This window comes from Leclercia sp. LSNIH1 (assembly GCF_002902985.1).
In the GTDB taxonomy this organism is placed as follows: Bacteria; Pseudomonadota; Gammaproteobacteria; order Enterobacterales; family Enterobacteriaceae; genus Enterobacter.
Window position 1 is genome coordinate 2398280 of the sequence record NZ_CP026167.1, and the last position, 57671, is coordinate 2455950.

The following is a 57671-nucleotide window of genomic DNA, read 5'->3' on the forward strand; positions in this document are numbered from 1 at the left end:
CGCACGGCAATCACGCCGAGCGCAAAGATAAACAGGGCGACAATATAGCTGTACCACGGGAAGATGGTGAGGATCTCCGTCGACTCTTCCATGTTGGTGGAGTGCATCGCCAGCAGGGTATTAAAGTTTGGCGCGCCGTAGGCCTGACCAAACGGGAAATACATGGCCGCCACCAGCGAGCAGATCCCAACCACCCCTTTCTGCAGTCGCGGCGCGCCGAGCCATAACAGATGCAGGATACAGGTGAAGGCAACGGCATACAGCAGGCTGAATTCGTAGCCCAGGGCAAAGTTAATCAGCAGCGACTGTAAAAAATAGAATCCCGTCCACGGGCTTAAGGCCCGGCTGCGGGTAATGAGCGTCTCTTTCAGGGTTAAATTCATAGGTCACTATCGCGAAAACGCCATGTGCTCACCCTGGCGCCAAGGGTCAAAACCTGCCTGAGAATGCGTAGAAGGGGGATTGAGGTCCGCATCTGCGAGCCGCAAAAAGTGCAGGGCTGCAAGAAGATAGAGCCAGTAAGGTATAACGTCAACAGATATAAAAGGGGTGTTTTGCGAAGAGGGCTGCATTTCCGTAAAAAAGATCGGGGAATAGCCGTCCGCGAGGGAGTATAGCGATGATAAATGACAAAAAAATGAAGCGGCGTACCGCGACGCCGCTTAGTGGGAAGGTTTGTTCTGCTCTGGCTTGCCGTTGATGATGTCGCAAATCATATTCAGCAGCATTAAGCGTACCTTAAAGGGAGAGTGGCTAAACACGCGCATACACCTCTTGAATTCGTTCATGTGACCTCCTGCGGGTTGATCCCTTCGATCCCTGAAGGGTGACTGCATTACATACAGATATAGCACAGGCTATGTTGTATAGCTATGGCTATTACGTTAATTTTTTGTGCTTGTGTAGCGATGGTTTACAATGGCCGCTTATGCATTGATACGCTTGATGTGTCACCGGATTGAGGAAGCACAATGAATCGCCGTGCAGGTAAACCAACAACAAAAAAAATGACGCAACTGGTCAATGTCGAAGAGCATGTCGAAGGCTTTCGCCAGGTTCGCGAAGCGCATCGCCGCGAACTGATTGATGACTATGTCGAGCTGATCTCGGATCTGATCCGCGAAGTAGGGGAGGCCCGTCAGGTGGATATGGCGGCGCGTCTCGGCGTCTCGCAGCCGACGGTGGCAAAAATGCTCAAGCGTCTGGCCACGGTGGGCCTGATCGAAATGATCCCCTGGCGCGGCGTCTTTCTCACTCCGGAAGGGGAAAAGCTGGCGCAGGCGAGCCGCGAGCGCCATCAGATTGTCGAAAACTTCCTGTTGGTGCTGGGCGTAAGCCCTGAGATTGCCCGCCGGGATGCCGAGGGGATGGAACACCACGTTAGCGAAGAGACGTTGCAGCAGTTCCTGGCCTTTACGCTGAAACACGGATCCGCCGCAGAATGACCTTTCCAGGCCTGCGGGCGCTGGCCCGCGATCGCTTCTTTCATCTGTTGCTGGTGGTCGGGATTGGACTCAGTTTTCTGGTGCCCTTCGCACCTGAGCGCTGGCCTGCCGCCATCGACTGGCACACCATTATTACCCTCGCCGGACTGATGATGCTCACCAAAGGGGTCGAGCAGAGCGGCTTTTTTGACGTACTCGGGCGCAAGATGGTGCGCCGTTTCGCTACCGAGCGGCGCCTGGCGCTGTTTATGGTCTTCTCTGCCGCGCTGCTCTCCACCTTCCTGACCAATGATGTGGCGCTGTTTATCGTGGTGCCGCTGACGCTCACGCTGCGCAAGCTGTGCGAAATCCCGGTCAACCGGATGATCATCTTCGAGGCGCTGGCGGTTAACGCCGGGTCGCTGTTGACCCCGATTGGTAATCCGCAAAACATCCTGCTATGGGGGCGCTCCGGGCTGTCGTTCGCCGCCTTTACCTGGCAGATGGCGCCGCTGGCGCTGGTGATGATGCTCACCCTGGCGCTGCTGTGCTGGTTTGCTTTCCCGGCAACGCCGCTGCGCTACCACAGCGGCAGCGCCGTCGCCCAGGCGAAACCGCGGCTGGCGTGGAGTTGTCTGGCGCTCTATCTGGTCTTTCTGGTGGCCCTCGATCTGAAGCAGGAGCCATGGGGAGTGCTGCTGGTAGCGGGGGGCTTCCTGCTGCTGGCGCGTCGGGTGCTGATAAGCGTCGACTGGACGCTACTGCTGGTGTTTATGGCGATGTTTATCGATGTGCACCTGCTAATTCAGGTCCCGGCGTTGCAGGGCGTACTGCAAAATGTCACCCATCTGTCGCAGCCGGGACTGTGGTTGACCGCCATCGGGCTGTCGCAGTTTATCAGCAACGTGCCCTCTACCATTCTGCTGCTGAACTATGTGCCGCCGACGGCGTTGCTGGCCTGGGCGGTAAACGTTGGGGGCTTTGGTCTGCTGCCGGGATCCCTCGCTAACCTCATCGCCCTGCGGATGGCAAACGATCGTCGTATCTGGTGGCGCTTCCATCTCTGGTCGCTGCCGATGCTGGCCTGGGCCGGGTTCGTCGGTTTCGGATTATTCCTTCTCATATAGTGCCCTCTTTGTCAGTTTTTCCTGGCAAATGTATAGCAACGTCCTAACTTTAGTGAGCGGTATAAATGGTGATACCGCTCACTAACAGGATGGATGCTGTTCTATGGCCGAAGAAAACCACACCTCTGACGACGCAGATAATAAAGACAGTAAAGAGACTGAACGTAAACGCCCCGGCAAAAAACCGCTGATTATTCTGGGTATTGTGGTGATCGTGATGGTCATCGTGGCCCTGGTCTGGTGGTTGATGACCCGCAACCAGGAGACCACCGACGATGCCTTCACCGAAGGCGACGCCGTCACCATCGCCCCGAAAACCGCAGGCTACGTCACCGAACTGCGGGTGCGGGATAACCAGCGGGTGAAAAAAGGCGATCTGCTGGTGACCATCGATCCCCGGGATACGCTCGCCCAGCGCGATCAGGCTAAAGCCCAGTTGGGTCTGGCCGAGGCCCAATTGCATCAGGCCCAGGCGCAGCTTGCCCTCTCGAAAGTGCAATATCCCGCCCAGCGCGACGAAGCGAATGCCCAGGTGATTAAAGCCCAGGCCGATCTCGCCAATGCCCAGGCGGAGTATCGCCGTCAGCGCGGCGTCGATCCCCGCGCCACTACCCAACAGAGCATCGACGCGGCCAATGCCCAGCTGCGCAGCGCCCAGGCCCAGCTAGCCAGCGCCAAAGCGCAGCTTGAGGTGGCCTCCCAGGTGCAACTGCAAATTCGCCAGCAGGAGACCAACGTCGAAGCCCGGGAACGTCAGGTGGAGCAGGCGCGCGCCCAGCTGGAGACCGCCGAGCTGAACCTTTCTTACACCCAGGTGCGTGCTCCCTTTGATGGCTACATCACGAAGCGCAACGTCCAGACCGGCACCCTGGTGCAGGCGGGCACCGCGCTCTTTTCTCTGGTTTCGAGCGATATCTGGGTGGTGGCCAACTTCAAAGAGTCCCAGCTGGAGCGGATGCGCCCCGGGAATAAGGTTACGCTGAGCGTGGACGCCTGGCCGGATATGGAGCTGGAAGGGCATGTCGACTCTATCCAGCAGGGGAGCGGCTCGCGCTTTGCCGCCTTCCCGTCGGAGAACGCCACCGGTAACTTCGTGAAGATCGTCCAGCGCGTGCCGGTGAAAATTGTTATTGATAAAGGGCTGGACCCTAATAAGCCGCTGCCGCTGGGCCTGTCGGTTGAGCCGAAGGTAACCGTGGAATGACCGACCACAGCCATGAAAACTGGCGGCCCGCCAGCAACCCGTGGGCGGTGGCGATCGTCGTCACCCTCGCGGTGTTTATGGAGATCCTCGACACCACCATCGTGAACGTGGCGCTGCCCCACGTGGCGGGCTCGCTCTCCGCCAGCTATGACGAATCCACCTGGGTGCTCACCAGCTATCTGGTGGCGAACGGCATCGTGCTCCCCATCTCGGCGTTTCTGAGCCGGCTTTTTGGCCGCAAGCAGTTCTTCCTGATCTGCATTGTGATGTTCACCATCTGCTCCTTCCTGTGCGGGATCGCCACCGAGCTTTGGCAGATCATCCTGTTCCGTATTCTGCAGGGCTTCTTTGGTGGCGGGCTGCAGCCGACCCAGCAGTCGGTGCTGCTCGACTACTTTAAGCCGGAAGATCGCGGTAAGGCTTTTGGCCTGTCGTCCATCGCCATTATTGTCGCCCCGGTGCTGGGGCCGACGCTTGGCGGCTGGATCACCGATAACTACTCCTGGCGCTGGGTGTTCTTTATTAACATTCCGGTGGGGATAGTGACCGTTCTGGCGATCTATCAGCTGCTGGAAGATCCGCCCTGGGAGAGTAAATCGAAGGAGAAACTCTCCGTCGACTGGACCGGCATCGGGCTTATCGCCCTTGGCCTCGGCTGCCTGCAGGTGATGCTCGACCGCGGGGAAGACGAAGACTGGTTTAACTCGAACTTTACGCGCACCTTCGCCGTCCTGACGTTGATCGGCATTATCGGCGCCATCTACTGGCTGCTGTATGCCAAAAAGCCGGTGGTGGATCTGCACTGCATGAAGGATAAAAACTTCGCGGTCTCCAGCCTGCTGATGGCCGGTATGGCGATGATCCTCTACGGCAGTTCGGTGGTGATCCCGCAGCTGGCGCAGCAGGACCTGGGCTATACCGCCACCTGGTCAGGGCTGGTGCTCTCGCCCGGCGCGATCCTCATTGTGCTGACCATCCCGCTGGTGCTGAAGCTGATGCCGATTGTGCAGACGCGCTGGATCATCGCCTTCGGCTTTGCCTGCCTGGCGACGGCCTTCTTCTGGTCGCGGACGCTGACGCCGGATATCGACTTCGAGACCCTGGTGCTGTTCCGCAGCGCCCAATCGATTGGGCTGGGGTTCCTGTTTGTGCCCCTGACCACCATCGCCTTTATCTCGATCCCCCGGCGGCTGAACGCCGACGCTGCGGCGCTCTTTACCATGTTCCGCAACGTGGCGGGGTCGGTGGGCATTTCGCTCTCGACGGCAGCCATCACCGAGCGCTCCCAGGCCCACAGCGCGCATCTCGCCACGCATACCTCGGCGTTTGATGAGCCGTTCCAGCAGACGATCCGCGAGATGGCCCAGGCGATCCAGAACTTTACCACCCAGGTGGGCGACCCCACCGGCATCGCCACCGGGCGCATGTACCAGGCGATGATTGAGCAGTCGCGTTTCCTGGCCTACGTGGACGTCTTCACCATTCTGAGCGCGGTGGCCCTCTTACTGATTCCGTTTTGTTTGTTGCTCTCGCCGGTTAAGAGCGAGGGGAGTGCAGGAGCACACTGATGATTCGACGTTTAAGCCCCCTGATGTTAATGCTGCTGCTGGCAGGCTGTGCCGTAGGGCCTGATTACCAGCAGCCCGCGCCGCAAACCCCGAGCCAGTGGAACGATCCGGGAGATGGCGGCGTGAAATCACAAACCGCGTCGAGCGCCATCAATCCTCGCTGGTGGAAAACCTTCGGCGATCCTCAGCTGGATAGCCTGATTGAGCGCGCCATCGCCGGCAACCTGTCGCTACAGCAAACCGTGCTGCGCATCGCCGGGGCGCGGGAACAGATCAACCAGGCGGGCGGCGCCTTCTTCCCGGCGGTGAACGGCAACCTGCAGGCTACCCGGCAGCAGCTGGGGCTGGAGGGGGAGCTGAAATCCCACGGCGTGTACGACCAGCTTGATGATGTCGACCCTGAATTGCGCGGGGCGCTGGGGCCGCTGACCCAGCCGATTAACCTCTATCAGGGCAGCTTTGACGCCCAGTGGGAGCTGGATCTGTGGGGCAAGGTGCGCCGCCAGGTTGAAGCCGCCAACGCTCAGCAGCAGGCGGCTATCGAGCAGCGCAACGATGCGCTGGTGTCGCTGGAGGCGGAAGTCGCCCGCGCCTGGCTCCAGCTGCGCGGTGCCCAGAGCAGCATCGCGACGCTCAACACCCAGATCGAGAGCGCGCAGCAGACTCTGGATCTGACCAGCAGCCGCCAGCGCGGCGGCCTGTCGCCGCAGATGGACGTGGAGAACGCCCGCGCCCAGCTTGGCAATCTGGAGGCGCAGCTTCCGCAGTATGAAGCCCAGGCGCGGCAGGCGATGAACGGCCTGGCGATCCTGCTGGGCAAACCGCCGGGGGCGCTGGACGGCGAATTGCAGGCCAGCAAACCGCTGTCCGAGTTGCCGGAAATTGTCCCCACCGGGATCCCGTCCACGCTGGCGCGGCGACGTCCGGACGTGCGTGAGGCCGAGGCGAATCTGCATGCGGCCACCGCGCAGATCGGCGTGTCGGTGGCGCAGCTCTTCCCCAGCGTCTCCCTCAGCGGCCAGTTTGGGCTGCGTAACAGCGAGGCCAGCTGGCTCACCGACTGGAGCAGCCACTTCTACAGCGTCGGGCCGCAGGTCTCTATTCCCATCTTCCAGGGCGGACGGCTGGTCTCCAGCGTGAAGGTCGCCCGTGCCCAGCAGGGTGCCGCCGTGCTGGACTATCGTCAGACGGTGCTTACCGCGCTGGGGGATGTGGAAAATGCGCTGGTCAGCTACCGCACCGACCAGAAGCGGGAGGCGGGATTAAGCAAAACCATCGATGCGCTGCAAAACGCTTTCGATCTGGCGAGCAGCAGCTATCGTCAGGGGATCGCCACCTTTATCGACGTGCTTGATGCCCAGCGCCAGCTGGCCCAGGCGCAGCAGCAGCGGGATCAGGCCCGGGTGCAGAGTGCGCTGGATCTGGTGGCGCTCTATAAAGCGCTTGGCGGGGGATGGGAGCCGTATCAGGAGGTGCAGCTGCCGGATTATGCTGTGTTTGGGGATGCGCCGAGGGGATGATTTAGCGCTTTGGAAAGAAATTGCATATTCGTCTTTCAGAGGCAAGTTCCGTTCACTTTATGACGGATAGAATATGACGTTCCATCACACGTGAACGGGAAAAGGGGGCCACCGCGGCCCCCTTTTCAATCCCCGCGGCCCCGCAAGAAATCGGTGCTTCGCACTGCGCTCACCTCCCGACCTGCTGCCTGCGGTCGGCTCAACTCGACAGCCTGTCTCGATTCGCCTCTGGCCGCCATCCCTGGCGTCCAGCCCTTGTCATCCGGTCTCCGGCTCGCCGATTTCAGCGGGAACTCAACCCCCGTGCCACATGCAAGACTTATAAAAAATCTTTTTAAATCTTCTTTCAAACAGCTGGAATGGTGGAGGGGGCGGGAGTCCGGCTGAAAATCGCCGAAGCGTTTCCTGTAGGCCGGGGCGAGGCGCAGGGATGCGCCGAGAGGGCGTGACCTACATGGATGTAGGATCACGCCCGACCCGAAAGCCGGAAGGAATAAGCTGAAGACAAAATTGCCGGGAGCAATTTTGGACAGCGCTTGCGCTGGCCCCGAAGGGGTGAGCCCCAGGGATGGGGCGAACAATCCGCGAAGCGGCGATTTTCTTTGCCGGGAGCCGGGATTGTTAAGGGGGCGGCGATAGCCCCCTTAACACGTTCACCGCAGCGGGGTGAACATAATGCAGAAATGCTTTAGTGAACGGAACAATTCCACCGTTACGACAGAATTGTTCCTTTAACAAACGGTCGATTAGTTCAGACGAACCGGCATCCCCGAACGATTCTGAATCGCCTGATCCACAATCGTCGCATCCACATCCTGCTGGCCGGTCACCGCCTGCACATTGCTGGTCAGGGTAATTGGCACAGTCACGTTATTGTCGATCTGCTCTTCGCTGGTAGAGAGCGGGTTATGCACTTCGAGGTAACGGCTGCCATCTGGCTCGGTGGTCGCTTTTACCGGCTCGTTGATGAACTGTACGCGAGTACCCACCGGTACGTTTTCGAACAGGAATTTGATGTCGTCGTTACGCAGACGTACACAACCGTGGCTCACGCGCAGGCCGATACCGAAGTTGGCATTGGTGCCGTGAATCGCATACAGACGGCCAATATAGAGCGCGTACAGACCCATTGGGTTATCCGGGCCCGCAGGCACAACGGCTGGCAGCGGCTCGCCCGCGGCAATGTATTCCGCGTGCATTTTCGCGGTTGGGGTCCAGGTTGGGCCCGCTTTCTTACGCTCAACTTTGGTGGTCCAGTTCATCGGGGTATCTTTACCCAGCTGGCCGATACCGATTGGCAGCACGATTACGGTGTTGGTGCCTTTCGGGTAGTAGTACAGACGCATTTCGGCGCTGTTGATGATGATACCTTCATGCACGGTATCCGGCAGGATCAGCTGCTGAGGAATGTTCAGCACGGTGCCGCCTTTCGGCAGGTACGGATCGACGCCCGGGTTAGCTTCCATCATGTTGGAGAGGCCAAGTTGATATTCTGCTGCGAAATATTCCAGCGGCTGGCTGTTGCCTTCTTCAATGGTCACAACCTGGTTCTGACCGACCAGACGGCTACCGTCGGTTGGCAGTGGATAGGTGACAGCAGAAGCGGTCTTGCAAAACCCTACTACGGCAAACGCCGCCGCAAAAAGCGAAGTTAATTTCATATTCATGTTGTGCGAGGTATCTGTGCCACGTTGGCAGGTTGTTTAAAAGTCAGAACGGTTTAGGGAGCGCATTATATGTGCATTCCCACCCGCATGGAATTCGGATGTGTACTAAATCACACTTTTTTCAATTCTGTTAAGTGTAGCGCTACGTTGTTAAGCGGGATCTCATTTCGGAATTGTGGCATAATGCCGGGTTTATCACACTTCTCGCAGGAATCTCCCGTGTTAGTTACCAGCAACGTCACTATGCAGTTTGGCAGTAAGCCGCTGTTCGAAAACATTTCCGTCAAGTTTGGCGGCGGCAACCGTTACGGCCTGATTGGTGCCAACGGTAGCGGAAAATCCACCTTCATGAAGATCCTCGGCGGCGATTTAGAGCCGACCCTGGGCAACGTTTCTCTCGATCCGAACGAGCGCATCGGTAAGCTGCGTCAGGATCAGTTCGCCTTTGAAGCGTTTACCGTGCTTGATACGGTGATCATGGGGCACGTTGAGCTGTGGGAAGTGAAGCAGGAGCGCGATCGCATCTACGGCCTTGCCGAAATGAGCGAAGAAGATGGCTATAAAGTGGCCGATCTCGAAACCCAGTACGGCGAAATGGACGGCTACTCCGCCGAAGCCCGCGCCGGTGAGCTGCTGCTCGGCGTCGGTATTCCGGTTGAACAGCATTACGGCCCGATGAGCGAAGTCGCGCCAGGCTGGAAGCTGCGTGTTCTGCTGGCGCAGGCGCTCTTCTCCAACCCGGATATCCTGCTGCTCGACGAACCGACGAACAACCTGGACATCGATACCATTCGCTGGCTGGAGCAGACGCTGAACGAGCGTAACAGCACCATGATCATCATCTCGCACGACCGTCACTTCCTGAACATGGTCTGCACCCACATGGCCGATCTCGACTACGGCGAGCTGCGCGTTTATCCGGGCAACTACGACGAGTACATGACCGCCGCGACCCAGGCGCGTGAGCGTCTGCTGGCCGACAACGCCAAGAAAAAGGCGCAGATTGCCGACCTGCAATCCTTCGTCAGCCGCTTTAGCGCCAACGCCTCTAAATCCCGTCAGGCCACCTCCCGCGCCCGTCAGATTGACAAAATCAAGCTGGAAGAAGTTAAAGCCTCCAGCCGTCAGAACCCGTTCATCCGCTTCGAGCAGGATAAGAAACTGTTCCGTAACGCGCTGGAAGTGGAAGCCCTCACCAAGGGCTTTGAAGAGGGGCCGCTGTTTAAAAACTTCAACCTGCTGCTGGAAGTGGGTGAGAAGATCGCGATTATCGGCGCCAACGGCGTGGGTAAATCCACCATGCTGAAGACCCTGGTGGGCGAACTCCAGCCGGACAGCGGCACCGTGAAGTGGTCCGAAAACGCCTCTATCGGCTATTACGCGCAGGATCACGAGTATGAGTTTGAAAACGACCTGACCGTATTCGAATGGATGAGCCAGTGGAAATCAGAAGGCGACGACGAGCAGGTGGTGCGCAGCTTCCTGGGCCGTCTGCTCTTCAGCCAGGACGATATCAAAAAACCGGCGAAGGTCCTCTCCGGGGGTGAGAAGGGCCGTATGCTGTTCGGCAAGCTGATGATGCAGAAACCGAACATTCTGGTGATGGACGAACCGACCAACCACCTGGATATGGAATCGATCGAATCGCTGAACATGGCGCTGGAGATTTATCAGGGCACCCTGATCTTCGTCTCCCACGACCGTGAGTTCGTCAGCTCGCTGGCGACCCGCGTAATTGAAATTACGCCGGAGCGCGTGGTGGACTTCAGCGGTAACTACGAAGACTACCTGCGCAGCAAAGGTATCGACGGCTAATCACCCGTTTCTGACCCTTCCCGTCCGGGGAGGGTCTGCTTTCCCCCTGTCTACACGCTTTCCCCCGCATTTTTCATAACTTATTGTTTATAAACACAATATCAATGCGTTTATATAATTGGTATACCAATTATGGCACCATTTCACCTGTCATATAACTATCGGAAAATTGGTATAAAAACTTAAAAGAAAGGAGAACCGGCGGCGAGCGGAAATCAGGCAGTTTCGTGCAAAAAGCGGGATAAAAGCGGCACACACTTTGTAACCGTTATGCGGTGAGACATCATGACCTGTTGTTTGCGTTAAGAAAAATGATTTTTAACGTAACCGGAGCGCGGTCACAAAATTACCGGGGGGAGATTAAGCGGGGCGGCGACGCCCATACTGGACGCGCCGCCATAAAGGGGTCAGGCCATGCCGAGTGCGCGCTTGCCGTGAATGTTCAGATCATCAACGGTGAAACGTGACTGCCACGTCGCTTCATAATCTTCACGCGGGAAATCGCCTGGCGAGGCGCCGGTTTCCAGCGCCGCTTTTACCTTCTTCGCATAGGCGAGGTTTTTCTCACACATCGGCGCCGCCGGAATGTACATCACGTTGCCCCAGCCCTGCTGGTTCTCGACCGGGGCCACCGAGTGGATCACATCGCAGTGCCACCACACGGAGTCACCTGCTTCCAGAGCCGGAATGCTGGTCAACGCTTCCATTAACAGCGGATGCCACTTCTCGGAGATCGGCAGCACGCGTCCTGGCGCCACGCCGCAGAGTTCATCTTCCGGCACATCATCCAGCAGCGGACGCAGCAGAATGTACGCCATCGCTTCCGGGATTGGCACCACGTGCAGCAGCCCCTGATCCGGGATCATATCTGAGAGCGCCGTCCAGCCCTGGAAGGTGCGGAACACCGAGCATTTGGTGGTGTTGTCCACGGTGTACTCTTCCACTTCGGTGCGGTGGGCGGCATCCCACGGATCGTACTGCTCGATATTGCCATCAAAGACCCGGGCGAAGACCTGCTGATAGGCCGGAAGCAACCAGCGCTCCAGCGCGCCGGAGTCAGTGTGCGCCCCCAGACCCTTCGAGGTGGTTCCCGGCGGACGGCGACGAATGCGGTCCGGGTAGATCACGCTGACGTCCGGGTTGAACCACTGCTTGCCGTTGCTCTCAAAAGTCCATAAACGGTTCAGGAATGACTGCACCTGGGCCATCTCTTCGCTCTGACGGGCTTCCATCTGGGCGTGCGACCAGTAGATCGGGTAGATCTCCGGGCGGGAGGCGGTGAGGGTGCCAAAGAAGTTATCCCCCGGACCTTTATAGACATCATCAAAACGGTTGAGATCCAGATAGTCGAGCATCGCGTTATCCCACGCCAGCGCCTGCTCACGCGGGAAATGACCTTTGATTACCGCACAGCCCCGGCGTTTCACCGCCTCGCGCTGCGCCGGGCTGATGTTACCGCTCTGCACGTCGGCAAAGGGGATCACCGGCCAGACAGGATCGCCTTTGCTTTTCAGGGCATTAATTTCTGCCACGCGGCTGGCAATTTTATCGCTCAGGCGATCAAACACGCCCTGCACGTCGCCAATCTGCGCCCGCAGGTCACGTTTCATCTGGCGGATGGCCGCTTTGTGATCAGCGGGCAAAGTTTCACTGGTAAACGTTAAGGTCATAACAGCCTCGCTATCTTTCATTCGAAAGTAAAAGTAATTACAAGTGATACTTTAGGTTAAAAAAAAGTTAATGCAAGTTAAATAACTTGATGAAGTGCACAACCCGGAGAAAAAGAGGGAGGTTCGCCGGAGGAGGCTCCGGCGGGAAAATCAGTTGCTGAAAGGCGGGGTGTTATCGAGGACGGCCTGAATCACGTTCAGCGCGCCCTGGTGGTTGTTGTCGTCGGTCTGATAGCGGGTGATGGCTTTGATATTTTCGCCCGCGTTACCCATGGCGAAGGAGTAGTGGGCAAATTTCAGCATTTCGGCGTCATTACCGCTGTCGCCAATGGCGACGCACGCCTGCGGGGAGATGTGCCAGCGTTTCAGCAGGCGGCTGATGCCGTTGGCTTTATGCAGGCCGGGAATGATCAGATCGACAAAGCCAAACCCGCTGGTCACCGGCTTCATGATGCCGTCGAGGGAGACATGCAGGGCGTCAATCAGGTTCGGGATATCGCTGTCCGGCAGGTTCAACGAGAACTTGAACAGTACGTCGTCGATGTCGCGATAGTCGCTGATGCGCTGTAAGCGGTGATAGTGTTTTGACATCAGGTCGACGAAGGCATCGGGTGCCTTGTCGCTGACGTAAGCACTCTCCAGACCGCAGGCGACAAAATTCAGGGCGCTATCTTTCAGCAGTTCGCCAATGACAATCTGCGACTCATGTTTGGTCAGTTCGCCGTGGAAGATCTGCTCGCCGTGATCGAACACCAGCGCGCCGTTCTCCGCCACGAAGGAGATCTGCGATTTCAGCTCCGGGAAGAAGGAGATGAGCTGGTAATACTGGTTGCCGCTGGCGACAACGAACTCGATATTGCGGGCCTGAAGTTGCTGGAACTGCGCCTGAAAGCGGTCACGATCGTACTGCTTGGCGTCATCAAGAAAAGTTCCGTCCATATCGGTGACGATAACTTTAACGGTCATACATTGCGCTCCTGGATATAACTGCGACCAGCAACATTCTAATAACAATGTGACCAAAACCACAAATTTAATTTCGAATGAAAGTGAAAAGCCGGGTGGCGCTGACGCTTACCCGGCCTACGGGGGGAATTGTAGGCCCGGTAAGCGTAGCGCCACCGGGCAATGGGGTTACAGCGTATGCTCAGTACGCGCAATAATATCGTCCTGCGCATCCGGTGACAGGGCGGTGAAGAATGCCGAGTAACCCGCCACGCGCACCACCAGATCACGATACTGATCCGGGTGTTTCTTCGCTTCCAGCAGCGTTTCGCGCGACACGATGTTGTACTGGATATGCCAGCCTTTATGCACCTCGAAGAAGGTGCGCAGCAGCACCATCAGCTTCTGGCGGTCGCTGTCGTTATCCAGCGTCGCCGGGTTGAGCTTCTGGTTCAGCAGCACGCCACCCAGAATCGCCTCGGTCGGCAGTTTGCCCACGGAGCCGATAACCGCGGTTGGGCCCAGGTGGTCCGTACCGGAGGCCGGGCTGGCCCCTTCCGCCAGCGGAGTATGCGCTTTACGCCCGTCCGGGGTCGCCATGGTTGCCGCGCCAAACGGCACGTTGGCGGAGATGGACGAGGTGCCGGCATAGTAGTTGCCGCCAATTGGACCGCGACCGTAGCGCGGGTTATGGTACTGCTTCAGCTCTTCGATGTAGGTCTGGTAGGCACGGGTCAGCAGCAGATCCACGCTGTCGTCGTCGTTGCCGTACTTCGGCGCGCCGTTGATCAGACGCTGGCGCAGCTGCTCGTGGGTCAGCCCCTCGTAATCATCCGCAAGGGCCGCCGCCAGCTGCTGCTGACCAATCGCCCCCTCTTCAAAGACCAGCTTCTTCACCGCCGCCAGGCTGTTGCCAAGGTTGGCGATGCCCACCTGCAGGCCGGATACCCAGTCGTACTTCGCGCCGCCCTGCTTTATGCTCTTCGCGCGCTCAATGCAATCATCCACCAGCGCCGAGCAGAGAATGTCGTGGACGTTCTCTTCCAGCATGGTGTCCACCACATATTCGATTTCGATGGACTTGCGGGTGTAATAGCGGATCTGGCTATCCCAGGCGGCCATCACTTCGTCAAAGTTGTTGAAGTTGCCCGCCGAGAGCGCTTTTTCCTGCGGCAGGAATACTTTACCGCTGGTGGCGTCGCGGCCACCCTCCATCGCCGCCAGCATCACGCGGGCGAAGTTAATGAAGCTCATGCCGGTGCAGCGATAGCCCCACTTGCCGCCCACGGCGGTTTCGATACAGCCGATGGCCGCATAGTCGTAGGCGTCCTCTTTCTCTACCCCGAGCTTGATAAATTCCGGGATCACAATCTCATCGTTGTTGAAGGCTGGCATCCCGAAGCCACAGCGGATCACCTGCACGCAGGCGTCGAGGAAGTCGTTGCTCATGCCTGCATGGTAGCGCACGCTCAGGTTCGGCTGGGTGGAGCGCAGACGACCGCAGGATTCCAGAATCGCGTAAGAGAGCGGGTTCACCGCATCCATCGCCATACCGTTCACCAGTTTCTGTCCGCCGATGGTAACGTTCTGATACAGCGGGCTACCGGCAGAGGCTTTGGAGTGGGAGCCGGAGCGGATCTTGTTCACCTCCAGCAGCTTCAGCCAGCAGCTGTGCAGCAGCTCAATGGCGTGCTCACGATCCAGAGACTGGTTCAGCTCCACGTCGCGGCGGTAGTACGGGTAGAGATACTGGTCCATCCGGGCAAAGGAGACCGAATGGCCGTTGGACTCAATCTGCAGGATCAGCTGGATGAAGTAGCACAGCTGCAACGCCTGCCAGAAGGTTTTTGGCGGTTCGTGGGCGATCACATCGCAGTTTTCCGCCATGGCCAGCAGTTCGTCGCGGCGGCGTTCGCGGGTTTCGCTGGCGGCCATCTCACGCGCCAGGTCGGCAAAGCGTTCGATATGCATACTTACCGCTTCCAGCACGATATCGATCGCTTTCAGGAACTGTTCACCGTGCAGATCATCCAGTACCGTCAGGTTGATGCGGGAGCGGCGCTCGGCCACCTTGTGGCGCAGGCCGTCGAGCCCCTTTTCCAGCAGCAGTGGGAAGTTCACCGCCAGGTGGGCGTCGCCGGAGGTCATGTTGCCTTCGGCTTTAATAATCCCGGTTTCCAGCAGGCCTTTTTGCTCATCGGTGAACATACCGTAGCAGCGATCCTGCACCGTCTGGCCACGCCACCACGGGCAGAGTTCATGCAGAACGCGTTTGTTCTCTTCGCTTACCGCAAAGCCCGCGCCCGGACGGTCGGCGAGATCGTCGATCTCTTTTTCAATCCACGAGACGGTGTATTCCGGGAAGATCGGCGCAGCGCGCACTTCGCTTGCCTGGTTACCCATAATCAGTTCGTCATGTTTGATCCAGATGGTGCGCTGCGCCAGGTGATGCGCCAGGGCCAGCGCGCGGCGGACCGGGATCGGCTTATCCATATGCTGCTGGTACATCTCGGTATAGTGCTGCGCACGTTCGGTACAGACCGGCGGCTTTACAATATGGACCAGGGCAGTTTTATGCGCCTTAATGCGATCGCTCAGGGTAGTAAGATTCAGCTGTGTCATAACATTATCCTCGTAAGGTCGCGGTTAACCCTTTCTGGGCGGCGTACTGCCGGGCAAAGTCCAGTAATGCAGGATTATCGAGTGGTTTATTAGGGGCAGAGTAGGGTTGGCCGAGCAGGGTGTATTTGTTCATGCCCAGCGTGTGATACGGTAAAAAATGGATGTCACGGACGTTCAGTTCATCCGCGGCAAAATTGGTAATCGCGGTAATCGACGCTTCATCGGCGTTAAAGCCCTGGATCAGCGGCACGCGAATGGTGAGCGTTTTCCCGGCGGCGGCGAGGCGCCTGAGGTTATCCAGCACCCGTTTCGCCGAGCCGTCGGTCCACTGCTTAAAGACCGCGCCGTCGACATGTTTCAGGTCGGCGAGAAACAGATCGATGTACGGTAACGACGGTTCGATATAGTGCCACGGCACGTGCAGACAGGTTTCCACGGCGGTATGAATGCCCGCGTCGTGGCTGGCCTGGAAGAGGGCGCGGGCCAGCGTCGGGTTCATAAAAGGTTCGCCCCCGGAGAGGGTGACGCCGCCGCCGCTGCGATCGTAAAACGGCTTATCCCGCAGGACGGTGCTCATGATCTCTTCCACCTGCTTCTCTTCACCGCAGACGGTCAGGGCCTGAGTCGGGCAGCAGTGGGTGAGGGCATCCAGATGGGTATCGTCGAGTTTTTCGCGGTGGATCACCAGGCCATTCAGCGTGCGGTGGATGACCGCGGGCGCCGCCTGCTGGCAGAGGTTACACCCCTCCAGGCACAGGCGAGCGTCGAACAGCAGATCCCGCGAGCGTTCGCGGCTTTCAGGGTTCTGACACCAGCGGCAGCACAGGGAGCAGCCTTTCATAAAGACCACGGTACGAATCCCCGGGCCGTCGTGTGTCGAATAACGCTGAATGTTGAAGATCATAATGTCGCCTCTTGTTGCGTATGAATATTAAATTACTTTCGAATGAAAGTTATCTTGACGCAAATCAACTCTGAGGCAGGTTTTGCCGTGATAGGGTTACGGCATAGTCATTTTTGAGGACCCCATCATGGAACTGTATCTCGACACATCCGACGTCATTACTGTTAAAAAACTGGCCCGCATCTTTCCGCTGGCAGGCGTCACCACCAACCCAAGCATTGTTGCCGCGGGCAAAACGCCGCTGGAAGTCCTGCTGCCGCAGCTGCAGGAGGCGATGGGCGGCCAGGGCCGTCTGTTTGCCCAGGTGATGGCGACCAGCGCGGAAGGGATGGTGGAAGATGCGCTGAAGCTGCGCGGTATCGTCGCGGATCTGGTGGTCAAAGTGCCGGTCACGGCGGAAGGGCTGGCGGCCATTAAGATGCTGAAAGCGCAGGGTGTGCCGACGCTCGGTACGGCGGTCTACAGCGCGGCGCAGGGGCTGATGGCGGCGCTGGCGGGGGCGGAGTATGTCGCGCCCTATGTCAACCGCGTGGATGCGCAGGGCGGGGATGGCATTCAGACGGTGGCGGAGCTGCAACAGCTGCTGACGCTCCACGCGCCGCACGCCAAAGTGCTGGCCGCGAGCTTCAAAACCCCGCGTCAGGCGCTGGATTGCCTGCTGGCGGGCTGTGAATCCATCACCCTGCCGCTGGATGTGGCCCAGCAACTGATTACCTCTCCGGCGGTGGACGCGGCGATTGCAAAATTTGAGCAGGACTGGCAGAACGCCTTTGGACGGACATCGATCTGACCTTATTGCCGGGCGGCGCTAACGCTTGCCCGGCCTACGGTTCGAGGTTTTTGTAGGCTGGGTAAGGCGAAGCCGCCACCCGGCATGTTTTACCCCCCGCACACCTCACACCCCGGATTGCGCATCAGCTTCATCTCGCGGAACTGGCAGGTCATCGCGTCGTACATCACGATTTTCCCCGCCGCGGGCGTGCCGTAACGGGCCAGCACCTTAATCGCCTCCATCGCCTGCATCGACCCGATCACCCCCACCAGCGGCGCCATCACCCCCGCCTCAACGCAGGTCAGGGCGTTTTCGCCAAACAGACGGCTCAGGCAGCGGTAGCAGGGCTCGCCCTCCGCCCAGGTAAAGACGCTCACCTGGCCCTCCATGCGGATAGCCGCTCCGGAGACCAGGGGCGTTTTATGGCTGAAACAGCCGGCGTTAAGCTGGTTACGAATGGTGACGTTGTCAGTGCAGTCGAGCACCAGATCGTGTTGGGCTATCTGGTCAGAGAGCGCGGCGTCGTCGAGCAGGGCGTTGAGCAGCGTAAACTGCACGTTAGGGTTGATGCGCGAAAGCGATGCCTGGGCCGAGACCACTTTCGGCTCACCCAGGGTCGCATCGCTGTGCAGGGTCTGGCGTTGCAGGTTGGAGAGCGACACGGTGTCGAAATCGAGCAGCGTCATGCGCCCGACACCGGCCGCCGCCAGATACTGCGCCGCGGCGCAGCCTAATCCGCCGAGGCCGACCACCAGCACATTCGCGGCCTTTAACGCTTCCTGGCCGTCGAAATCAAAGCCGCGCAGCACAATCTGGCGATTGTAGCGCAGCATCTCGTTGTCGCTCAGCTCCACCGTCATGGTTAGCCTCCAAACAGGGCGTTAAACGGCTCGACTTCCACCCACTCACCCGCTTCCACGTTACCGCGTTCGCGCTCAAGCACGATAAAGCAGTTCCCCTGGCTGAAGGAGCTGAAGATATGCGAGCCCTGATGTCCGGTGGAGCGCACCTCCAGCTCGCCCTCGGCGTTACGCGCCAGAATGCCGCGCTGGAAGTCGAGACGGCCCGGCGATTTTTTCAGCCGGGTGGCGGCGCGGACGCGCTGGCGGGCAGGCAGGCTGTGCGCCCGGTTGCCGGAGAGCTTCGCCAGCAATGGCTGTACCAGCTGATAGAAGGTGAGCGCCGCAGAGACCGGGTTCCCCGGCAGGCCGCAGAACCAGCTATCCGGCAGTTTGCCGAAGGCGAAAGGTTTGCCGGGCTTGATGGCCAGTTTCCAGAAGCCGATCTCACCCAGTTCATCGAGGATCGTTTTGGTGTAGTCCGCTTCGCCCACCGAGACGCCACCGGAGCTCAGGACCACGTCGGCCACGCGATCGGCTTCGATAAAGGCCTCCCGCAGTTTTTGCGGATCGTCAGGAATAATGCCGAGGTTGATCACCTCACAGCCGAGCTGCTCCAGCATCAGGTGCACCGCCAGCCGGTTGGTGTCGTAGATCTGCCCTTCGGCCAGCGGCTGGCCCGGCAACTGAAGCTCATCGCCGGTGGAGAAGAGCGCCACGCGCACCTGGCGCACCACGGCGATCTCTGCAATGCCCAGCGAGGCCAGCACCGGCAGTTCGGCGACGGTCAGTTTTGTCCCCGCCGGGAAGACGGTCGCGCCGAGGGCAATATCTTCCCCGCTGCGGCGGATATTTTGTCCCGGCTTCACGCTGGCGGTAAAACGCACGCCATCGTCGGTCTGCTCGGTCTCCTCCTGCATCACCACCGCATCGCAGCCTGGCGGCACCGGCGCGCCGGTCATAATGCGCACGCAGCTTCCGGCAGGCCATTCACCCTGGAAAGGCTGACCGGCAAAGGCTTTTCCCGCCACCGGCAGCGCGGTGCCTGCCGCCAGATCCGCCAGACGCACGGCGTAGCCATCCATCGCTGAGTTATCAAAGCCCGGCACGTTCAGGGGAGAGATGATGTCGGCGGCGGTCACGCGGCCAAAACAGCGCAGCAGCGGCAAGGTTTCCTGCTCTGTAAGCGGAGAAATTCGATCGAGCATCTGGGTGAGTGCCGTCTCAAGCGGCATCAGTCCGGCGGTAAAATCCATGGGTCACTCCAGGGAGAGAATAACGAAGGCGGCCATTATGGCAGAAAAGTGCCGTTAACTGTATGACACCATGGGCTTACCCTTTACATCACGGTGACGTCTTTCTATATTCAAAAATTATATGAATTGTCAGCCACGATAATGATATTTATAAAAAAAGCGGCCATTACGTGCCCAAAGGTAAAGTAAATGGGGAAGGCAGTCATCGCAATCCACGGCGGCGCCGGGGCTATCACCCGCGCGCAGCTTAGTCAGGAGCAGGAGAGGCGTTACGTTGAGGCGCTCTCATCGATTGTGGAAACCGGCCAGCGGATGCTGGAGGCGGGCGAGAGCGCGCTGGATGTGGTTACCGAGGCGGTACGCCTGCTGGAGGAGTGCCCGCTGTTTAACGCCGGGATTGGCGCGGTATTCACCCGGGATGAAACCCACGAGCTGGATGCCTGCGTGATGGACGGCATTAGCCTGAAAGCGGGCGCCGTGGCCGGGGTCAGCCATCTGCGCAACCCGGTGCTGGCCGCCCGTCTGGTGATGGAGCAGAGCCCGCACGTGCTGCTGGTCGGGGAGGGCGCCGAGAAATTTGCCTTTGCCCACGGCATGGAGCCGGTGTCGCCGGAGATTTTCTCTACCCCGGAGCGCTATCAGCAACTGCTGGCGGCCCGCGGGGCGGATGAAACCCGGCTCGACCACGCCGCCCCGCTGGACGAGGCGAGCAAAATGGGGACCGTGGGCGCCGTCGCGCTGGATAAAGCGGGGAATCTGGCTGCGGCCACCTCCACCGGGGGAATGACCAATAAACTGCCTGGCCGGGTGGGCGACAGCCCGCTGCCCGGTGCAGGCTGCTACGCCAATAACGCCAGCGTGGCGGTCTCCTGTACCGGTACCGGGGAGGTGTTTATCCGCACCCTGGCGGCCTATGACATTGCCGCGCTGATGGATTACGGCGGCTTAAGCCTGCCAGAAGCCTGCGAGCGGGTGGTAATGGAAAAACTCCCGGCGCTGGAGGGCAGCGGCGGGCTGATTGCCATCGATCGCGAGGGCAATGTGGCACTACCGTTTAACAGTGAGGGCATGTACCGTGCCTGGGGATACGCAGGCGATACGCCGAGCACCGGGATTTACCGTGAATAAGGGGGAGAGGCATGCCGCACAGTGATGAACTGGACAGTCAGCAGGTGCTGGCGGTACACAACCTGAACGTTGCCTTTTCCGACAACCGTCAGTCGATCCCGGCGGTTAAACACCTCTCTTTTTCGCTAAAACGCGGCGAGACGCTGGCGATTGTCGGTGAGTCCGGTTCCGGTAAATCGGTGACCGCGCTGTCGCTGATGCGCCTGATTGAACAGTCCGGCGGGCAGGTGGCGTGCGATAGCCTGCTGCTGCGCCGTCGCAATGGCCAGGTGAGCGATCTCACCGCCCTGAACCCCTCCCAGATGCGCAGCGTGCGCGGCGCGGATATCGCCATGATTTTCCAGGAGCCGATGACCTCCCTCAATCCGGTTTTTCCGGTGGGGGAGCAGATCGCCGAATCCATTCGCCTGCATCAGGGTCTGAACCGCGATGGGGCGCTGGCCGAAGCCCGGCGCATGCTGGAGCAGGTACGGATCCCGGAGGCCGACGCCGTGCTGTCGCGTTATCCGCACCAGCTTTCCGGCGGCATGCGCCAGCGGGTGATGATCGCCATGGCGCTCTCCTGTCGCCCGGCGGTGCTGATTGCCGATGAACCGACCACCGCGCTGGACGTCACCATCCAGGCGCAGATCCTGCAGCTCATCAAGGTGTTGCAGGAGGAGATGGAGATGGGGGTGATCTTTATCACCCACGATATGGGCGTGGTGGCGGATATCGCCGATCGGGTGCTGGTGATGTATCAGGGCGAGGCGGTTGAAACCGGCACTGTGGAGCAGGTTTTCCATGCCCCTGAGCACCCCTATACGAAGGCGCTGCTGGCCGCGGTGCCACGTCTGGGGGCGATGAACGGCAGCGATCTGCCCCGGCGTTTTCCGCTGATCTCCCTTGCCGAACCCGGCCATCAGGAGGCCGAAACCGAGCAGGATACCGTGGTGCCCGGCGAGCCCATTTTACAGGTGCGCGACCTGGTAACCCGCTTTCCCCTGCGCGGCGGCCTGTTTAACCGCGTCAGGCGCGAAGTCCACGCGGTGGAGAGCGTCAGTTTCGATTTATGGCCCGGCGAAACGCTGTCGCTGGTGGGCGAATCCGGCAGCGGCAAATCGACCACCGGCCGGGCGCTACTGCGGCTGGTGGAGGTCCAGGAGGGCACCATCACCTTTAACGGTGAGCGCATCGACACCCTGCCGGACGGGAAGCTGCAACCCCTGCGGCGGGATATTCAGTTTATTTTCCAGGATCCCTACGCCTCCCTCGATCCCCGCCAGACGGTGGGCTATTCGATTATGGAGCCGCTGCGGGTGCATAACCTGCTGGACGGGGATGCTGCCCAGCGGCGGGTGGCGTGGCTGCTGGAGCGCGTGGGCCTCAAACCGGAACATGCCTGGCGCTATCCCCATGAATTTTCCGGCGGCCAGCGGCAGCGGATCTGTATTGCCCGCGCGCTGGCGCTGAACCCGAAGGTGGTGATTGCCGACGAGTCCGTCTCGGCGCTGGATGTCTCCATCCGGGCGCAGATCATAAACCTGCTGCTCGATTTACAGCGCGAGATGGGCATCGCCTTTCTGTTTATTTCCCACGATATGGCGGTGGTGGAGCGCATCAGCCACCGGGTGGCGGTGATGTACCTCGGGCAGATTGTCGAGATTGGCCCGCGGCGGGCGGTGTTTGAAAATCCGCAGCACCCTTACACCCGCAAACTGATGGCGGCGGTACCGGTGGCCGATCCGGCTCACCGGCAGGCCCGACGGGTGCTGCTGCAGGACGAGCTGCCGGGCAACATTCGCCAGCGGGGAGAACCCATCGAGCGCGTGGCGTTGCGGGAGGTCAGCCCCGGCCATTTCGTCGCGCCGCCGCGTCAGGACAATGCTTTTTCGCGTTTATAACTTAAGACAGCAGGGAACAACAGGAGAAGAACATGACAAAATTTGTTGCTCGCAGATGGCTGTTAGCCGCGAGCGTAACGGCGGCCCTCGCGGCCACGCCGGCCTTCGCAGCAAAAGATGTGGTCGTGGCGGTGGCCTCCAATTTCACCACCCTCGATCCCTATGATGCCAACGACACGCTCTCCCAGCAGGTGGCGAAGTCGTTTTATCAGGGGCTGTTCGGCCTCGATAAAGAGATGCAGCTGAAAAACGTACTGGCCGAGAGCTACACCGTCTCTGATGACGGGCTGGTCTACACCATCAAGCTGCGCAGCGGGGTGAAGTTCCAGGACGGCACCGACTTCAACGCGGAAGCGGTAAAGGTCAACCTCGATCGCGCCAGCAACCCGGACAACAGCCTCAAGCGCTACAACCTCTATAAAAATATCGCCAGCACCGAAGCCGTCGATCCCACCACGGTAAAAATCACTCTCAAAGAACCCTTCTCCGCCTTTATCAACATTCTGGCGCACCCGGCCACGGCGATGATCTCCCCGGCGGCGCTGAAAAAGTATGGCAAAGAGATTGGCTTCCATCCGGTGGGTACCGGGCCGTATGAGCTGGTGACCTGGAACCAGACCGACTTTGTGAAGGTGAAGAAATTTGCCGGTTACTGGCAGCAAGGGCTGCCGAAGCTGGACACCATCACCTGGCGTCCGGTGGTGGATAACAACACCCGCGCGGCGATGCTGCAGACCGGCGAAGCGCAGTTTGCCTTCCCGATCCCCTATGAGCAGGCGGCGCTGCTCGGCAAAAACAGCAAGCTGGAGCTGGTCGCCAGCCCGTCCATTATGCAGCGCTACATCAGCATGAACGTGACGCAAAAGCCGTTCGATAACCCGAAAGTGCGCGAGGCGATCAACTACGCCATCAACCGCGAGGCGCTGGTGAAGGTGGCCTTTGCGGGCTATGCCACTCCGGCAACCGGGGTCGTGCCGCCCACCATCGCCTATTCCCAGCAGTACCATCCGTGGGAATACAATCCGACAAAAGCGCGCGCGCTGCTGAAAGAGGCTGGCTACCCGAATGGCTTCAGCACTACCCTGTGGTCGTCGCACAATCACAGCACCGCCCAGAAGGTGCTGCAGTTTACCCAGCAGCAGCTGGCGCAGGTGGGCATTAAGGTGAAGGTGACGGCAATGGATGCCGGACAGCGTGCCGCCGAAGTGGAAGGCAAAGGGCAGAAAGAGAGCGGGGTGAGGATGTTCTACACCGGCTGGTCGGCCTCTACCGGCGAAGCCGACTGGGCGCTGTCGCCGCTGTTCGCCTCGCAAAACTGGCCGCCAACGCTGTTCAATACCGCGTTTTACAGCAATCCGCAGGTGGATAAAGATCTGACGGATGCCCTGAAAACCACCCAGCCGGAAGAGAAAGCGAAACTGTATAAGGACGCGCAGGATACCATCTGGAAGGAGTCGCCGTGGGTGCCGTTAGTGGTCGAGAAACTGGTTTCGGCGCATAACAAGGCGCTGACCGGGTTCTACATCATGCCGGATACCGGCTTTAGCTTTGACGACGCGGATCTGAAATAGAGCACTCATTCCCGCAGGCATGCCCCTGCGGGATGAGAGGAATGTGCATGCTGAATTATGTGATTAAACGCCTGCTTGGCCTGATCCCGACGCTGCTGATTGTCGCGGTGCTGGTCTTTTTATTTGTGCATCTGCTGCCAGGCGATCCGGCGCGGCTGATTGCCGGTCCGGAAGCGGATGCCACGGTCATTGAGCTGGTGCGTAAGCAACTGGGGCTGGATCAGCCGCTTTACCGGCAGTTCTGGCACTACATCACCAACGTCCTGCAGGGGGATTTTGGTACCTCGATGGTCTCCCGTCGGCCCGTTTCCGCGGAGATCGCCAGCCGCTTTATGCCCACCTTCTGGCTGACCCTCGCCAGCATGGCCTGGGCGGTGCTGTTTGGCCTGATGGCCGGGATTGTGGCAGCCGTGTGGCGTAACCGCTGGCCGGACCGGCTGGGTATGGCGCTGGCGGTGACCGGCATCTCCTTCCCGGCCTTTGCGCTGGGGATGCTGCTGATGCAGATCTTTTCCGTGGAGCTGGGCTGGCTGCCCACCGTGGGTGCGGACAGCTGGCGGCACTACATCCTGCCTTCGCTGACGCTGGGCGCGGCGGTGGCGGCAGTGATGGCCCGCTTCACCCGCGCCTCGTTCGTGGATGTGCTGAATGAAGACTATATGCGCACCGCCCGGGCGAAGGGGGTGAGCGAGAGGTGGGTGATCCTCAAGCACGGCCTGCGCAATGCGATGATCCCGGTGGTCACCATGATGGGGCTACAGTTCGGTTTTCTGCTCGGCGGCTCCATCGTGGTGGAAAAGGTCTTCAACTGGCCGGGGCTTGGGCGCCTGTTGGTCGATTCTGTCGACATGCGCGACTACCCGGTGATCCAGGCGGAAGTGCTGCTCTTTTCGCTGGAGTTTATTCTTATCAACTTAGTGGTGGATGTCCTGTATGCCGCCATTAATCCGGCTATCAGGTATAAGTAAGATGCGACTGTTAAACTGGCGCCGGCAGGCCATGTTAAAGGCGATGCCGGGGCTCAAACCGGATCAGATCCGCACCCCGTGGCATGAATTCTGGCGACGTTTTCGCAAGCAGCCGGTGGCGATCGCCGCCGGACTGTTCGTGCTGATGCTGATCCTGGTGGCGATACTGGCACCGTGGATCGTCCCGTTCGATGCGGAAAACTATTTCGATTACGACCGTCTGAACGAGGGGCCATCAATGATGCACTGGTTCGGCGTGGACTCGCTGGGGCGTGATATCTTCAGCCGGGTGCTGATGGGGGCGCAGATTTCGCTGGCGGCGGGGGTGTTTGCGGTGCTGATTGGCGCGGCTATCGGCACCGTACTGGGGCTGCTGGCGGGCTACTATGAGGGCTGGTGGGACCGGATTATCATGCGCATCTGCGACGTGCTCTTTGCCTTCCCCGGCATTCTGCTGGCGATTGCGGTGGTGGCGGTGATGGGCAACGGCATGGCTAACGTGATTATCGCCGTGGCGATCTTCTCCATTCCGGCCTTCGCCCGTCTGGTGCGCGGCAATACGCTGGTGCTGAAACAGCAGACTTTTATCGAGTCGGCGCGCAGTATCGGCGCCAGCGACACCACGATTCTATTTAATCACATCCTGCCGGGCACCGTCTCCTCCATCGTGGTCTATTTCACCATGCGTATTGGGGTGTCGATTATCTCCGCCGCCAGCCTGTCGTTCCTCGGCTTAGGCGCCCAGCCGCCCACCCCGGAATGGGGCGCAATGCTTAACGAGGCGCGGGCCGATATGGTGATTGCTCCGCACGTAGCGCTGTTCCCGAGCATGGCGATCTTCCTCACCGTGCTGGCGTTTAATCTGTTGGGTGATGGACTGCGGGACGCGCTGGATCCGCGCATTAAGGGGTGATCGGGTGCGCGCATTTTTGCCGGGTGGCGCTGCGCTTACCCGGCCTACAGACTGTGCTCGCATTTATGCCGGGTGGCGCTGACGCTTACCCGGCCTACAAACGGCATTTAACCCGTAGGCCCGTGCAAGCGAAGCGCCGCCGGGCAAGGGCAGGAATTACTTGTCGACGCCGAAGCCCTGCTTAATCAGGGCTGGCAGTACGTCCGGGAAGTAAATGTGCTGGTAATAACCGCTCACGCTTTCACTCCAGGTTTCGCCGTCGGTACGGTTAATCGCCTGCCAGTGTTCGGTCATCTGCTGGTTGTAGCGGGTGATTTTCGCTTCCAGCCCCTCGGTGACATAGGCTTCGTCGTGGCGGAAGGTCTCCAGCGGCAGACGCGGTTTGTGATGGGATGGCACATCGACATGACCAATCACCACGCCCGCGACCGGGAAGGTGTGTTCCGGTAGCTCAAGCAGTTCAATCAGCTCTTGCGGCTTCAGACGGATCCCGCCAATCGGCACAATCCCTAGCCCTTCAGAACGGGCCGCCGCCATCACCGAGCCCAGGGCAATGCCCACGTCGGTCGCGCCTGCCACCAGGCTCTCGATACTCTGGTGCGCCACCTGCTCGTTACCCGCCAGCTTCATGCCAACCTCGGTTTTGTACATATCCAGCACAAAGGTGATAAACACCGGGGCTTTGGCAATCCACGGCTGGCCGCCGGCGATCTGTGAAATTTGCGCCCGCTTTTCGGCATCGCGCGTGACAATAACCGACACCTGCTGGGAATGGACGGAGGTAGGAGCACGGTAAGCAGTGCTGATAATGCGTTCGAGCGTGGTGTCATCGATGGCTTGATCGGTAAAGCTGCGCTCGCTTTTATGGTCGTTAAAGAGGTCAATAATGGTGTTCATAGCATCTCCGGTGTGAATCGCAAAAGCGTATCAGCTCAGCACCCTTTTGCATTTAACACTCTTTGCGGTATGTCGGCACAGGAGGGGGTTACCCGGCCAGCGGCCGGGCGGGGGGATTAGCGCAGCGCAGCCACTAACGCTTTTGCTACCGCTTCGGAACTGCCCGGGTTCTGCCCGGTGATCAACTGGCCGTCTTCGACAATAAAGGATCCCCAGTTCGGGCCTTTCTGGTAGTTCGCACCCAGGGCGATCAACTCATCTTCCACCAGGAAAGGAACGATGTCGGTCAGCTCGACGTCGGCCTCTTCGCCATTGGTAAAACCGGTCACCTGACGGCCCTTGACCAGCGGCTCGCCAGAGGCGGCCTTCACATGGCGCAGAACGCCCGGAGCATGGCAGACGAAGCCGGTGAGTTTACCCGCGCGGGTGAAGGCTTCAATCAGGGAGATGGAGGTCTGGGATTCGGCCAGATCCCACAGCGGGCCGTGGCCGCCCGGATAGAAGACGGCATCAAAATCGTCCTGACGCACGCTGTCGAGCTTCAGGGTATTGGCGAGCTCGCGCTGGGCCGCCGGATCGGCTTTGAAGCGCCGGGTCAGTTCGGTCTGAAAATCGGCGGAATCACTTTTGGGATCCAGTGGCGGCTGGCCGCCCGCCGGGGAAGCCAGCACCACCTCGGCACCTGCGTCTTTGAAGACGTAATAGGGGGCGGCAAACTCCTCCAGCCAGAAGCCGGTTTTCTTGCCGGTATTGCCCAGTTCACTGTGAGAGGTGAGAACCATTAAGACTTTCATTGTTTTCTCCGGTGATGTGGATAGCTATAAAGGTAGCCTGGTTCAGCGAAGCCATCCCCGGAGGGAGGGCTGTTTCAGAATGATTACGGCAGCTTCCAGACAATCCTTGTTATCATCGGGAGATATCAGACACATCAAGGATCACATCAATGATTAAGGTGCGTGAAGCGAAAGCGGAAGATTACGCAGCATGGTTAGCGCTGTGGCAAGGCTATCTCGATTTTTACGGCACCGCGCTGGATGAGGCGGTGACGCTGGCGACCTGGCGCCGGGTATTATCCCCGGATTCGGGACTGTTTTGCCGACTGGCAGAAACGGAACAGGGTGTAGTGGGTTTTGCCATCTGCGTGCTGCATGAAGGCACCTGGGTAACCCAGCCGCTGTGTTATCTGGAAGATCTGTTTGTGGATGACGCGGCGCGCGGCAAAGGGGCGGGCAGGGCGCTGATCGAAGCCATTATTGCTGAGGCCCGGAATAAGGGGTGGTCGAAGGTCTACTGGGTGACCCGGGAGGGCAATCCGGCCCGGGCGCTCTATGACAAGCTGGCCACGGTGGATGATTACGTTCGCTACCGGATTACGATCTAACTCGGTGCATAGTCAGCCCCTCTCTTTAGAGAGAGGGCTGGAATGAGAGGACATCCCTTAGCCTAATTTGACGTATTCAGCCTTCTTTGTTGGACCCACGAGATCCCTCTCTTTTTCACGCTGGCCTACTTGTGCAAGTTTGTTGCCGTCAATCGTTGCCCAGAAGTCTGCGGCGCGTTGGGCCGCAGCCATCGCTTTGGTGGAATCAATTTTTTTGTTTTGCTTGATCATAACCTCTCCCGGTTAGTTTTTGACCATTGCATCTGAGTTTACAGCGGTCGTCTTTGCCTGACAAACAGTCCATTTTTATGTCAGGTCATACTCATCACTTTACGTCGAATCATTGCCTGAATATCTGCTACTGAAGAAGACATTTTATTGGGTGCGTAAAAAACGTGTGAGAACCCATATGCTCGATATCGTGGTTTTATCTCCTCCAATGGATTTTCTATGACCACATCCTCAAGTTCCATCATGCTGCAAAATATTGTCGAATAGACCAGTGCAATGATAAAGACGTTGCCTGTAAGTGCGGCGTGTTCATCAGTTATCAGATTTTCCAGCATACAAATGGCGAACTCTTCCCGGCGAGCATCATATTTGCAAATTATCGCTGCATGCAGGGCGCCGGGATCGTTAGCCTTCGTACTTTTTAGGCTGATATCTAAAATGCCGTCATCGTTGGCGCTTCCATGATAATGCTCCATCCCCCATCGCCAGTTGAGAACAGCGTTATCGCTCTCTTTATGAAGATAATTTTTGTCTGTTTGACTTAACGCGCTGACTACAATGCTGCCCCAACCGAAACCCTGTATGATTTTTTGGGTAGTGTTAAGGCACTGCTCGTGTATTTCCTGGAGCGATAAATTGCGCATTTCATCAGCCTTCCTTAGCTGTCATCTTCTCACGTTGTCGTGAGGGAAAACGGTCATAACCCGATTCGGTTTAATGTTATTGGCGTACAAACACCCTACGCCGCAAACAGGCACGGTTAAAGCAGGGAAATAGCGCAGAATTCAATCCTGCGAGGCGCCTTCAGAAAAGATGTAAATCTACCCGGCCTGGGCATTGTTCCCCCCGCTGGCATTCTGTGCACTCCTCCACAAAAGCGCACATAACCCGCCGTCGCGTTCCCTCCGCCCGCGCATTTGCGGGCATCATATCCCCATGACACTCCAGTTGTGGGATAAGCCATGCGTAATGAAATCCTGAGCTTTTTGGCCAACCAGACCGATTTTTTTGACCCGCAAAACCTGAGTGAGGTCTTTACCGCCAGCTATCTGGCAGAGCGGTTTGATCTCAAACGCAACACCGCCAGCCACTATCTGAACCAGCTGGTAGCGCAGGGCGAGCTGGTTAAAATCAATACCCGGCCGGTCTACTTCCTGCACAAGAAAGCCTTCAGCCAGCAGTTCTCCCCTCTGTCAGGTAACGAATACGACAGCATTGCGCAGCTGCTTAACGACGGCACCAGTGAACAGGCGCCCCCGGATCACTTTTCGCTGCTGATCGGTCATGATGGCAGCCTGAAGAAGGCCATTGCCCAGCTGAAAACGGCGCTCTTTTACCCCGATGGTGGTCTGCCGCTGCTGATCACCGGGGAGAGCGGCACCGGCAAAAGCTATATGGCGAACCTGATGCATGCCTACGCCATCTCGCAGGGGTTACTGGCGGATGATGCACCCTTTGTCAGCTTCAACTGCGCCCAGTACGCCAGCAACCCGGAGCTGCTGGCGGCAAACCTGTTTGGCTATGTGAAAGGGGCTTTTACCGGCGCGCAGACCGACAGGCAGGGGGCCTTTGAGGCCGCCGACGGCGGAATGCTGTTTCTCGACGAAGTGCATCGCCTGAATGCCGAAGGCCAGGAGAAACTCTTTACCTGGCTCGATCGCAAGGAGATCTACCGGGTGGGGGAAACCGCCCAGGGTCGTCCCATCACCACCCGGCTGGTCTTTGCCACCACCGAGGATCTGCACAGCACCTTCTTAACCACCTTCCTGCGGCGTATCCCCATTCTGGTCACGCTGCCCGACCTTAACGCGCGTTCCCGCCAGGAAAAAGAGGCGTTGATCCTTCAGTTCTTCTGGCGGGAAGCGAAGAAGCTGGATGTTCCCCTGACTCTTACGCCCCGACTGCGCCAGGTGCTTCTCCACGTCCTTTATCGCGGTAACGTGGGCGAGCTGAAAAACGTGGTTAAGTATGCGGTCGCCGCGGCATGGGCCAGGCAGCGGGGGCAGGAGACAATTAGCGTTACCCTTCAGGATCTGCCGGAGAAGGTGCTGGCTGCCATCCCGACGCTGAGCGATGCGCCCGTAGTGGAAGAGCCGCTGACGATAGCGCCGCAGACCAACCTGCTGTGGCTGCTCCGCGCCCACGACCGGACCCAGGGATTGATCCATGACACCCAGTGTCAGGTGCTGGCCCTGTACGAAGAGGTGATCGCCGGTCGGTCAGACTGGGAGGATGTGCACCGGCGGATGGGGGAGGAGATCGAAACCCTGTTCGACAGGCTGGTGTTCCATCATCGCGAGACTACCGCCTCGCCACTGTTGCAGCTCACCACCCAGCAGGTGCGGGAGGCGTTTTACCGCCTGGAGCAGCAGTTTAACGTGCAGTTTAACGGCAATGGGATCTACGCCCTGAGCCACTATCTTGTGCATCGCGCCCATGGGGGGCTCTCGGCCCTGAGCCAGGAGCGTGTCCGTCTGCTGGATGATTTCCTGGCGCAAAAGTACCCCCAGCTGTACCGTTTTTGCCAGGCGATGATCGCCGCCCTGACGCAAAAACTCGATATCGACGCCCAGCGCATCGATGCCCTGCTGCTGGTGCTGTGGCTGCATAAAGCCGGGGCGGTAAGTCAATCCCAGGTGACGCGGGCGGTGATCCTGGCCCACGGCTACGCCACCGCCAGCAGTATTGCTAACGTGGCGAATCGCTTACTGAAACAGACCGTTTTTGAATCCTTCGACATGCCCCTCGACGTTACGCCGGAGGCGATTGCCCAGCAGGTCATGCACTACATCGAAAGTAACGCCGTGACGTCTGGGCTGATGATCCTGGTGGATATGGGGTCGCTTAATGCTATCCATAGCCACTTTCAGCGTCGCCTCTCGACCCCGGTGGCGATTGTGAATAACGTCTCCACCAGCATGGCGCTCTATGTCGGAGAGCGGATCCTGCAAGGGCACCACATTGAAGCGATTGCTCAGGAGGTTGGCGCGGATTTACCGGTGGAGCACCAGATCTTCTGGCCGCAGGCCAGTAAACCCCGGGTGATCCTCACCACCTGCATCACCGGAATCGGCGCGGCGGCCAATCTCTGTCATCTGCTGAAGGCCAGCATCCCGGAGGCGCTGGGGATAGAGGTAATCGCCTGCGATTACGAGATGCTCAGCGACCCCCAGGAGCGGACGGTGGCCTTCAACCGCTACGACATACTGGCGATTGTCGGCACCTTCGATCCACAGGTGCCCGCTGTGCCGTGGATCTCGCTGGATTCGCTGATTGCCGGGGAGGGGACGCGACCGCTGATGCGCATCTTTGGTGACATTGCCACCCAGGAGCAGGTGGACGAGATTAACAATCTGCTGCTGAAGAACTTCTCCCTGCGGCGGGTGGTTGAGTCGGTCACCATTCTGGATACCACCAAAGTGATTAACCAGGTGGAGCAGTTTGTCTTTCGCTATGAGCATCTGGCTGGCTACCAGGTACCAAACGAACGCAAGGTGGCGCTCTATGTGCACATTAGCTGTCTGATCGAGCGGCTCATCCGCAACGCGTCACCTTCCACCTATGCCGGACAACAGTGTCCTGAAAGCGAGCTGGCGCTGCTGCGCCAGGCCTTTAGTGTCATTGAGAGCAGGTATAGTGTCAAAATCCCCGTCGTCGAGCTCTGTTATATCCACAATATTCTGACCCTGGATACGGAATTTATTCAGGCAGATCAAGAGTTTTAAACCCTCCCATCCTTCTCTCCTCCCACGCGCCACTTTTTCTGGCACGTGGGTTGCACTCTCTGTTTAGCACATCGCTGCACAGTGGAATGAGCTTTCGAGGACAGGATGAAACGACATTACATTTTTGCCAGTCACGGCACCTTTGCCCGCGGGTTACTCGATTCGGTTGAGCTGATCCTCGGCAAGCAGCAGGACATCCATACGCTCTGCGCCTACGTCGACGAGAACCGCGATTTAACCGAGCAGGTAGACACCTTACTCGCCAGCCTGCCCGAAGAGGATGAGGTGATTGCGATCACCGATATTTTTGCCGGTAGCGTCAACAACGAATTTATCCGCTTTTTGCACCGGCCAAATTTTCATTTGATCGCAGGCCTCAATCTCCCGTTGGTGATCGGCTTGCTGATTTCAGCGGATGAGCAGGATAGCGAGAAATTAATTCACGAAGCGTTATTCAGTTCCAGAGAGAGTATTCAGTATTGCAACCAGTCTATTGCCAGTGCGCTGCAGGCGGATAAAGACTTCTGATCGAGAGGAAGAATAATGATTACGTTATTACGCGTTGACCACCGATTATTACACGGACAGGTCGCCTTTTCCTGGACCCAGTATGTCGGGGCGGATTGCATATTAATTGCCAACGACAGTGTGCCCAATGATGAATTACGTAAAACGACCATCAAGCTGGCAAAACCGCCCGCGGTGAAGCTGGTGATTAAAAATATCAACGACTCCATTGAAGCCATTAAAAGCGGCGTCACCGATAAATATCATCTTTTTATCGTTGTGGAGTCCGTAGACGATGCCTGGCGTTTAGCTTCGGCGGTGGACGGTATTAAAAGCATTAATCTTGGCGGCATTAAAGCGAAAGAGGGGGCGCGCAATATCTCTAAGGCCATTAATTTGCTGCCGGACGAAATAGAAAAACTTACTCAACTGGTCGGCAACGGTATTGAAGTCGAAATACGCCAGGTGCCGAACGATCGCAAGCAGTTATTAGCCGAAACGCTGTAATTCATGAGGACTCACTATGGTAGAGGCACTTTTACTCGGACTGGTGGCGTTTATCGCCCAGTCTGAATATGCCCTCGGCACCTCGCTGCTCTCCCGGCCCATTGTCACCGGCCTGTTAACCGGGCTGGTGTTGGGCGATGTGCAGACGGGGGTGGTGATGGGCGCGACGCTCGAGCTGGCGTTTATCGGCTCGTTTTCGGTGGAGGCGTCGATCCCGCCGGACGTGGTCACCGGCGGGGTGCTCGGCGTGGCATTCGCCATCACCTCCGGGGCGGGAACGGAAACGGCGCTGCTGCTCGGCCTGCCAATCGCCACCCTGACGCTGGTGCTGAAAAACGTCTATCTCGGCATGTTTATCCCCATGCTCAGCCAGAAGGCCGACAGCTATGCCGAACAGGCGGATACCGGCGGTATCGAGCGGATGCACCTTATCGCCGGGTTTGGTCTGTCGCTGATGCTGGCGGCGGTGGTGACGGTGTCATTCCTGGTGGGCAGCAGCGCGGTGAAATCATTGCTGGATGCCATCCCGGAATTTATTAAGCACGGGTTAAGCGTGGCGACGGGGATCATTCCGGCGCTGGGCTTTGCCATGCTCGCCCGGCTGTTGATCAACAAAAAAGTGGCCCCGTTCTTCTTCCTCGGCTTTGCCCTGATGGCGTACCTGAAAATACCCGTCACCGGTATCGCCATTCTCGGTGCCATTGTGGCGGTGGTGATGGTCAATATGACCGCCCCTAACGCTCCCCGTACAACGACCGATCAAGGAGTCGCTGATGACGACGAAGATTTCTGAAGAGACCCTGCCCGAGACGCAGGATGAGAACGCGATTAACGCCCGCGATCTGCGCCGGGTGTTCTGGAGGTCGTTCCAGATGGAATTTTCCTGGAACTATGAGCGGCAGATGAACCTTGCCTTCGTCTATGCCCTGATCCCGGTGCTGAAAAAGCTCTATCCACAAAAGGCCGCGCTGGCGGCGGCACTAAAACGCCACCTGGTCTTCTTCAACACCACGCCGCATATCGTCACGCTGCTGCTGGGCATCACCACCGCGATGGAGGAGAAAAACAGCCAGCAAAACGAGATGGACGGCACGGCAATCGACAACGTGAAGGCGTCGCTGATGGGGCCGCTGGCCGGGCTGGGGGACTCCTTTTTCTGGGGGACGCTGCGCCTGATCGCCACCGGGATCGGCACCAGCCTGGCGCTGCAGGGCAACATCCTGGGGCCAATCCTGTTCCTGCTGGTGTTTAACGTGCCGCACATTCTGGTGCGCTGGCTTTTTACCCGCTGGGGATACGTGCTGGGCACCGGGGTGCTCCATCGGGTGCAGAAGAGCGGGATGATGGAGAGCCTTACCTACGGGGCGTCGATTATCGGGCTGATGGTGGTGGGGGCGATGGCCGCCTCGATGATCAACATCACTATCCCTGTCTCCTTCGGCGCGGGAGAGGCGAAAACCGAGGTCCAGGGGATCATCGACAACATCATGCCTTGTCTGCTGCCCCTTATCAGCTTCGGCATTGTCTACTGGCTGCTGGGGCGCAAGGTAAAACCGCTCACCATCATCGGCGGCATGGCGCTGGTGGGCATTCTGGGTTCGTGGATCGGTCTGTTTTAAGCGGAGAAAACGATGCAACCAACAATGATGACCTATATCGAGGAGCAGCCTGCGGCGCTGGAGAATATTCTCCGGCACTATCCGGCTCATCTCGAATCGCTGGAGGCCTTTGCCCGTCAGCACCCGGTACGCCGTCTGCTGGTGCTGGCGACCGGATCGTCGCTCAATGCGGCGATGTGCGCGCGCTACTTCTTTGAACACCGCTTCGGCCTGCTGGTGGAAATCAAGGAGCCGTACAACTTTGTGCATTATGAAGCCATCGACCCGCACACCGACATGGTGCTGGTGGTCTCCCAGAGCGGAAAAAGCGCCTCGACGCTGGCGGCGATGGAAAAAGTGCAGGCCGCCGGGCTGCCGGTGTTCGCCCTGACGTCAGACCCGGATAGCCCGATAGGCCGCCGCTGCGATCGTGTGCTGGATATCCATACCGGGATCGAGAAGGTGGGGTTTGTGACCCGCGGCTTTAGCGCCACGGTGCTCAATCTGCTGCTGGTTGCGCTCACCCTTGCCCAGGCGCAACAGCAGATTGATGAACGGGAAACGCAGGACTACCTGAAGGCGCTGCACCAGATTGCGGCGTCCATCACCGACACCATCGCCCGCACGGAGGCGTTTTTCGCGCACCATCAGCACATTCTTCGGGAGGGCACACGCTTTGTTGCCATCGGCGAAGGGGCCCTGACCGGGGTGGCGAAGGAGTTCGAAACCAAGTTCACCGAAACGGTGCGGGTGCCGTCCGGCGGATTTGAGCTGGAAGCCTACATGCATGGCCCCTATCTGGAGGCCAACGCAGAGCATGTGATGTTCTTTATTGAGGATGCACCAAACCCACGCCTGCGGGCGCTCAGGGGCTATATGGCCCCGGCGGTTAAACAGACGTTTCTGGTGACGCTGACGGGCGAGGAGCAGGAAAATACCCTGGCGCTGAACTGCGGCCTGCCGCATCTGCTCTCGCCGCTGCTGTTGATTGTCCCCATGCAAATTCTGGCCTGGCGTACCGCCTGCGCCAAAGGCATCGATCTCTCGGTGCGTATCTTCGATGACTTCGATCGGGTTTTAAAAAGCAAAATATAGCAGGAGAACAACTATGTTAGGTTTTAATCAGGACGAGTACCTGACCAGTGCTCGTGAGATTGTTGCTGCGCGTCAACAGGCGGAACAGGTCGCCGACGATATTTATCAGCAGGGCTTCAGCACGCTATTTTTCTCCTCGGTAGGGGGATCGCTGGCGTCGATGATGGCCATTAACGCCTTCGCCCGGGAATTAACCGAAATACCGGTTTACCTTGAACAGGCGGCAGAATTAATTCATGCCGGACATAAACGCTTAAATAAAGATTCCGTGGTGATTACCCTCTCGAAATCGGGGGATACCAAAGAGTCGGTGGCGATTGCCGAATGGTGCAAGGCGCAGGGGATCCGCGTGGTGGCGATCACCAAAAACAGCGACTCACCGCTGGCGAATGCCGCCACCTGGCATATTCCGATGCGGCACAAAAACGGTGTGGAATATGAATATATGCTGCTCTACTGGGTATTTTTCCGCTTACTGCATCGTAACGGGGAATTCGTGGATTACGACCGCTTTGCCAGCCAGCTGGAGCTGTTACCTGAGAATCTCCTTAACGCCAAAAAGCAATTTGATCCACAGGCGGATGCCATCGCGCAAAAATACCATACCGCCGATTATATGATGTGGATTGGCGGCGCGGAGATGTGGGGCGAAGTCTATCTCTTCTCGATGTGTATTCTGGAGGAGATGCAGTGGAAGCGTACCAAATCGGTTTCGTCTGCGGAGTTTTTCCACGGCACGCTGGAGCTGCTGGAGAAAGAGGTGCCGCTGTTCCTGGTCAAAGGCGAGGGCAAATGCCGGGCGCTGGACGACCGCGTCGAACGTTTCGCGGCGAAAATTACCGATAATCTGGTGGTGTTTGATCCGCGTGATTACACCCTGGCGGGCATTGACGATGCGTTCCGCTGGCTGCTGGCGCCGTGCGTCATCTCAACCCTGCTGGTGGACCGTCTTGCCGCCCACTTCGAGCATTACACCGGCCACAGTCTGGATATCCGCCGTTATTACCGGCAGTTTGAGTATTAATCACAATAAAAAAGGGGACGTGACGTCCCCTTAATCTATGTAGCTGTGTGATTAAACCCGGCTGCCCCACAGGTCATATTCGTCAGCATTTTCAACCTTCACGCGCACGATATCGCCCGGTTTCACCTTCGTTTCACCGTTCAGGTAGACCGCACCGTCGATTTCCGGGGCGTCGGCCATGCTGCGGCCAATGGCGCCTTCTTCATCCACTTCGTCGATGATCACCAGAATCTCGCGGCCCACTTTCTCCTGCAGACGTTCAGCAGAGATCTGCTGTTGCAGCTGCATGAAGCGGTTCCAGCGCTCTTCTTTGATCTCTTCCGGCACCTGATCCGCCAGTTCGTTGGCGGTCGCGCCTTCAACCGGGCTGTACTTGAAGCAGCCCACGCGATCCAGACGGGCATCTTTCAGGAAATCGAGCAGCATCTGGAAATCTTCTTCGGTTTCACCCGGGAAGCCGACGATAAAGGTGGAGCGCAGGGTCAGATCCGGACAGATTTCACGCCACTGCTTGATGCGCGCCAGCTGGCGGTCAACGGAGCCAGGACGCTTCATCAGCTTCAGGATGCGCGGGCTGGCGTGCTGCAGCGGGATATCCAGATACGGCAGGATTTTGCCTTCCGCCATCAGCGGGATCACGTCGTCCACGTGCGGGTAAGGGTAGACGTAGTGCAGACGCGTCCAGATGCCGAGCTTAGCGAGCTGTTCGCACAGGCCGACCATGCTGGTTTTCACCGGCTCGCCGTTGTGGAAGCCGGCACGGTGCTTCACGTCCACGCCGTAGGCGGAGGTGTCCTGGGAGATCACCAGCAGCTCTTTTACGCCCGCATCGGCCAGACGTTTGGCTTCGGCCAGCACTTCACCAATCGGACGGCTCACCAGATCGCCACGCATCGACGGGATAATGCAGAAGGTGCAGCGATGGTTGCAACCTTCGGAAATTTTTAAGTACGCATAGTGACGCGGGGTCAGCTTCACGCCCTGTTCCGGCACCAGGCTCAGGAACGGGTTGTGCTTTGGTTTTGGCACGTAGTGGTGCACATGTTCCAGCACCTGCTCATAGCTGTGCGGACCGGTGATTTCCAGCACCTTAGGGTGGACTTCGCGGATCTGATCGACTTTGGCACCCAGGCAACCGGTGACAATCACCTTGCCGTTTTCGGTGAGTGCTTCACCGATGGCTTCCAGAGACTCCTGTACGGCGCTGTCGATAAAGCCGCAGGTGTTAACGATCACCATATCGGCGTTGTCGTAGCTTGGTACCACGTCATAGCCTTCGGTGCGAAGCTCGGTCAGGATACGTTCGGAATCCACCAGGTTTTTCGGGCAGCCCAGAGAGACGAAGCCGATTTTCGGCTGGTGCGTAACATTGCTCATAGATTAAAAAGTAGTCAGTTATGGAGTTATCAGGGCAGGGATTGTACAGATTTCCGCGGCGAATTTATAGCGATCTGTGCAGCGGCAGACGCAGGTAGCCTGATATTGCGCACTGGAAGAAGAATAAGGATTTAAGCGCCTGCGGGTCCGCCTGTTTTTGGCGATACCCATCCGGAACAATTTTACATTGTAAATGTCAGTCATCCGCCGTGGATTATTGACCTGACGCATTAAACTGCGCAAAAAATAGACATAATCTAAGAGTGTACTAAGGCTGACAAGGGGGGAAAAAGCATGTCCGTTGACAGACTAAAACGCGATCTTCTTAACAAGATGATCAACGCCCGAATCGATCTCGCGGCCTATCTGCAGTTAAGGAAAGCGAAGGGGTATATGTCAGTCAGCGAAAGCGACCATCTGCGTGACAATTTCTTTGAACTTTGTACTTACATGCGTGAAAAAGCGCCTGAACTGAGGGCGCACTGCAATGCTGAGGAGCAGGCGATGCTCTATCGTGCCGCCGGTTCGCTCACCACCGCAGGCGTCTGTATGATGACCGGCAACCATGATTGCCCGACGTTCATCGCCGTCAACGCAGAGAAGCTGGAAAGCTGTCTGAACGATCTCACTCTCTGCATCCAGTATCTGAAATCGCATACACCGCTGATTCGGAGCTGACCCCGGGGGAGGCAACTCCCCCAACTGCTTAAGCTTTTGTAAAAGTGATAATGCCCCTGCGCTGAGTGGCTACCTTTAAGTCATACCTTGTAAAGGAGTGCATTATGCGTCGATCCTCGCTTATTTCCCTGCCATTGTTACTGATCTCTGCCTCGCTGTTTGCCGCGTCAGCCGACGTGAAGGTTTCGGTACTGCAAAATAAACTCGATCATCCGTGGGCGCTGGCGTTCCTGCCGGAAGATCAGGGGATGTTGATCACCCTGAAAGGCGGGCAGCTTAAGCGCTGGCAGGCGGGCAAAGGGCTCTCCGACCCCATCGTCGGCGTGCCGAAGGTCTGGGCTAACGGCCAGGGCGGGTTGCTTGACGTGGCGCTGGCCCCTGATTTTGCCACGTCGCGCCGGGTCTGGCTGAGCTATGCCGAAGCGGGGGATGACGGTAAAGCGGGCACGGCGGTAGGGTATGGCCGTCTCAGCGACGACAATACCCGGCTGGAGGGCTTCAAGGTGATCTTCCGCCAGCAGCCAAAACTCTCCACCGGCAATCACTTTGGTGGCCGGCTGGTGTTCGACGGGAAAGGCTATCTCTATATCGCCCTGGGGGAGAATAATCAGCGGCCCACCGCCCAGGATCTGGACAAGTTGCAGGGCAAAGTGGTGCGTCTTACTGACCAGGGGGCCGTACCGGACGATAATCCGTTCGTAAACCGCCAGGGCGCACGACCCGAGATCTGGTCTTACGGCATTCGTAACCCGCAGGGGTTAGCGATGAACCCGTGGAGCGATACGCTGTGGCTTAATGAGCACGGCCCACGCGGCGGCGATGAAATCAACATTCCGGAAAAGGGCAAAAACTACGGCTGGCCGCTGGCGACGCATGGCATCAACTACAGCGGATTGCCGATACCGGAAGCCAAAGGCGAGCAGGTGGCAGGCACCGAGCCGCCGCTGTTTGTCTGGAAGCAGTCCCCGGCCCTCAGCGGCATGGCCTTCTACAACAGCGATGTTTTCCCGCAGTGGAAGAGCAAACTCTTTATCGGCGCGCTGAAAGACAAGGATGTGATTGTGCTGAACGTTAGCGGCAATCGCGTGACGGAAGAGGGGCGTATTCTGGGGGATCGCAATCAGCGGGTGCGCGATGTGCGGGTCGGGCCGGATGGCTATTTATACGTGCTGACCGATGAGTCGGACGGGCAACTGTTGAAGGTCAGCCCGTCCGGGACATAGCTTAGCTGACCGGGATCATCACCACGTTGCGGTATGCCGGTCGCTCGCTCAGGTTGGTCAGCCAGCGCGCCAGATTGGGGCGCGGCGTCCACTCAAGATCAACGTTGGTGAGGTTCCAGACAAAGGGTGCGACGGCGATATCACCTACGCCAAACGCATCGCCCGACAGCCACGGTTGTGTCGCGAGAGCCTCATCCAGCATGGCGAACAGGGATTCGCAGCTCTCTTTTGCTGCGTTAATCGCCGCATAGTTACGTTCGGCTTCCGGGGTTCTCACCAGCCCCATCAGGATCACCCGGTGGGCGGGCGAGAGCGTCTGGTTAGCCCAGTCCATCCACTTCTCACCCACGGCACGCTTCGCAGGGGCATCGATCCACAGCCTGTTCTGTCCATATTGCGCCGCAAGGTAGCGCACAATAGCGTTGGACTCCCACAGCGTCAGATCGGTTTCGTCATCGCGCAGCAGCGGTACCAGGCCATTGGGATTCATCGCCAGATACTCCGCCTCTTTATTCACCCCGTACTGCATTCCCGCCATGATCTGGTTGAAGGGTAAATCGAGCTCTTCCAGCGTCCAGAGCACCTTTTTGACGTTCGTTGAATTGTTCCGGCCCCACAAAGTAATCATAATAACCCCTTATAATTAAAGCCGATATCAGGATGAGATCCGTGTGTAGGGCTTCCATGTTGGGATAAACCTAACAAATACGCAACAGAGGCGAAAAAAATCGATGGGGTCAAAGCGTATCGGATTGTAATTGCGTAAACTTTAAAAAAGTTTACCAGGTTTTAGTTTTTTTAAAGCCATTAGTACGTTATTAATCAACGTTTCTTGCGACACGGCGGTATGACGTGATTTTTGGAATGGACATTCGGGTGGCAACATGATGCGAAAAACTTCATATTTACGTGGTCTGGTAGCAGGTAGTGCGCTGCTGGTCCTTTTTGCACCTTCGCTGTACGCAGCGGAACAGGCGGCGCCAGAGGCACCGCCGGTTGATGCGCGCGCCTGGATACTGATGGACTACGCCAGCGGTAAAGTGCTGGCCGAGGGCAACGCAGACGAGAAACTTGATCCTGCAAGCCTGACCAAAATCATGACCAGCTACGTGGTAGGGCAGGCGCTGAAAGCGGGAAAAATCAAGCTCACCGACATGGTGACCATCGGTAAAGATGCCTGGGCGACCGGTAACCCGGCGCTGCGCGGCTCCTCGGTCATGTTCCTGAAGCCTGGCGATCAGGTGGCGGTTTCTGACCTGAACAAAGGGGTAATCATTCAGTCAGGAAATGATGCCTGTATCGCGCTGGCCGATTATGTGGCCGGCAGTCAGGATTCTTTTATTGGTTTGATGAATGGTTATGCCCAGCGACTGGGCCTCACCAACACCACCTTTAAAACCGTTCACGGTCTGGATGCGCCGGGCCAGTTCAGTACCGCCCGCGATATGGCCCTGCTCGGTAAGGCACTGATTCATGACGTGCCGGAAGAGTATGCGATCCACAAAGAGAAAGAGTTTACTTTCAACAAAATCCGCCAGCCGAACCGTAACCGCCTGCTCTGGAGCAGCAACCTTAACGTTGACGGGATGAAAACCGGAACCACGGCGGGGGCTGGCTACAACCTCGTGGCGTCGGCGACCCAGGGCGATATGCGTCTGATCTCAGTGGTGCTGGGCACCAAAACCGACCGCATCCGCTTTAACGAGTCGGAAAAACTGCTGACCTGGGGCTTCCGCTTCTTCGAAACTGTTACCCCTATCAAGCCGGATGCGACGTTTGTCAGCCAGCGCGTCTGGTTTGGCGACAAGAGCGAGGTTAAACTCGGCGCCGGGGAGAGCGGTTCCGTGACCATTCCGCGCGGCCAGCTGAAAAACCTGAAGGCCAGCTACACCCTCACCGACAAACAGCTCACTGCGCCGCTGAAGAAAGGCCAGGTGGTCGGCACCATCGACTTCCAGCTGAACGGCAAATCCATCGAACAGCGTCCGCTGATTGTGATGGAGGCGGTGGAAGAGGGGGGCTTCTTTGGCCGGATGTGGGATTTCGTCATGATGAAATTCCACGAATGGTTTGGGGGTTGGTTTAAGTAGTTGAAAGCAAAACGGCAACCACAGGTTGCCGTTTTAGCGTCTGGCGCGGCTCTCCCGCTTTAAAAAATAAAATCACTGTACACGCGTGGCATGGTGAACCCGTTACCTCGCATGCGTAGCATCAGGTTAATTAAGGCATGATTGAGCATATAAAGCCGGCCATCGGCGCCATCTTCTATCTGCGTAAGATTGTCGATCGTCCAGCTGATAGCCGATCTGTTTTCGTAACATGCCGACGGCTCAAACAGCTTATCCGCATGTCCGGCTTCAGCCAGCATCGTTAACGCATAGGCTAAAGGATAGGGGCGGTTAATCTCATCCTCCAGTTTCCTGTTCATTCTGGCGAAACTTCCGGCAAGATTATTAATGATCTGCTCTGTAAGCGTGGCTGTTTCGATAACGTAAGAACTGGCGATACCATGCAGGAAATAGTTTTCTGACGGGTCAATATGGTGTGCTGTATGTACCAACTCTTCTATTAACGCGTTAACTCTTTTTTCTTCGCGATCAAGCAGGCCGAGATTAAAGATTGCCATAATGTAATAGAGACCCATATGGGTTCGTTCAACCGGTGTGAGGCTATCCATCAGCGCGTTGGCCTGGCTAATACGATCCTGTTTATAGTGAATAGCCTGATGATGACCCGCTGCGGCGATGGCGTTTAACATCGTCAGTAATGGATAAACGGTGACAAATGCAGGCGTCATACTCTGTGGAAATGTCGGGTCGATACCCATTGTCGCCGCGTTATCAAGGTAATCCAGCGTCTCGAAGATGTAGTCCCGGCCATCGTTCTGCAACATCCCGCGATAGCCCATCAGACTGATCGCGCTAAACAGCATGCTCCCCCCGCGCCCGCGGAAAAAGGGCGATGGAATAGTAGCCAGCGTCTGCAGCGCCTCGCTAATGTGATTACGCTGCCAGGTTACGGCGGCTTGCGCTTTATTGCAAACTGCCAGCGCAAAAAACACCGAGGTATAGGCAGATAGCTTCTCGTAGTCGCCATGCTTTCCGCTGTTCTCATCTTTTATGCGGTTCGATTTAATCTCATTTATTGCGGTAAATAATAACCGTGGCAGATCCACACTCTTTTCCAGAATATCAAAAAGGTTGATATTTAATTTGGCGAGTGCATCAATGGTTATACTGTATTGCATCACCTTCCGATAAGGGTCAGGTTCGCTATTAATTAAATAGAGGATGTTAGAGATGTAATCGAACTTATCATTGTCGCTAAGTCTCTCCTTGGGTTTAATCAGCAGGCAGATAAAATCACAAAGCAAAGAGGAAAACCGCACATAACTATTTTTATATTGGGTTTTATGCTTGAGATCTTCAAATGCCTCCTGGATCCACAGGGAAAGTGTTTCGCTGTAGGGCATCGGATATTGCCCTAATCCCAGACCCCTGACTATTCTGCTCCAGGGCGTGGTAATAAGTCGGTTTTCGCCATTCAGTTGGCATAATGCCGCGTGCAAATTATTGTCGGATGTCAGGTTAGTCGTGTGCTGCATATTAAAGTGCCTCTGTCACAGTCTGTTCAACAACAGGTACGCTGAGACCGAGAAAATGGTCGCGCTTCCCTTGTAAAATTTCCAGCGCCCAGTTGAGCCACTTGATGCCTTCGCAGTAAATCGCGACCGGCCTGCGCTGGGTAACGACGCTGTCTTTAATGGTGCCGTCAAGCTCAGAGGAAAAGTGGAAAGGCGGCATTGCGGCAAAGTGTGTTCCCATCACAAAGACTAAACGCACCAGCCACCAGGGATCGTCTTGTACATATATTGAATTCGGATTGGCGCTGTCGTAGACGTTGCTCATCACCTGCGCAAAGTATTTTTCTATCCCAACGATCGACGGGTCATTAAGGGGATTACTGTTATTTTGTGCACAATCGGCAACCTTGTAGGACTGCTGATAGACATTATTATCCGTGAACTGAATTCGGATAACCGGGCTTTCACCAGCGCTGACGTTCATATCCAGCGTAAAGAGCTCATTATGGATTTCATCATAATGTCCGATGGAGTTGTGCCATGGCTTATTATCGTACATATAATCATCCTGGCAGCCAGCCCCTTCGCTTTGGAAGCCAATTGCCCGTGGATCGAGAAAACGCAGTTGAATAATGTTGGCGTTAATCGCTGTCAGGGCCTGAGTAATCTCTTCTTCGCTTCGCTGCTGGTTAATTAATTCCTGTACCGCCAGCAAGGGCGCCGTATTATTAATCTTGATGTTTTCCGTATTCGTATCGCCCATCACCAGCGAGTGATAGCGTGGTTCAAGCATACGCTGGTACTCAGGATGGGAACGGAAGGCGCTCAGCAGGGCTTTAATATTCAGGAACTCGCCACCGTTGATAATAATCTTCTCGCTGTCCAGCAGCTCTGGGCCAAAAGTCCGGGGTGCGGTCTGACGGCATAACCCCAGGCGATCTTCGATTTTCCTGAAATAGGCGATTTCCAGCGTATTGCCGCCCGATAGTTTCCGCTTCTCCCGATGAACGTTGTCGCGCAGAAAAGTAAAAATGATTTCATACAGTCGGGCAACGATGGGAGGTGCAAGGCAGTTTCGTTGGATAAACTGGCTGACCTCTTCCCCCTCGATCAGACTCATCTCGTAAATGACTTCCTTACAGGTATCTTTGCCGACCCGCTCCTGGCCGACAGGAGTAAGGATTTCACGTTCGGTAATGCGGTAAATCTGCGGGAAGAAGGGTTTCACGCTGTCCGGCAGGGCCCGGAGATAATCCACCTGCCGGGCAGCTTTGGCAAAGGGGGGAAGCATTACGCCTTGACCTCCCGGGGACCATTTAGCGGCGGTTAAGGCCTCGCTTAATATTTTCCTTACCACGATCGGTTCATCAGGTGAGCGTTGAATGAACATCGTCATCGATTCGCTACCGCCGTTACAGAACAGCACCGGCACTTCATCCGCCTCGATATAAGCGTTAATCGTGCCGCAAAGCAGATTTCGCCGTTCGGCATAGTCAGCCACCTGGTGGTATTCGTCGGTGAGATCTGCCTGCGCTTCCCGCTCCCGCTGTTCCAGGATCAACTCTGGGTTGCGCGACCAGACATCGCGCACCGAGGCGATCAGCATAATTTCAGCCTGATACGGCGCGGTTTCCAGCGCGTCAGGAGCGAGCAGGCTATCCAGCGTAATGACTGAAAGATGGCAATCAAGGGCCGCTTGCATCTGCTGATCCGGGAACTCTCCCAGCAACATTTTATAGGTATTAATTTCCAGATCCCGCTGTGCTGTCAGTGGCAGGCCGGTAATGGAGATGACCAGCACACGGGCGTCGGTAAGCCCGGCAGCAAAATGTTTCACCACTGCCCAGGGCGACAACTTGCGGCCCACTCTGGAGTAGTAATCGCGACACAGCTGAACAGCGTTGTCTAACGAAGCGGCTCCGGCGGTGACAAGGCACGCGAGCCAACCGATAAAATCACGGCTCACCAGGCAGCTTTTTCCCTTATGGAATAATCCAGGGCGGTGAAGGTTCAGGAGTTCAAAGGTGAGGGTTTGCAGAATTATGCGTCGTATTACCTGCGTTTCAGGCTGAGCTTCGACGGTACGTAATTGCAAAAGTCTGCGCAGCGATGCTCCCTCACTCTGTTGCGCTTCAATGCGCAGGCAAATAGCGGCATAGTCTGGCGCGGTTGCCAGTTCCTGTAGCGCATTAAACACGTCGGTATTACTGAGTTCGTCGAGGCTGGATAAGTAAAAGAGCGTCTTTTCCGCATGGATAATAAAAGGGGTTTTTTGATAGCGAATCATGCCGTCCGGGGTGAGAATTTTTAAATCAGCGTAAGTCTGGTGTTTATCGGTTGAATCTCCCTGAATATTGCGTTTCAGACGGGCCATTAACACCCTCTCGCCAGACTGCAAAAAATGACGATAACGCCAGCTATTTTTATAAATACTCGCTACGCTCACCGGGATGTTGCCTTTCACCTCCAGTTTAATCTTCTCAACTTGCTGAATGGCCTGCGTAATTTTCGGTAAAAACTGTGCTGCGAACTCCGTATGGGCACGAGCAACATCCAGCCACCGATCAATACCGATGCAAACCTGGATGGGGTCACTACTGTCCCGGATAGTCGTTAACGCCCCCAGCGCCCCCATAATAAGCGACGCTTCCTGTCTGTCGCCGGTAAACGAAAACGTCGGGGTATGAATAGGGTTATCGCGCAGCATCTGCACCGATTTATTTCCGAGACCGAGCTCTATAATCGCGTCAGCACCCAGACCGTCCGCCATGCTGGCGCTAGTGGCAGAAACCATGACCAGATCCACAAGGGCAAGGATGGACAGGCGTATTTCCTCTTTATCGGTCAGGATTTTGTCGCAGTGGTTGGCAATCACCGGCGTATGAGGATCCTGAAATACGATCTGCTGGTCGAGCAGGAATTGTTCGAGTCCCCACGTTAAGGGGGCCAGTTGCGCCGAGTGGGTGATAAAGGCGGTGGGCTCCTTAAGCTTAATGACCTCGATATCTGCAAAATTCTTCATAAAGATATCGAAGCATGATTTTATGCTCGCTTTCACATACAGATTGATTTGTCGGCGGCTATAAATTTTATGCACTTCGATTTCGCTGCTAAGAAATTCATCCTTTAATGCAGCAGAGGCGTCGGCGAGCGTTTTTTCCCGGCCACGTAACGCAATAACGTAATAGAATTCGGTGACTAAGGGCTGTGCTTTTAGCTCGGGGGGATAATAATCAAAAACCGCCTGACTGAAGGGATCGTCATGGCTTTCGGAAGCCAGCAAAATATAAGGGGTAAAAAAGTTGGCGATTTTTACACCGTCACCGATGCTTAGGGCACCGCTGGCAACGGCGGCGTTAATCATGCCAAAACTCTCTCCGCCGTAGGCAACGACATGCAGAGACAGATTTTGTTGTTCTGCTTGCGCATGACACAGCGCAGCCAGCGCGAGATTATGGGTCAGGAAACTGGCACCGATAAACCCCTGCCGTTCCATCTTTCCTTCAGGAAGGGTCGCTGGGGTAATCAACATCTTCTCGGGCTGGTCCCCGTATCCCATCGCTATCGCCGCGTCACGGTATATCTGCTCAATGCGTTTATTTCCACTGTGCAACAGCTCACCACCAATATTCTGATAAACAGCCCGGCTACCTAATCCCGGAAAGAAACCTACTATATTATTCCTGTTTGCCACATATTTTTCATTCATTATAAACACCCCATTTATTTAACACATTAATATTGATATTTTTATAAGGCAGGTGCATTTGCGCCATCTAAACAGATAAACAGAATGCAGATGAAGTAGTTAATAAAAATATTGTTAGAATATTTTGTCGTGTGTTATTTATTTGAATCGCTGTAAAGCGGGTGAGAACCCTTATTTAATTCTCACCCGATTAATATATTACGGAAATGAATTATCCAGATAGCACAGCACCAGATGCGCTATTAATATAATTAGCCTTTTATTTGGCTCGTTTTTAACCCGCCGTTGAAGCTGCCAAGAATGACCACCATTAAGGCAATTAAGCTCAGCAATGCGCCTACCCAGAGTGGTGAGACAAAGCCATAACCTTTGTCCAGGGCCATGCCGCCAAGCCAGGCGCCGAGGGCGTTACCAATATTAAACGCGGCAATGTTAGTGCCAGAGGCGACAGTTGGCGCATCGCTGGCATACTTCATCATGCGCAGTTGTAGTCCTGGCGCGGTGGCTAAGCCAACAGTTCCCATCATCAGTAACAGGATCACGGTCATAATCTGATTCTGGGCGGAGAGGGCGAATGCCGCCATCACCACGGTGAGGAGTAACAGGATGGTACCGAGCGATTTGTTCAGTGATTTATCCGCCGCTTTGCCCCCGTAGTTATTCCCCACAAAAGTCCCTACGCCAAACAGCACCAACAGCCAGGGTACCATCTGTGCGGTGAAACCAGAGACCTGCGTCAGGGTAAAGGCGATATAAGTAAACCCACCGATCACGCCACCGAAGGAGAGTACGCTCAGGAGGGCGGATACCCACACCTGAGGTCGGTTGAAGACGGCGAATTCACGGCCAAGGTTAGTATCACGGTGAGCGGGCATAACCGGAATTAACGTCCTGATCCCCACTATCGTTATAAAGCCAATGATTGCCAGTGCCCAGAAGGTTGTACGCCAGCCCAGCTCGAGCCCGACGAAGGTGCCCAGCGGCACACCAACAATGTTGGAGACGGTCAAACCGGCAAACATGAGCGAGATAGCCGCCCCTTTTTTATCCCCTGCAACCATATCAGAGGCCACCACCGCTCCGACGCTGAAGAATGCGCCGTGGCAAAGTGCCGCCACGATTCGACCCAACAGCAGCGTTTCATAACTGGTTGAAAGGGCAGAAATAAGGTTGCCGACAATAAATAAGCCGCTTAAAAGTAACAGGGTTAAGCGGCGCTCCATACGAATCATGACAGCGGTTAACAGAATGGCACCTATAGCTACACTGATCGCATAACCAGAAACTAAATATCCCGCCACCTGTTCAGTGACATTAAATTCAGCGGCAATTTGCGGCAGCAAGCCTACAATACCAAACTCTGTCAGACCGATCCCAAACGCGCCAAGCGCCAGGGCAAAAAGTCCTGTAGGCATTTTCTTCTCCTGATTGATAGGATTATTCGTATAACGAATAATATTTAAGTGATAAGTGGCATACGCATGCGGTGAAATAAATACAGCGTTCAGCTGTGCTTCAATTAATAGATTGCCGCACTCAGCATGCCTGCTGAAATAGGTGAAAATAATTGTGTCGCCTGTTCTCCTCAATGGAGCTCATTCGGAATGAATATTATGAATTTGTCAGGTATAGTAGAAATTAATTATCACAATACCAGGTATTACAATGGATAATCTTAAGAAGCTGGATTTGAATCTGCTGTTGACGCTGGATGCGTTGCTAACAGATCCCAACGTCACGCGCGCAGCCCGAAAGCTCAATCTTTCTCAGCCCACTGTCAGCGTGCAACTGGCGAAGCTGCGTAAAAGTCTCGACGATCCGCTCTTTTTACCTGGTCCACGCGGCATGCGTCCTACCGCGCGCGCGGAGCTTCTGCGCGCGCCGCTCGGCCAGGCGCTGGCATTACTGGATAAAGCCATCTCTTCCCCTGGCCCGTTTATTCCCGGCGAATCCCTGCATACCTGGCAGGTGATTGCGGCAGATTACTGCGAAAATACGGTGCTGCTGCCGGTGCTGAAAAATTTACGTCGTGAAGCCCCCGGCACCCGCCTGGCCGTGCTGGAAAACGCCAATTCACAAATTGCCCAGGTAGCAGGACAGGATAAGGTCGATCTTTTTTTCCATATCCGCGAAGAGTCACCCCAGGGACTGCGCTGTCGCATGTTATTTAGCGAACGCTACGTCCTGGTCTGCCGGGCAGGTCATCCCTGGCTGAAATCAACGCCAACGCTCAGGCAATTTCTGGAACTGGATTTTGTGATGATTTCACCGGACGGCGGCGGTTTTTGGGGAAATACGGACAGGGTGCTGTCGGAGATTGGGTTAAGCAGAAAAGTCGTGCTGTCGGTGCCGCATTTTATGTTTGCCGTCTTTACCATTGCTACGACCGATCTGGTCGGTATGCTACCGTTGCGGCTGGTGAGGGATAACCCGCAGCTCCATTACTTCGCACCCCCCGTTGATATCCCAGGCTTTGAGATGAATATGCTCTGGCACGAACATTTGCATCGTGAGCCTGCACACAAGTGGCTGCGGGATCTGGTGGTGAGGTCTCTGGAAGAGGGCGAAAATGGATGAACCGAACTCGCCGGGTGGCGGCTTCGTCTTACCCGGCCTACGAACAGCCCGGCCAACAAACGACCCGCGCAAGCGCCGTCCCGCCGGGCAATAAACCGCTTTCAGTACATCAATTTAATCTGCTGCCCCTTCGCGTATGTCACCATATCCTCATCCGGACGGCAGTCGCTCACGATGGCATCAAAACAGGTCAGCTCGCCCATTCGGGCCGGGCGCACTTTGCCTATCTTGCTGTGATCCACCACCAGCACATGGTACTGAGCCATGCTCATCGCCCACTGTTTTACCGGCAGCTCATCCAGATTAAAGCAGGTCGCGCCCTGACGGACATGCACACCCGCCGCGGAGTAAAAGGCAATATCCGGGCACAGGTTATTAAGCGTGTCCTGCAGATTGAGCGGTTTGAAAATGGCATTGCTGGCGTGGAACTCGCCGCCGCAGAGGATCACCCGGCACCCCGGTTTTTCCTGCAGGGCGAGGAACGTATTCAGGGAGTAGCAGACGCCGGTAAAGGGCAGGTCGTTATCAATGGCTTCGATGATCCAGGGGGTAGTGGTACCGCAATCGAAAAAGAGCGTTTGATGCGGCTGCACCAGCGAGGCGGCCAGACGTGCGGCTTTGCGCTTCTCTTCCACCAGGCGGGTCTTTTGATCGCTCAGCAGATAGTGGCTGGCGCTGCGGGGTTCGAGGACGATATAGCCGCCAAGCAGCACTACGGGGCCGCTTTCACTGTTGAGATCCCGTCGAATGGTCATCTCAGAGACACCCAGCAGCGCGGCGGCTTCTTTCAGATGCAATTTATCGCTGCGCTTAAGCGCATTAATCAGTTGAGCCAGCCGTTCGTCACGTCGTGTTTCCATAGGTCCTCGGAGCCAAAAATGAACCCCCGTTACGCCGGGGGCTCAAGTTTAACTCGCTAAACCCGACTTAGTCACGTATCCAGCCTTTACGGATAGGCAGGGCAAAGCAGAAGCGGTGAAGCTGCGAAAGACGTTGATAGATAACGTCACCGCACAGATTCCAGAGGATCTGCGCGCTCAGGCAGCCCAGCAAGCCGACCATCAGCCCGCCCAGCATATCCATCGGCCAGTGCACGCCAAGATAGACGCGGGACCAGGCGACAGCGCAGGCTACCATCATTAAGACGATGCCCGACCAGACGCGGTGCCAGAACAGAAACGCCAGCGCAAAGGTGAAAATGACGGTGCCGTGATCGCTCGGGAAGGAGTCGTCTGCGGCGTGAGGCAGGAAGTTATAGCCGACACGATCGGCAAACGGGCGGTCATGAGGGAAAAGATGCCCCAGCAGCCACGACGCTGCCAGGCTAATCACCAGCGCCATGGCAATTTTAATCACCAGCTGGCGCTGGGCACCCACCTGTTTGCGCGGTCCCCACAGCCAGAGGATCGCAATCAGCGCCGGCACGATGCTGATCAGGTCTTTCGCCACAAAGGTGGCGAGATTAATGCTCCACTCCGCTGAAGCAGGTGTGGCATTAATCAGATGAAACAGTCCGTAGTTGAGATCTTCTAACATATCCTCGTTACTCTTTTGCAAACCAGGCGGACACCAGGCCATAGGCCACCACCTGAGAAAACCACACCCACCAGCCTGCCCACAGGTTATGGGAGAAGAAATGTGCACCGCGCATCACCTGGCCATAGCCCATCCCCAGCCCGAGCACGATACCCGCGGCGACCATTCCCCAGGCCAGGCGCGGACGTTCACGCCAGAAGGCGAAGAACAGCCCCATCACCATAAAGCCGCTTGAGGCGTGCCCGCCCGGAAAACAGCGCCCGGGGCCACTGCCGGCAGGGGCGGCGTCAAACAGGGGATAGGACAGCGCTTTGCCGCCGTACTCCACCAGGTCCCAGGGGCAGCTGTGATGGCTGGTGGCTTTCAGTATGCCCACCACCGCCGTGCCAAGCCCCATCAGCAACGCCCCGGTCACCCACTGAGCGTTGCGTCGCCAGATACCGTACAGCAGCATCCCGGCGGCCAGAGTGATGGTCAGGTATTTCGCCAGTCGATGATTGAGCAGATCGAGCAGCGCATTCTGCTGCAGCGGAAAGTGTTGGCTCGCCGCATCAAACCAGTAGCCGGTCAGCACTCTGTCGAGGGTTTCATCCCGCGAAAGCCAGGTAAAAACCGCGGCCAGCACCAGCAGCACAATTAACTGGTTAACATAAAAACGTACCGGCAAAGGGTAAAGGGGTTTTGTCTTAGAACTCTTTAACTTAGACAATTCTGAAGCGGAGGAAATCTGTGTCATAATTAAGGTCAATGACTGGAAAAGCCTAAGCATACGGATGCCAACTTAAGGAAACCTTAAACGACGGCGATTTGTGCGTTATTTCTGAACTGCTGCGTGAATCTGCTATCGCTGGCGCGGCCATTTCATTACACTCTGCGCGATTTTTTATCGGATATTGAGACCCCATGTTAAACCGTTCTTCTTCTGGCACTCGCCTGGGGCGTCAGGCGTTGTTGTTCCCCCTGTGCCTGGTGCTTTACGAATTCTCCACCTATATCGGTAACGATATGATCCAGCCCGGCATGCTCGCCGTAGTGGCGCAGTACAACGCCGGGATCGAGTGGGTGCCCACCTCCATGACCGCTTACCTGGCGGGGGGGATGTTTTTACAGTGGCTGCTCGGCCCGCTGTCGGACCGTATTGGCCGTCGTCCGGTGATGCTCACTGGGGTGGCGTGGTTTATCGTCACCTGTCTGGCGACCCTGCTGGCGCAAACCATCGAGCAGTTTATGGTGCTGCGTTTTTTACAGGGGGTCAGCCTGTGCTTTATCGGCGCGGTCGGGTACGCCGCCATCCAGGAGTCGTTTGAGGAGGCGGTGTGCATCAAAATCACCGCCCTGATGGCTAACGTGGCGCTGATTGCGCCGCTGCTGGGCCCGCTGGTAGGGGCGGCGTGGGTGCACGTCGCGCCATGGGAGGGGATGTTTGTGCTGTTTGCCGTGTTGGCCGCCATCTCGTTTTATGGTCTGCACCGGGCGATGCCCGAAACGGCTACCCGCATCGGCGAAAAGCTCTCACTGCAGGAGCTGGGGCGCGACTATAAAGAGGTGCTGAAAAACGGTCGCTTTGTGGCCGGGGCGCTGGCGATTGGCTTTGTCTGTCTGCCGCTGCTGGCGTGGATCGCCCAGTCGCCGGTGATCATCATCAGCGGCGAAAACCTCAGCAGCTACGAATATGGCCTGCTGCAGGTGCCGATTTTTGGTGCGCTGATTGTGGGTAATATCGTGCTGGCCCGTTTGACCTCGCGCCGTACCGTGCGCTCGCTGATTATTATGGGCGGCTGGCCGATCGTGATTGGGTTGGTGGTGGCCGCGGTGGCGACGGTCGTCTCATCGCACGCTTACCTGTGGATGACCGCGGGTCTCAGCATCTACGCGTTTGGTATTGGGCTGGCAAACGCCGGGCTGGTGCGCCTGACGCTGTTTGCCAGCGAGGTGAGCAAAGGGACGGTGTCGGCGGCGATGGGCATGTTACAGATGCTGATCTTTACCGTGGGCATTGAGGTGAGCAAACACGCCTTCAGCAGCGGCGGCAACGGGCTGTTCAGCCTGTTTAATCTGGTAAACGGCCTGCTGTGGCTGGCGCTGATGTTTGTCTTCCTGAAAGACAAGCGGGTGGGCAGTTCGTTACAACCGGATTAAGCGGGCATGGTGCCCGCATTTTGCCGGGTGGCGGCTTAGCCTTACCCGGCCTACAAGACCTGCGAACCCGTAGACCTGCGCAAGCGAAGCGCCGCCGGGCATAGGCACTGTGCTCGCATTTTTGCCGGGTGGCGCTGCGCTTACCCGGCCTACAAAATCGTAGGCCCGTGCAAGCAACGCGCCGCCGGGCATGGCCTTAGCTGAACGGCGCCTCGCGGTTCAGGACGCGGTCGATAATCTCCAGCACCCCTTCTTCATTATTGTGCGGCGCCTCATAGCGGGCGATCGCTTTGATGTGATCCCGGGCGTTGGCCATGGCAAAACTAAACCCGGCCTGGCTCAGCATCTCCACGTCGTTACCGCTGTCGCCAAAGGCGACCACTTCGCTGTCATCAATGCCCCACAGTTCCTGAAGCAGACGCAGGCCGTTGGCCTTGTGGATCCCCGGCAGGATAAGGTCGATATTGCCGTAGCCGGTGGTCACCGGCACCATAATATCGCTCAGTTTGTCGTGGATCATCTCCTGGATGCGCGGGATCGCCTCATCCGGCAGATTCAGCCCGAATTTAAAGAAGATATCGTTAAAGTTGTCGAAGTTATCCACCTTTTCCAGGCGGTGATAATATTTCGCGGCAACGTCGTGGAACGCTTCGCCATAGTGCTTGAGGGTATAGGCGCTGCCTTTCCCGCAGGCGATCACTTCCACTTCCGGGATGGAACAGAGAAACTCTGCGACGGTGGCGAACTGCGCCTGGGTCAGCTCGCCGTTATAAACATCTTCTCCGGCATTTACCACCCAGCCGCCGTTTTCAGCGACGAAGGCGATCTCATCGGCTATCTCCGGGAAAAAGGAGATCAGCTGGTAGTACTGGTTACCGCTGGCGACCACAAACCGTATGCCACGCTCCTTCATTTGCGCATACTGGCGCAGAAAGCGCGCGCGATTGTACTCCTTCGCATCGTTCAGGAAGGTGCCATCCATATCAACCGCAATCATCTTAACGCTCATTATCCATTCTCCATGACAGATTCACTCTGCGACGCCGGTTTAGCGACTGCCCGGGCGACCAGGGCGGCAATGATCACTAAGCCCAGTACCACCATCATGGCGCTGCGTAAGCCATAATGCTCCCCGAGGAAGCCCAGCAGCGGCGGGCCCACCAGGAAGGCGAGATAGCCGGTGGTGGCGACCACGCTGACGCGCCCTGGCGCATCCGGGCCGGTATCGCTGGCTGCCGAGATGGTGAGCGGGAAGCCGAGCGAAGCGCCAAGTCCCCACAGGATCACCGACACGCCGGCCACCCAGTCGACATCAACAAAAATAATCAATGCAATACCCAGCCCGCCCAGCAGGGCGCTGGCGCGGACCACCGTCACGCGGCTGTAGCGGTCGATAAACCAGCCGCCGGTAAAGCGACCGACGGTCATACCGAGCGTAAACCCGGCGTAAATCAGCGAGCCGGAGGTGGGGCTGAATCCGTGGCCGTCCACCATCAGCAGCGGCAGCCAGTCGTTTGCAGAACCTTCGGCAAAGGCCATCGCCAGCACCACCACGCCAATCAGCATCAGCTGCATATCGCGATAAAACGGCACGCCTTTCTCACCCTTTTTGCTCTCACCGGCCTGGTTCTTGCCGTTGCCATCCGGGATGGCGGTGATCCCCAGCAGAACCGGGGCGATACAGACCAGCGCCGCCAGCAAAGTATGGGTCGTGGCGGCGATACCGGAGGCGGTCAGAGCCATGCCGATACCGGCGCCTGCCAGGGTACCGAGGCTGTAAAAGCCGTGCATCATCGGCAGTACGGTTTTGTTCATCTCCTGCTCGATAGTGGCGCCTTCGACGTTGATCGCCACCTCTGCCGCGCCAAAACTGCCGCCAAAGACGGTCAGCCCGAGGGCAAACGCCAGCGGGGAGGCAAACCATAGCGCAGCGCTGAGCATCATCATACCGAGAATCGCGCAGCACATGGTGGTGCGGATCACGGTCCGCGTGCCGAAGCGCTTAACCAGCCAGGCGGAGCAGAGAATGCCGCTCATCGAGCCTATCGACAGGCCAAATAGCACGATGCCCATTTCCGCCGTCGAGACCGACAAAATGTCGCGAATGGCGGGGGTACGTGTGGCCCAGGAGGCCATCAACAGGCCGGGGATAAAGAAGAACATAAACAGCGCCCACAGGCGGCGTTGCAGCTTTTTGCGCGATGAGATGTCGGTCATGATTTCTGTACCAGAGGGACAACACAGGAGACAACACTAGCAAGTTTGTGTACATTTGTACATAAATTCGCTGAGGTAAAAATGAACAGACGACCCAACGATCCGCAACGGCGGGAACGGATATTGCAGGCCACCCTGGACACCATCGCCGAACACGGCCTGAACGCCGTCACCCACCGCAAAATCGCCAGCTGCGCCGGGGTGCCGCTGGGGTCGATGACCTACTATTTTTCCGGGATGGACGCGCTGCTTGAGGAAGCCTTCACCTGGTTTACGCAGCAGATGTCGGTGCAATACCGCGAGTTTTTTGCCGGGGTGACGGGGCCGGAGATGGCCTGCGAGTCGATTACCACCCTGATTCACAGCTCCCAGGTCACCACGCCGCACAATATGGCGCTGATGTACCAGCTTTATGCCTTTATGAACCGCAGCCCGTCGTTAAAAACCGTGATGCAGGACTGGATGAAAACCAGCCAGACGACGCTGGAGCAGTGGTTTGATCCGGTCACCGCCCGCGCGCTGGATGCGTTTATCGAAGGGATGACGCTGCATTTTGTTACCGACCGGCAGCCGCTTTCACGAGAAGAGTTAAGGGCGATGGTAGGGCGGATTGCGGGGGAGGGGGGATAAGCGTCAGGCCAGCAACAGCCTTTGCCGCAAACGCAGATAGTGATTTTACTTTTATGCAACATTGTGCCAGAAAGAGTGTTTAAATTTTATGCATGAATCGATGGCATCATATCAGGCTAAACGGGCATAATAGATTTTACCCGGGTAAAATTGGCACCATTCTCATTGTCAGCCTACGCTTATATTTTTACCCGGATAAAAAGGCAAGCGCATGCCCGCTATCACCCTTACCGCCTTCTGGCAGCAGCAGGAGATTGCGCACGGAACCCTGAGCGAACTGATGCAGCAGTTACAATCCGCTAACATCGGTCGTGAAACCGTTTTCATCTTTAACGATCGCAGCGGCAAGCGCCTCGATATTCATCTTCATGCAGATATTGCCAGCACCCTGGCGGTCTACCCGGAGCTGGCGGAAAGCACCCCGGTGAAAACCCGTGGACGACCAAAACTGGGCGTGTCGGCAAAAGAGGTCACCCTGCTGCCCCGACACTGGGAGTGGCTGGCTACCCAGCCCGGCGGCGCTTCCGCCACCCTGCGCAGGCTTATCGATCAGGCGAGGAAAAGCGCTAAACCGGTGGATAACAAGCGCCAGCGCCACGACCGCGCCTATCACTTTATGTACGAAATTGCCGGGGACCTTCCTGGCTACGAGGCCAGCATGCGCGCGCTGTTTGCTGACGATGAAGCCACGTTTACGGCCACTATCGCAAACTGGCCGCAGGATATTCGCGAGTACGCGCTACGGTTAGCCTTTGGCAAAGAAGAAGCGAACCAGGACGCCTAAAATCTCTACAAGTGTAAATTTTTGTGCAATTTGCTTCTTTGGTATTACTATAATTTATTGATTTTAATAATATTAAAATCCACTACTGCTTTCTCTTTTTTCGTCAGACAACAAAACGCAGAAGGATACGCTACGCTTTGTAAACCAGCCTGCGGCAAGCGTTTCTACCTCTTCTGCGGACGTCGCCACCATAACACCGGGGAAGCCACTATGACCCACAGTCATGAAGATGATGTGAAAATGCTGCTGTCTGCGTTTGAGCAACGTCTCGAACAACTTTTGCCTGCGGGAGAGCAGGAAGGGCAGGTCTATGCGGCCATGCGCGATGCCACGCTTGTCGCGGGCAAGCGCATGCGCCCTCTGTTGCTGCTGCTGGCGGCGCGGGATATGGGCTACAAAACAGAGCCGACGGGCATTCTCGATCTGGCCTGCGCCATTGAGATGGTCCATGTCGCCT

At 57.0% G+C, this 57671-nt stretch carries 51 protein-coding genes (2 of these 51 running past the window's edge); 28 read left to right on the forward strand and 23 right to left on the reverse strand.

Going from position 1 to position 57671, the window contains the following annotated elements; all coding sequences use genetic code 11:
- Nucleotides 1-383, reverse strand: the 5' end (the start) of a protein-coding gene (locus C2U54_RS11855; protein ID WP_103178797.1) for a phosphoethanolamine transferase. It extends 1201 nt beyond the left edge of the window; only the first 383 of its 1584 coding nucleotides appear in the window; it begins with the start codon at nucleotides 381-383; the stop codon falls past the left edge of the window.
- Between the two features lie 279 nt (nucleotides 384-662).
- On the reverse strand, nucleotides 663-788 hold the full coding sequence (mntS, locus tag C2U54_RS11860; protein WP_103178798.1) for a manganase accumulation protein MntS: 126 nt from the start codon (nucleotides 786-788) through the stop codon (nucleotides 663-665).
- A gap of 183 nt (nucleotides 789-971) precedes the next feature.
- On the opposite strand from mntS, the gene mntR reads away from it, so the two are divergent.
- The 5 genes from mntR (at nucleotide 972) to C2U54_RS11885 (ending at nucleotide 6843) form a co-directional block, all read left to right on the forward strand.
- On the forward strand, nucleotides 972-1445 hold the full coding sequence (gene mntR, locus C2U54_RS11865) for a manganese-binding transcriptional regulator MntR (RefSeq protein WP_103178799.1): 474 nt from the start codon (nucleotides 972-974) through the stop codon (nucleotides 1443-1445).
- Nucleotides 1442-2551: an anion transporter gene (locus tag C2U54_RS11870; RefSeq protein ID WP_103178800.1), complete on the forward strand. Its 1110-nt coding sequence runs from the start codon at nucleotides 1442-1444 to the stop codon at nucleotides 2549-2551. Before mntR ends, C2U54_RS11870 begins: the two co-directional genes overlap by 4 nt.
- A gap of 103 nt (nucleotides 2552-2654) precedes the next feature.
- Nucleotides 2655-3755 (forward strand): HlyD family secretion protein, encoded by a 1101-nt coding sequence (locus C2U54_RS11875; RefSeq protein ID WP_103178801.1) that lies wholly within the window; start codon nucleotides 2655-2657, stop codon nucleotides 3753-3755.
- Nucleotides 3752-5323 carry a DHA2 family efflux MFS transporter permease subunit gene (locus tag C2U54_RS11880; protein ID WP_103178802.1) on the forward strand — a complete coding sequence of 524 codons (1572 nt, stop codon included), beginning with the start codon at nucleotides 3752-3754 and terminating at the stop codon, nucleotides 5321-5323. The genes C2U54_RS11875 and C2U54_RS11880 overlap by 4 nt, the downstream gene beginning before the upstream one ends.
- Entirely contained in the window at nucleotides 5320-6843 is a 1524-nt protein-coding gene (locus C2U54_RS11885; RefSeq protein WP_199184422.1) for an efflux transporter outer membrane subunit, read from the forward strand. Before C2U54_RS11880 ends, C2U54_RS11885 begins: the two co-directional genes overlap by 4 nt.
- Before the next feature lie 746 nt (nucleotides 6844-7589).
- On the opposite strand, the gene ldtB is transcribed toward C2U54_RS11885, so the two are convergent.
- A complete protein-coding gene (gene ldtB, locus C2U54_RS11895) occupies nucleotides 7590-8510 on the reverse strand; it encodes a L,D-transpeptidase (protein ID WP_103178805.1) in 921 nt (306 codons plus the stop codon).
- Nucleotides 8511-8729: 219 nt separating this feature from the next.
- Between ldtB and C2U54_RS11900 the strand changes: the two genes are divergently transcribed.
- Nucleotides 8730-10325 (forward strand): ABC-F family ATPase, encoded by a 1596-nt coding sequence (locus C2U54_RS11900; protein WP_103178806.1) that lies wholly within the window; start codon nucleotides 8730-8732, stop codon nucleotides 10323-10325.
- A gap of 407 nt (nucleotides 10326-10732) precedes the next feature.
- Here the strand turns inward: C2U54_RS11900 and C2U54_RS11905 are convergent, their stop codons facing one another.
- The 4 genes from C2U54_RS11905 to C2U54_RS11920 form a co-directional block, all read right to left on the reverse strand.
- Nucleotides 10733-11995, reverse strand: a complete 1263-nt coding sequence (locus tag C2U54_RS11905; RefSeq protein WP_103178807.1) for a DUF1479 domain-containing protein — start codon at nucleotides 11993-11995, stop codon at nucleotides 10733-10735.
- 150 nt (nucleotides 11996-12145) lie between these two features.
- Nucleotides 12146-12961, reverse strand: coding sequence for a Cof-type HAD-IIB family hydrolase (locus C2U54_RS11910; RefSeq protein ID WP_103178808.1), 816 nt, complete (start codon nucleotides 12959-12961; stop codon nucleotides 12146-12148).
- Nucleotides 12962-13129: 168 nt separating this feature from the next.
- The gene (locus C2U54_RS11915) at nucleotides 13130-15562 is read right to left on the reverse strand and encodes a formate C-acetyltransferase/glycerol dehydratase family glycyl radical enzyme (protein ID WP_103178809.1); all 2433 of its coding nucleotides are present in this window, start codon (nucleotides 15560-15562) and stop codon (nucleotides 13130-13132) included.
- Nucleotides 15563-15566: 4 nt separating this feature from the next.
- Nucleotides 15567-16466, reverse strand: a complete 900-nt coding sequence (locus tag C2U54_RS11920; protein ID WP_103178810.1) for a glycyl-radical enzyme activating protein — start codon at nucleotides 16464-16466, stop codon at nucleotides 15567-15569.
- 127 nt (nucleotides 16467-16593) lie between these two features.
- Here C2U54_RS11920 and fsa point away from each other — a divergent pair, with 127 nt between their 5' ends.
- A complete protein-coding gene (gene fsa, locus C2U54_RS11925; protein WP_103178811.1) occupies nucleotides 16594-17256 on the forward strand; it encodes a fructose-6-phosphate aldolase in 663 nt (220 codons plus the stop codon).
- Between the two features lie 89 nt (nucleotides 17257-17345).
- On the opposite strand, the gene moeB is transcribed toward fsa, so the two are convergent.
- Together moeB and moeA are read right to left on the reverse strand one after the other, a co-directional pair.
- Nucleotides 17346-18098, reverse strand: coding sequence for a molybdopterin-synthase adenylyltransferase MoeB (gene moeB, locus C2U54_RS11930; RefSeq protein ID WP_103178812.1), 753 nt, complete (start codon nucleotides 18096-18098; stop codon nucleotides 17346-17348).
- A gap of 2 nt (nucleotides 18099-18100) precedes the next feature.
- Nucleotides 18101-19333 carry a molybdopterin molybdotransferase MoeA gene (moeA, locus tag C2U54_RS11935; RefSeq protein WP_103178813.1) on the reverse strand — a complete coding sequence of 411 codons (1233 nt, stop codon included), beginning with the start codon at nucleotides 19331-19333 and terminating at the stop codon, nucleotides 18101-18103.
- Nucleotides 19334-19522: 189 nt separating this feature from the next.
- Between moeA and iaaA the strand changes: the two genes are divergently transcribed.
- From iaaA to gsiD, 5 genes are read left to right on the forward strand one after another with little or no spacing between them, the layout of a single operon-like run.
- Nucleotides 19523-20461 (forward strand): beta-aspartyl-peptidase, encoded by a 939-nt coding sequence (gene iaaA, locus C2U54_RS11940; protein WP_103178814.1) that lies wholly within the window; start codon nucleotides 19523-19525, stop codon nucleotides 20459-20461.
- Nucleotides 20462-20472: 11 nt separating this feature from the next.
- The gene (gsiA, locus tag C2U54_RS11945; RefSeq protein ID WP_103178815.1) at nucleotides 20473-22344 is read left to right on the forward strand and encodes a glutathione ABC transporter ATP-binding protein GsiA; all 1872 of its coding nucleotides are present in this window, start codon (nucleotides 20473-20475) and stop codon (nucleotides 22342-22344) included.
- 32 nt (nucleotides 22345-22376) lie between these two features.
- Complete coding sequence (gene gsiB / locus C2U54_RS11950) at nucleotides 22377-23915, forward strand: glutathione ABC transporter substrate-binding protein GsiB (RefSeq protein ID WP_103178816.1); 1539 nt, start codon at nucleotides 22377-22379, stop codon at nucleotides 23913-23915.
- A gap of 47 nt (nucleotides 23916-23962) precedes the next feature.
- On the forward strand, nucleotides 23963-24883 hold the full coding sequence (gene gsiC / locus C2U54_RS11955; protein WP_103178817.1) for a glutathione ABC transporter permease GsiC: 921 nt from the start codon (nucleotides 23963-23965) through the stop codon (nucleotides 24881-24883).
- A gap of 1 nt (nucleotide 24884) precedes the next feature.
- Complete coding sequence (gsiD, locus tag C2U54_RS11960) at nucleotides 24885-25796, forward strand: glutathione ABC transporter permease GsiD (protein WP_103178818.1); 912 nt, start codon at nucleotides 24885-24887, stop codon at nucleotides 25794-25796.
- 156 nt (nucleotides 25797-25952) lie between these two features.
- Here gsiD and C2U54_RS11965 read toward each other — a convergent pair whose 3' ends face one another.
- Entirely contained in the window at nucleotides 25953-26693 is a 741-nt protein-coding gene (locus C2U54_RS11965; RefSeq protein ID WP_103178819.1) for a nitroreductase family protein, read from the reverse strand.
- 116 nt (nucleotides 26694-26809) lie between these two features.
- Complete coding sequence (locus C2U54_RS11970; protein ID WP_103178820.1) at nucleotides 26810-27487, reverse strand: type 1 glutamine amidotransferase domain-containing protein; 678 nt, start codon at nucleotides 27485-27487, stop codon at nucleotides 26810-26812.
- Between the two features lie 149 nt (nucleotides 27488-27636).
- Between C2U54_RS11970 and C2U54_RS11975 the strand changes: the two genes are divergently transcribed.
- Nucleotides 27637-28074, forward strand: a complete 438-nt coding sequence (locus C2U54_RS11975) for a GNAT family N-acetyltransferase (RefSeq protein ID WP_103178821.1) — start codon at nucleotides 27637-27639, stop codon at nucleotides 28072-28074.
- A gap of 57 nt (nucleotides 28075-28131) precedes the next feature.
- Here the strand turns inward: C2U54_RS11975 and C2U54_RS27455 are convergent, their stop codons facing one another.
- Together C2U54_RS27455 and C2U54_RS11980 are read right to left on the reverse strand one after the other, a co-directional pair.
- Nucleotides 28132-28305 carry a hypothetical protein gene (locus C2U54_RS27455; protein ID WP_168192009.1) on the reverse strand — a complete coding sequence of 58 codons (174 nt, stop codon included), beginning with the start codon at nucleotides 28303-28305 and terminating at the stop codon, nucleotides 28132-28134.
- 80 nt (nucleotides 28306-28385) lie between these two features.
- Nucleotides 28386-28949 (reverse strand): hypothetical protein, encoded by a 564-nt coding sequence (locus tag C2U54_RS11980; protein WP_103178822.1) that lies wholly within the window; start codon nucleotides 28947-28949, stop codon nucleotides 28386-28388.
- Nucleotides 28950-29267: 318 nt separating this feature from the next.
- Between C2U54_RS11980 and C2U54_RS11985 the strand changes: the two genes are divergently transcribed.
- The 7 genes from C2U54_RS11985 (at nucleotide 29268) to C2U54_RS12015 (ending at nucleotide 36761) form a co-directional block, all read left to right on the forward strand.
- Nucleotides 29268-32030: a sigma 54-interacting transcriptional regulator gene (locus C2U54_RS11985; RefSeq protein WP_103178823.1), complete on the forward strand. Its 2763-nt coding sequence runs from the start codon at nucleotides 29268-29270 to the stop codon at nucleotides 32028-32030.
- 105 nt (nucleotides 32031-32135) lie between these two features.
- Nucleotides 32136-32558: a PTS sugar transporter subunit IIA gene (locus C2U54_RS11990; RefSeq protein ID WP_103178824.1), complete on the forward strand. Its 423-nt coding sequence runs from the start codon at nucleotides 32136-32138 to the stop codon at nucleotides 32556-32558.
- 15 nt (nucleotides 32559-32573) lie between these two features.
- Nucleotides 32574-33044: a PTS sugar transporter subunit IIB gene (locus C2U54_RS11995; protein ID WP_103178825.1), complete on the forward strand. Its 471-nt coding sequence runs from the start codon at nucleotides 32574-32576 to the stop codon at nucleotides 33042-33044.
- A gap of 16 nt (nucleotides 33045-33060) precedes the next feature.
- Complete coding sequence (locus tag C2U54_RS12000) at nucleotides 33061-33837, forward strand: PTS mannose/fructose/sorbose/N-acetylgalactosamine transporter subunit IIC (RefSeq protein WP_103178826.1); 777 nt, start codon at nucleotides 33061-33063, stop codon at nucleotides 33835-33837.
- The gene (locus C2U54_RS12005) at nucleotides 33818-34663 is read left to right on the forward strand and encodes a PTS system mannose/fructose/sorbose family transporter subunit IID (RefSeq protein WP_103178827.1); all 846 of its coding nucleotides are present in this window, start codon (nucleotides 33818-33820) and stop codon (nucleotides 34661-34663) included. Before C2U54_RS12000 ends, C2U54_RS12005 begins: the two co-directional genes overlap by 20 nt.
- Before the next feature lie 12 nt (nucleotides 34664-34675).
- Nucleotides 34676-35737 (forward strand): SIS domain-containing protein, encoded by a 1062-nt coding sequence (locus C2U54_RS12010; protein WP_103178828.1) that lies wholly within the window; start codon nucleotides 34676-34678, stop codon nucleotides 35735-35737.
- Nucleotides 35738-35750: 13 nt separating this feature from the next.
- Complete coding sequence (locus C2U54_RS12015; protein WP_103178829.1) at nucleotides 35751-36761, forward strand: SIS domain-containing protein; 1011 nt, start codon at nucleotides 35751-35753, stop codon at nucleotides 36759-36761.
- A gap of 51 nt (nucleotides 36762-36812) precedes the next feature.
- Here C2U54_RS12015 and rimO read toward each other — a convergent pair whose 3' ends face one another.
- Entirely contained in the window at nucleotides 36813-38138 is a 1326-nt protein-coding gene (gene rimO, locus C2U54_RS12020) for a 30S ribosomal protein S12 methylthiotransferase RimO (protein WP_103178830.1), read from the reverse strand.
- A 294-nt stretch (nucleotides 38139-38432) separates the two neighbouring features.
- Between rimO and bssR the strand changes: the two genes are divergently transcribed.
- A complete protein-coding gene (gene bssR, locus C2U54_RS12025) occupies nucleotides 38433-38816 on the forward strand; it encodes a biofilm formation regulator BssR (protein ID WP_103178831.1) in 384 nt (127 codons plus the stop codon).
- A gap of 104 nt (nucleotides 38817-38920) precedes the next feature.
- Complete coding sequence (locus C2U54_RS12030) at nucleotides 38921-40039, forward strand: PQQ-dependent sugar dehydrogenase (protein ID WP_103178832.1); 1119 nt, start codon at nucleotides 38921-38923, stop codon at nucleotides 40037-40039.
- Nucleotide 40040: 1 nt separating this feature from the next.
- Here the strand turns inward: C2U54_RS12030 and C2U54_RS12035 are convergent, their stop codons facing one another.
- Complete coding sequence (locus C2U54_RS12035) at nucleotides 40041-40667, reverse strand: glutathione S-transferase family protein (protein WP_103178833.1); 627 nt, start codon at nucleotides 40665-40667, stop codon at nucleotides 40041-40043.
- Nucleotides 40668-40923: 256 nt separating this feature from the next.
- On the opposite strand from C2U54_RS12035, the gene dacC reads away from it, so the two are divergent.
- Nucleotides 40924-42129, forward strand: a complete 1206-nt coding sequence (gene dacC, locus C2U54_RS12040; protein WP_103178834.1) for a serine-type D-Ala-D-Ala carboxypeptidase — start codon at nucleotides 40924-40926, stop codon at nucleotides 42127-42129.
- A gap of 59 nt (nucleotides 42130-42188) precedes the next feature.
- Here the strand turns inward: dacC and C2U54_RS12045 are convergent, their stop codons facing one another.
- The 3 genes from C2U54_RS12045 to C2U54_RS12055 form a co-directional block, all read right to left on the reverse strand.
- A complete protein-coding gene (locus tag C2U54_RS12045) occupies nucleotides 42189-43643 on the reverse strand; it encodes a hypothetical protein (protein ID WP_139156325.1) in 1455 nt (484 codons plus the stop codon).
- A 1-nt stretch (nucleotide 43644) separates the two neighbouring features.
- Nucleotides 43645-47331 carry an ACP S-malonyltransferase gene (locus tag C2U54_RS12050; protein WP_139156326.1) on the reverse strand — a complete coding sequence of 1229 codons (3687 nt, stop codon included), beginning with the start codon at nucleotides 47329-47331 and terminating at the stop codon, nucleotides 43645-43647.
- Nucleotides 47332-47582: 251 nt separating this feature from the next.
- On the reverse strand, nucleotides 47583-48920 hold the full coding sequence (locus C2U54_RS12055; protein ID WP_199184421.1) for an MFS transporter: 1338 nt from the start codon (nucleotides 48918-48920) through the stop codon (nucleotides 47583-47585).
- Nucleotides 48921-48996: 76 nt separating this feature from the next.
- Here C2U54_RS12055 and C2U54_RS12060 point away from each other — a divergent pair, with 76 nt between their 5' ends.
- On the forward strand, nucleotides 48997-49908 hold the full coding sequence (locus C2U54_RS12060; protein WP_103178838.1) for a LysR family transcriptional regulator: 912 nt from the start codon (nucleotides 48997-48999) through the stop codon (nucleotides 49906-49908).
- Nucleotides 49909-50009: 101 nt separating this feature from the next.
- Here the strand turns inward: C2U54_RS12060 and deoR are convergent, their stop codons facing one another.
- The 3 genes from deoR to C2U54_RS12075 form a co-directional block, all read right to left on the reverse strand.
- Nucleotides 50010-50768: a DNA-binding transcriptional repressor DeoR gene (gene deoR, locus C2U54_RS12065; RefSeq protein WP_103178839.1), complete on the reverse strand. Its 759-nt coding sequence runs from the start codon at nucleotides 50766-50768 to the stop codon at nucleotides 50010-50012.
- 67 nt (nucleotides 50769-50835) lie between these two features.
- Nucleotides 50836-51444, reverse strand: coding sequence for an undecaprenyl-diphosphate phosphatase (gene ybjG / locus C2U54_RS12070; protein WP_103178840.1), 609 nt, complete (start codon nucleotides 51442-51444; stop codon nucleotides 50836-50838).
- A 7-nt stretch (nucleotides 51445-51451) separates the two neighbouring features.
- Nucleotides 51452-52180 (reverse strand): phosphatase PAP2 family protein, encoded by a 729-nt coding sequence (locus C2U54_RS12075; protein WP_103178841.1) that lies wholly within the window; start codon nucleotides 52178-52180, stop codon nucleotides 51452-51454.
- Nucleotides 52181-52347: 167 nt separating this feature from the next.
- Between C2U54_RS12075 and C2U54_RS12080 the strand changes: the two genes are divergently transcribed.
- Nucleotides 52348-53583 carry an MFS transporter gene (locus tag C2U54_RS12080; RefSeq protein WP_103178842.1) on the forward strand — a complete coding sequence of 412 codons (1236 nt, stop codon included), beginning with the start codon at nucleotides 52348-52350 and terminating at the stop codon, nucleotides 53581-53583.
- A 196-nt stretch (nucleotides 53584-53779) separates the two neighbouring features.
- Here C2U54_RS12080 and C2U54_RS12085 read toward each other — a convergent pair whose 3' ends face one another.
- Complete coding sequence (locus C2U54_RS12085; RefSeq protein WP_103178843.1) at nucleotides 53780-54592, reverse strand: Cof-type HAD-IIB family hydrolase; 813 nt, start codon at nucleotides 54590-54592, stop codon at nucleotides 53780-53782.
- Nucleotides 54592-55800, reverse strand: coding sequence for an MFS transporter (locus tag C2U54_RS12090; RefSeq protein ID WP_103178844.1), 1209 nt, complete (start codon nucleotides 55798-55800; stop codon nucleotides 54592-54594). Before C2U54_RS12090 ends, C2U54_RS12085 begins: the two co-directional genes overlap by 1 nt.
- Before the next feature lie 81 nt (nucleotides 55801-55881).
- Here C2U54_RS12090 and C2U54_RS12095 point away from each other — a divergent pair, with 81 nt between their 5' ends.
- The 3 genes from C2U54_RS12095 to C2U54_RS12105 form a co-directional block, all read left to right on the forward strand.
- Entirely contained in the window at nucleotides 55882-56430 is a 549-nt protein-coding gene (locus tag C2U54_RS12095; protein ID WP_103178845.1) for a TetR/AcrR family transcriptional regulator, read from the forward strand.
- A 211-nt stretch (nucleotides 56431-56641) separates the two neighbouring features.
- On the forward strand, nucleotides 56642-57214 hold the full coding sequence (locus tag C2U54_RS12100) for a DUF2239 family protein (RefSeq protein WP_103178846.1): 573 nt from the start codon (nucleotides 56642-56644) through the stop codon (nucleotides 57212-57214).
- Between the two features lie 210 nt (nucleotides 57215-57424).
- Nucleotides 57425-57671, forward strand: partial view of a polyprenyl synthetase family protein gene (locus C2U54_RS12105; protein ID WP_103178847.1) — the beginning only. The gene runs 674 nt beyond the window's last position; only the first 247 of its 921 coding nucleotides appear in the window; its start codon is at nucleotides 57425-57427; its stop codon lies off the right edge, out of view.

Bases quoted from the DNA above. Each gene is read 5' to 3' on its own strand.
- mntS (WP_103178798.1), bottom strand. From the start codon at position 788: ATGAACGAATTCAAGAGGTGTATGCGCGTGTTTAGCCACTCTCCCTTT.
- mntR (WP_103178799.1), top strand. From the start codon at position 972: ATGAATCGCCGTGCAGGTAAACCAACAACAAAAAAAATGACGCAACTG.
- C2U54_RS11870 (WP_103178800.1), top strand. From the start codon at position 1,442: ATGACCTTTCCAGGCCTGCGGGCGCTGGCCCGCGATCGCTTCTTTCAT.
- C2U54_RS11875 (WP_103178801.1), top strand. From the start codon at position 2,655: ATGGCCGAAGAAAACCACACCTCTGACGACGCAGATAATAAAGACAGT.
- C2U54_RS11880 (WP_103178802.1), top strand. From the start codon at position 3,752: ATGACCGACCACAGCCATGAAAACTGGCGGCCCGCCAGCAACCCGTGG.
- ldtB (WP_103178805.1), bottom strand. From the start codon at position 8,510: ATGAATATGAAATTAACTTCGCTTTTTGCGGCGGCGTTTGCCGTAGTA.
- C2U54_RS11905 (WP_103178807.1), bottom strand. From the start codon at position 11,995: ATGACCTTAACGTTTACCAGTGAAACTTTGCCCGCTGATCACAAAGCG.
- C2U54_RS11910 (WP_103178808.1), bottom strand. From the start codon at position 12,961: ATGACCGTTAAAGTTATCGTCACCGATATGGACGGAACTTTTCTTGAT.
- C2U54_RS11915 (WP_103178809.1), bottom strand. From the start codon at position 15,562: ATGACACAGCTGAATCTTACTACCCTGAGCGATCGCATTAAGGCGCAT.
- C2U54_RS11920 (WP_103178810.1), bottom strand. From the start codon at position 16,466: ATGATCTTCAACATTCAGCGTTATTCGACACACGACGGCCCGGGGATT.
- fsa (WP_103178811.1), top strand. From the start codon at position 16,594: ATGGAACTGTATCTCGACACATCCGACGTCATTACTGTTAAAAAACTG.
- moeB (WP_103178812.1), bottom strand. From the start codon at position 18,098: ATGACGGTGGAGCTGAGCGACAACGAGATGCTGCGCTACAATCGCCAG.
- moeA (WP_103178813.1), bottom strand. From the start codon at position 19,333: ATGGATTTTACCGCCGGACTGATGCCGCTTGAGACGGCACTCACCCAG.
- iaaA (WP_103178814.1), top strand. From the start codon at position 19,523: ATGGGGAAGGCAGTCATCGCAATCCACGGCGGCGCCGGGGCTATCACC.
- gsiA (WP_103178815.1), top strand. From the start codon at position 20,473: ATGCCGCACAGTGATGAACTGGACAGTCAGCAGGTGCTGGCGGTACAC.
- gsiB (WP_103178816.1), top strand. From the start codon at position 22,377: ATGACAAAATTTGTTGCTCGCAGATGGCTGTTAGCCGCGAGCGTAACG.
- gsiC (WP_103178817.1), top strand. From the start codon at position 23,963: ATGCTGAATTATGTGATTAAACGCCTGCTTGGCCTGATCCCGACGCTG.
- gsiD (WP_103178818.1), top strand. From the start codon at position 24,885: ATGCGACTGTTAAACTGGCGCCGGCAGGCCATGTTAAAGGCGATGCCG.
- C2U54_RS11965 (WP_103178819.1), bottom strand. From the start codon at position 26,693: ATGAACACCATTATTGACCTCTTTAACGACCATAAAAGCGAGCGCAGC.
- C2U54_RS11970 (WP_103178820.1), bottom strand. From the start codon at position 27,487: ATGAAAGTCTTAATGGTTCTCACCTCTCACAGTGAACTGGGCAATACC.
- C2U54_RS11975 (WP_103178821.1), top strand. From the start codon at position 27,637: ATGATTAAGGTGCGTGAAGCGAAAGCGGAAGATTACGCAGCATGGTTA.
- C2U54_RS27455 (WP_168192009.1), bottom strand. From the start codon at position 28,305: ATGATCAAGCAAAACAAAAAAATTGATTCCACCAAAGCGATGGCTGCG.
- C2U54_RS11980 (WP_103178822.1), bottom strand. From the start codon at position 28,949: ATGCGCAATTTATCGCTCCAGGAAATACACGAGCAGTGCCTTAACACT.
- C2U54_RS11985 (WP_103178823.1), top strand. From the start codon at position 29,268: ATGCGTAATGAAATCCTGAGCTTTTTGGCCAACCAGACCGATTTTTTT.
- C2U54_RS11990 (WP_103178824.1), top strand. From the start codon at position 32,136: ATGAAACGACATTACATTTTTGCCAGTCACGGCACCTTTGCCCGCGGG.
- C2U54_RS11995 (WP_103178825.1), top strand. From the start codon at position 32,574: ATGATTACGTTATTACGCGTTGACCACCGATTATTACACGGACAGGTC.
- C2U54_RS12000 (WP_103178826.1), top strand. From the start codon at position 33,061: ATGGTAGAGGCACTTTTACTCGGACTGGTGGCGTTTATCGCCCAGTCT.
- C2U54_RS12005 (WP_103178827.1), top strand. From the start codon at position 33,818: ATGACGACGAAGATTTCTGAAGAGACCCTGCCCGAGACGCAGGATGAG.
- C2U54_RS12010 (WP_103178828.1), top strand. From the start codon at position 34,676: ATGCAACCAACAATGATGACCTATATCGAGGAGCAGCCTGCGGCGCTG.
- C2U54_RS12015 (WP_103178829.1), top strand. From the start codon at position 35,751: ATGTTAGGTTTTAATCAGGACGAGTACCTGACCAGTGCTCGTGAGATT.
- rimO (WP_103178830.1), bottom strand. From the start codon at position 38,138: ATGAGCAATGTTACGCACCAGCCGAAAATCGGCTTCGTCTCTCTGGGC.
- bssR (WP_103178831.1), top strand. From the start codon at position 38,433: ATGTCCGTTGACAGACTAAAACGCGATCTTCTTAACAAGATGATCAAC.
- C2U54_RS12030 (WP_103178832.1), top strand. From the start codon at position 38,921: ATGCGTCGATCCTCGCTTATTTCCCTGCCATTGTTACTGATCTCTGCC.
- C2U54_RS12035 (WP_103178833.1), bottom strand. From the start codon at position 40,667: ATGATTACTTTGTGGGGCCGGAACAATTCAACGAACGTCAAAAAGGTG.
- dacC (WP_103178834.1), top strand. From the start codon at position 40,924: ATGATGCGAAAAACTTCATATTTACGTGGTCTGGTAGCAGGTAGTGCG.
- C2U54_RS12045 (WP_139156325.1), bottom strand. From the start codon at position 43,643: ATGCAGCACACGACTAACCTGACATCCGACAATAATTTGCACGCGGCA.
- C2U54_RS12050 (WP_139156326.1), bottom strand. From the start codon at position 47,331: ATGAATGAAAAATATGTGGCAAACAGGAATAATATAGTAGGTTTCTTT.
- C2U54_RS12060 (WP_103178838.1), top strand. From the start codon at position 48,997: ATGGATAATCTTAAGAAGCTGGATTTGAATCTGCTGTTGACGCTGGAT.
- deoR (WP_103178839.1), bottom strand. From the start codon at position 50,768: ATGGAAACACGACGTGACGAACGGCTGGCTCAACTGATTAATGCGCTT.
- ybjG (WP_103178840.1), bottom strand. From the start codon at position 51,444: ATGTTAGAAGATCTCAACTACGGACTGTTTCATCTGATTAATGCCACA.
- C2U54_RS12075 (WP_103178841.1), bottom strand. From the start codon at position 52,180: ATGACACAGATTTCCTCCGCTTCAGAATTGTCTAAGTTAAAGAGTTCT.
- C2U54_RS12080 (WP_103178842.1), top strand. From the start codon at position 52,348: ATGTTAAACCGTTCTTCTTCTGGCACTCGCCTGGGGCGTCAGGCGTTG.
- C2U54_RS12085 (WP_103178843.1), bottom strand. From the start codon at position 54,592: ATGAGCGTTAAGATGATTGCGGTTGATATGGATGGCACCTTCCTGAAC.
- C2U54_RS12090 (WP_103178844.1), bottom strand. From the start codon at position 55,800: ATGACCGACATCTCATCGCGCAAAAAGCTGCAACGCCGCCTGTGGGCG.
- C2U54_RS12095 (WP_103178845.1), top strand. From the start codon at position 55,882: ATGAACAGACGACCCAACGATCCGCAACGGCGGGAACGGATATTGCAG.
- C2U54_RS12100 (WP_103178846.1), top strand. From the start codon at position 56,642: ATGCCCGCTATCACCCTTACCGCCTTCTGGCAGCAGCAGGAGATTGCG.